Consider the following 55,196-nt stretch of genomic DNA (forward strand, 5'->3'; position numbering starts at 1 on the left):
CGTCGGCCACCGAGTAGACGTCCTCGAGGATGCGCGGGGCGATGGGCCAGTTGTCGACGCCCTCGACCTTGTCGACGTCGTGGTACCGGTCGAGGTACCAGACGTTCCACTCGTCGAACGAGATGTTGATGGTCTTGTCGCTGCCCTTGACGGCCTTGACGTGGTCGGCGGTCGCGATGACCGACTCGATGAAGCCATCCATGTTGACCGCGGAGGCGAGGAAGCTGTCGAGGTCGCCGTTCTTCTCCTCGTAGTAGGCGTGGCAGGAGATGTAGTCGACGTCGTCGTACGTGTGCGTGAGCACGACGCGCTCCCACTCGCCGAAGGTCGGCATCTGCGCGCTCGACGAGCCGCAGGCGACGAGCTCAAGCGTCGGGTCGATCTGGCGCATGGCCTTCGCTGTCTGGGATGCGATCTTGCCGTAGTCGTCGGCCGAGCGGTGGCCGAGCTGCCACGGCCCGTCCATCTCGTTCCCGAGGCACCACATCTTCACTCCGAACGCGTTGGTCCTGCCGTTGGCGATGCGCTGCTCGCTGAGTGCGGTGCCTGCGGGGATGTTGGAGTACTCGAGGAGGTCGAGGGCTTCCAGGGTGCCGCGCGTGCCGAGGTTCACTGCGAGCATGAGCTCGCTGTCGACCTTGTCGAGCCAGGTCGCGAACTCGTGCAGGCCGACCTCGTTGGTCTCGGTCGAGTGCCAGGCGAGGTCGAGGCGGCGCGGGCGTTCAGCCTTGGGGCCGACGCTGTCCTCCCAGCGGAAGCCGGAGACGAAGTTGCCACCGGGGTAGCGGATGGCGGAGACGCCGAGCTCCTTGACGAGGTCGATGACGTCGCGGCGGAAGCCGTTCTCGTCTGCCGTCGGGTGGCCTGGCTCGTAGATGCCGTCGTAGACGGCGCGTCCGAGGTGCTCGATGAACGAGCCGAAGACTCGGCGGTTGATGTCGCCGACTGCGAAGTGGGGGTCGATGGTGAGTCGTGCAGTGACCATGGGGTGTTCTGCTGTCTTTCTGTTGAGGGGTGAGAGCTGGGGATGCGCGGGGTTACTTGACTGCGCCGAGCGAGAGGCCGCCCTGCCAGTACTTCTGCAGCGAGAGGAAGGCGATGACAAGCGGCACGATGGAGAGGAAGGCGCCAGTGACGATGAGGTTCCAGACCTGCTCGCCGCCGGCTCCCGCGTTGGAGAGCGCCGTCCAGCTGTTGAGCCCGACGGTGACGGGGAGGAGGTTCGGGTCGCTCAGCACGGCGAGCGGCAGGAAGAAGTTGTTCCACGTGCCGACGACGCTGAGGAGCAGGACGGTGACGATCGCGGGGCGCAGCAGTGGCAGCGCGACCTGGAAGAAGATGCGGATCTCCCCCGCCCCGTCGACTCGTGCCGCGTCCAGGATCTCGTCTGGCACCGCATCCTGGGCGTAGATGCGCATGAGGTACACGCCGAACGGGTTCAGCAGCGACGGGAGGATGACCGCCCAGATCGTGTTGACGAGGCCGGCCTCGCTGAGGAGGACGAAGGTCGGGATGACCAAGGCCGTGAGCGGCACCATGACAGCGCCGAGCAGCACGTTGAAGAAGACCGTGCGGCCGCGGAAGCGGTACTTCGCGAAGCCGTAGCCGGCGAACACCGCGAGGATCGTCGCCCCGATGCCTCCCGTGAAGGCGTAGAGGAACGAGTTGCCGAGCCAGCGCCAGTAGATGCCGCCCTGGTGGGTGCTGAGCTGCGCGATGTTGTCGAAGAGGTTGAAGCTGTCGTCGAACCAGAGCGGCCCGCCGCTGCCGGTGAAGAGCCCCGCCGTGTCCTTGGTGGACGCCACGATGAGCCACCACAGCGGCATGATGAAGTAGATGACGAATGCGAGCAGCAGGATGTGCGAGAAGGTGCGCTTCGCCTTCGACCCGCCTCTGCGGAGGTCGGCGTTGCGCTGGGCGCGCGCGAAGCTGCGCTGCTGTCGTGGGGTGAGCGTGGAACTCGCCGCGGTCTCCGTGGTCATTTCAGCCCGCTCTGCTTGCGTGTGAGGAAGAGGAAGAAGTAGGAGCCGATGAACACGACGACTCCGAGCGCGAACGAGATCGCCGACGCGTAGTTGAACTGGCTGTAGGAGAAGGCCAGCGAGTAGGCGTACATGTTCGGCGTGTACGACACGGGGATCGCGCCCTGCGCGATGCCGCGGAGCACTTGCGGCTCGGTGAAGAACTGCAGCGTCCCGATCATCGCGAAGATGAGCACCATGACCATCGACGACGAGATCATGGGCACCTTGATGCGCAGCGCCATCTGCAGCGAGGTGACGCCGTCGATGCGGGCCGCCTCGTAGATGGAGCGGTCGATGCCCTGGAGGGCCGCGTAGATGATGATCATGTAGTAGCCGGCCCACTGCCAGGTGACGATGTTCACGAGGCTGCCGAAGATGGCGCTCTGCGCGAGGAAGTCGGGAGCCGCGAGCCCGAAGAGCTCGAACAGGTCACTGGCCGGACCGAAGCGCGGGCTGTAGAGGAAGCCCCACATGAGCGCCCCAATGACGACCGGGATGGCGTACGGCAGGAAGATCATGAGCCGCGAGAACTTCGACGCCCACGTCGTCAGGCTGTCGAGCACCAGCGCGGCGATGAGCGCCACGAGCATCTGTAACGGGATCATGACGAGCGCGAACTGTCCGACGCGCAGCAGGCCGTCGAGGAAGATCGGGTCGGTGAACGCCTTCGCGTAGTTGTCGAACCACGTGAACGACGTGCCCATCGCGAGCGTCGACGTCTGCAGGCTCATCCAGAACGCGTAGAAGAGCGGCACGATCAGGAACGTCACGAACACGACCGCGAACGGGGCGACGAACAGCCACCCGATGCGCTGCCGACGACGCTCGATGGGGCCGATCACTGCCCGCGGCTTGCGGGGTCTGCCCTGCTTGCGAGGAGGCGGGGCGCTTTCCTGCTCGCCCGGTTCCGCCTCACGTGCACTCGGCACGATCACGGCATTCGGAGTAGCCATTTCGAGTCCTTCTGTCTGTCATCACGCTGTCTGTCATCACGAAGCCGGTGCTGCGGTGGGCGCACTGGAGGAGGCGTCCGGGCATCGGGTCGGCCGCTGTCGCGCGGCGGTCGACGCCGATGCCCGGACGGGGGTCGGCGCTGCCGACTACTCGGTGACGGTGAAGCCCTGCTCCGTGGCGTACTGCACGAGCGACGCCTGCAGGTCGTCCAGCGCCTGATCCGACGACTTCTGGCCCTGCACCATCGCGTACTGCTGCTCCGTGAGCTGGTCGAAGGCGTAGTTCTGGAACGGGCTGAACGTGAAGCCGGAGTAGCCAGCCGCCGCGGGGAGGAAGACCTCCTTGTTGACCTGCTGCCCACCGAAGAACTCTGCTTCGAGCTCGGTGAAGTACTCCGACTCGAGGACCGGGGTGTAGGTCGGGAACAGCGCGCCCTCCTCGATGCCGATCTTCCAAGCCTCCTCCGTGCCGAAGATCTCCATGGCGACGCGAGCGGCAAGCGCCTTGTCGTCGGCCTGCTCGGTCACGGCGAACGTGGACCCGCCCCAGTTCACGTCGACCGGGTTGGCCGCATCCCACTGCGGGAGCGGGGCCGCGCGCCACTCGGCGGTTCCGTCGGCGTCCGACAGACCCTGCAGGTAGCCGGGGCCCCAGGCCGCGGCGAGGTAGACGGCGTAGGTGCCATCGACGAGGCTCGTGTTGTAGTCGGCGGTGAAGGCGTCGTCCGTCGTGACGAGGTCCTTCTTCACCAGGTCGTCCCAGTAGGCGAGCACCTCCTTGGCGTTGTCGTCGTTGACGTTGATGCCGACCTCGGTGGGGTTGGTCTTGTCGTAGACGAACGGCTCGGAGCCTGCCTGCGCGAAGAGCGCCTGGTTGAAGGCGCGACCGTTTGTGGGGAAGTTGGCCAGGACTCCGCCGGAACCGGCGTCCTTGAGCTGCTGCGCTGCCGTGGCGAACTCGTCCCATGTCGTCGGCACGGCGATACCCGCCGCGTCGAAGAGGTCCTGGCGGTAGAGCATGCCCATGGGGCCGCTGTCGACCGGGATGGCGTAGACGGCGTCGCCGCTCGTCACGTCACTCCAGGCACCCTCCGTGTAGCTGCCGGAGAGGTCGTTCGCGCCGAACTCGCTGATGTCCACCAGGGCATCCCGGATCGTGAAGCTCGAGAGCACCTCGCTCTCGAGCATGATCACGTCGGGGGCTCCCGAGCCGGCCTCGATGGCGGTGGAGAACTTCGTGTACTCGTCGTTCCCCTGGCCGGCGTTCGTCCAGCACACCTGAACATCGTCGTGGGTCTGGTTGTACAGGTCGACGACCTGCTCGAACGCGGGGTACCAAGCCCAGACGAGCACCTGCGGGGCGTCCTCGTTCACGATCGTGTTCGTGCACGTGGCGTCCGCAGCAGCGGTGCCACCGCCTCCGCCAGACGAGCATGCGCTCAGCGCGACGGCCGTGAGTGCTGCGGCGCTGATGGCCGTCAGAGTTCTCTTGTTCATGGGGGAGCGAACCTCTCGAGGATGAAACGTCATTGTCATCGCCTCTGCGATTTACAACGTTGTAGGTAAACGTTGTAAATGCGATCCTGCCGAAAGAGATCGACCCTGTCAAGGCCCGATTCGAGACGAGCTCAGCGCGCAGTCGACTCCCGGCGCACGAGCGTGAACTCCGTCAGCAGCTCGCGCGGCTCGGGCGGCGCATCCCGGTTGTCCATGCGCTCCACGAGCATCTCCACCGCTCGCTTCGCGATCTCGTCGCGGCCCGGCGCGATCGTGGTCAGCGTCGGCAGCGAGTACCGCGTCTCGTCGATGTCGTCGAAGCCGACCACGGCGACATCCTCGGGCATGCGGATGCCCCGCTCGCTCAGCACCCGCATTGCGCCGAGCGCGAGCGAGTCATTGAACCCGACGATGCCGTCGAACTCGATGCCGGACGCCAGCACCTCCCGCATCGCCTCGGCACCATCGAAGCGATGCCACGTGCCGACCGGCCTCACCAGCTCGTCGCGGAACGGCAGGCCGGCGGCTTCGAGCGCCTGCCGATACCCCAACGTGCGCAGCGCAGCCGACCCGACCTCCTCGTCCGGGTGAGAGCCAAGCGCGATGATGCGCGTGCATCCCACCTCGATGAGATGCTCCGTCGCGGCGCGCGTGCCCTCCGTGTTGCGCATCGTCACATGGTCAGTGGGACCGTTGAAGATGCGCTCCCCCAGCAGCACCATCGGCACGCGCACGTCAGCCAGCAACGGCGCATCCTCCTCCCCCAGCTCGAGCACGCTGAACAAGATCCCGTCAACAAACTCAGCCCTCGGCCCCTTCAGCGCCGCGATCTCGCTCTCGCGAGAACCGCCGGACTGCTCGATCAGCACCGAGAGATCGTGGGCAGCCGCCGCACGCATCACCGCCTCGGCCAGCTCCGAGAAGTAGGCGTTCCGCAGATCCGGGATGACGAGGCTGATCACGCCAGTGCGCCCGAGACGCAACCCGCGAGCGGCCAGGTTCGGGCGGTACCCGACCTCGGCGATCGCATCCAGCACCCGCTGCTTCGTGTTGGCACGGATATGCGGATAGTTGTGGATGACGTTCGACACCGTCTTGATCGACACACCCGCCACTCGGGCAACGTCATGGAGGGTCGCAGCCATGGGCGTGGTCGTCTCTCTTCAGGCGGCGCGCTGCAGGTTCCGAGCACAGCGCGCGCCGTTGCAGGGATGCTCGTGCGCGTCACTCTACAACGTTGCAGACGCATCGTTTGCGCGCATCGGCGGGCGCGTGCCGAACGCTCGGCGGATGCGGCCGCCTGACCAACATCAGTGCAATATCGGGCCGATTCGCCGTCGAACACTGAGATTGCGCCGCTATCGCACGGATGCTGGCCAGCCATTGGCCAACATCCGTGACGAAACCTGAGCTTCCCGCTCGATAGACCCTCGAGGCACCCTCTGATCACGGAAGTTGGCCACGGGAGTTAGTGAAAGGGCGTGGTGGTCAAGCCCGTGGAGACGGAGTGTGCCGCGCAGACGTGGACCGGCAGCGCCCGGCGAGTTGCCGGCGCTGTCGCGAGTCGCTGCGATGGCGGTGGCGCGCGCGACGACCTAGGCTCGCGTGCCATGCGGATCGTCGTGTCGGGAACCCATGCGAGTGGCAAGAGCACGCTCATCAGCGACTTCGCGGCCGCGCATCCGGAGTACCTCGTGCTGCCGGATCCGTTCGAGGAACTCATCGACGACCGCTTCGATGAACTCGACGCGGCCCTGTTCAGCCGCCAGCTCGACATCGCGGCTCACCGGCTGGCCGAGCTTCCGGCGGGCTCCAACGTCATCGCCGAACGCGGGCCCGTCGACTTTCTGGCCTACCTGCACGCACTCGATGCGCTCGGCAGGCCCGGGCGGTCGCGCGCCGCCATCCAGCGCGGGACGGCGCTCACGAGGCAAGCCACCGAGCAGATCGATCTCGTCGCCCTCGTGCCCCTCGCCTATCGGGACCAGATCGCGGTCGGCGAGGACGAGGACCTCGAACTCCGGGATGCCATGGACGATGCCCTCCTCGACCTCGCCTCCGAGCCGGAGTTCGTCGGGCGCCGCGTCGTGGAGCTCGCGGGCGACCGGGTCGAGCGTCTCGCCCGACTCGAGGAGGCAACCGTCCGGTACTCGACACCTGACCAACTTCCGTGATGAAACCTGGGCATCCGAGGCTTCGAGGCTCCGATGTGTCGTCTCGTCATGGAAGTTGGCCAGGCTGCGGCAGTCAGAGGCTGAGGAGGCCGGCCTGCCCTCAGTACTGCTTGCCGGGGATCCAGCTGGTGCCGGCGAGCGGCACGTTGGCCATGGCGGCCGACTCGACGGTCAGCGCGACGAGGTCCTCCGGCTCGAGGTTGCGGATGTGCGACTTGCCGCACGCGCGGGCGATGGTCTGCGCCTCCATGGTCAGCACGCGCAGGTAGTTCGCGAGGCGTCGCCCGCCCTCGACTGGGTTGAGGCGGGAGGCGAGCTCCGGGTCCTGCGTCGAGATGCCGGCCGGGTCGCGCCCGTCTTGGAAGTCGTCGTAGAAGCCCGCGGCCGAGCCGATGTCGGCGTACTCCTGCTGGTAGCGGGGGTCGTTGTCGCCGAGCGCGATGAGCGCGGCTGTGCCGATCGCGACCGCATCGGCGCCGAGCGCCATGGCCTTCGCGACGTCGGCGCCCGTGCGGATGCCGCCGGACACGATGAGCTGCACCTTGCGGTGCATCCCGAGCTCCTGCAGCGCTGCGACGGCCTGCGGAATCGCGGCGAGCGTCGGGATGCCGACGTTCTCGATGAACACCTGCTGCGTTGCAGCCGTGCCGCCCTGCATGCCGTCGAGCACCACCACGTCAGCGCCGGCCTTCACGGCGAGCGCCGTGTCGTAGTAGGGGCGGGATGCGCCGATCTTCACGTAGATCGGCTTCTCCCAGCCGGTGATCTCGCGGAGCTCGGCGATCTTGATCGTGAGGTCGTCGGGGCCCGTCCAGTCGGGGTGGCGGCTCGCGGAGCGCTGGTCGATACCGATGGGCAGGGTTCGCATCCCGGCCACACGCTCGGTGATCTTCTGCCCGAGCAGCATGCCGCCGCCGCCAGGCTTCGCGCCCTGCCCGAGCACGATCTCGATCGCGTCGGCCTTGCGCAGGTCGTCCGGGTTCATGCCGTATCGGGAGGGCAGGTACTGGTAGACGAGGTGCTTCGACTGGCCGCGCTCCTCCGGCGTCATGCCGCCGTCGCCGGTCGTCGTGGAGGTGCCGACCTCGGACGCGCCTCGGCCGAGGGCCTCCTTGGCGTTGGCGGAGAGGGCGCCGAAGCTCATGCCCGCGATGGTGACGGGAATGTCGAGGTGCAGCGGCTTCGAGGCGAAGCGGTCGCCGAGCACGACGTCGGTGCCGCAGCGCTCGCGGTACCCCTCGAGCGGGTAGCGCGACATGGATGCGCCGAGGAACAGCAGGTCGTCGAAGTGCGGCAGTTGCCGCTTCGCACCCCACCCGCGGATGTCGTAGATGCCGGTGCGGGCGGCGCGCTGGATGTCGGAGATCGTCGCGCGGTCGAAGGTCGCCGACTCGCGGAGGCCGAGCTCGGCGAGCTGCGCGGGCGACTGGGTGGGAGTTGCGGTGACCGTGGATGTGGGCTGTTCGATGAGCGTCATGGCTGGCTCTCTCTGCTCGGCCTAGTAGGCGTTGTCGACGTTGAAGTGGTAGAGCTTGCGGGCCGAGCCGTAGCGCTTGAAGGCCGCCGGGTCGTCGTCGCGGCCGGCGGCGAGCAGCAGCTCGGCGAGTTCCGCGAGGTGCTCGTCGCGCATGGGCTTCTCGATGCAGTCGGCGCCGAGCGATTCGACGGTGCCCTGCACGTAGATGCGCGTCTCGTAGATGGAGTCACCGAGCGCTTCCCCTGCGTCGCCGCACACGACGAGGCGTCCGGCCTGCGCCATGAACGCCGACATGTGGCCGATGCTGCCGCCCACGACGATGTCCACGCCCTTCATGGAGATGCCACAGCGGGCCCCCGCGTTGCCGTCGATGACGACGAGACCGCCGTGGCCGGTCGCGGCCGCCGACTGGGAGGCGTCACCCGTGACGTGCACGGTGCCGCTCATGATGTTCTCGGCGAGCCCGACGCCGGCGTTGCCGTTGATCGTGACCGAGCCCTGCTGGTGCATCCCGGCGGCGTAGTAGCCGACGTGCCCGTCGATCGTGACGTCGATGGCGGAGGTGATGCCGACCGCGACGTTGTGCTTCCCGGCGGGGTGCTGGATGCTCCACCTGGTTCCGCCTTCGGCCGTCTGCACTGCCGCGTTCACGACTCGCACATCCTGGCCCGCGAGGTCGATGGTGGTAGTGGTGGCTGCCGCCGAAGCTGATGCCGGAGCCGCCGCCGGAAGCGACGTGGGGGCCGGTGCGACCGCCGGGGCTGCCGCGTACTGGGTGCTGTCTAGAGTGACCACGTGTAGACCTTTCCGGGGACTGGTTCGAAGATGTCGGCCGATTCGATGCCGGGGAGCTGCGCGAGGGCGCGGTATTCGGAGGCCATGGCCACGTAGTCGTCGGTGACGGCGACGATGGCTGGCTTGCAGGCGATGGGGTCGCGCACGATGGCCATGCTGTCGGCGGTGGTGACGACAAGCGTGTAGAAGCCGTCGAAGACCTCGCCGAGGTTGATGAGCGCTTCCTCGAGGGTGTCGCCCTGCTCGAGGCGGGAGGCGATGTAGCGGGCGCCGACCTCGGTGTCGTTCTCGGAGTCGAACTGCACGCCAGTGCGCTTCAGCTCGCGGCGGATGGACGCGTGGTTGGAGAAGGAGCCGTTGTGCACGAGGCACAGGTCGTCAGCGACGGCGAAGGGATGCGTGCCGCCCGCCGTCACGGCCGACTCGGTGGCCATGCGGGTGTGCGAGACGCCCTGGCTGCCGGACATCGACTCGAGGCCGTGGTTGGAGGCGACATCCATGGGGTTGCCGACGCTCTTCATGACGGCGAGGTGGCCGCCGCGGCCGATGATCGTGGCGGTCGGGAGGGCCGCGCTGACCGCATCCGCGAGGAGGCTCGTCGACAGCTCCCCGCTGACGAGCGTCGTGTCCCCGACGACCGAGACCTTGGGGGCGGCGCCCGCAGGCAGGGTGCGCTCGAGCTCGGCCGTCAGCTCTTCTGCGGTGAGCAGCTGCGTGCCCCCGAGCAGGCTGAGGGTCGACGCCGCACTGCCGGTGAGGTCTGGGTTGTCGTAGACGGCGAGGCCGGCGGAGTCGGGTCCGCGGTCGACCATCTCGCAGAGCATGGTCGAGAGCAGGTCGCCCATCTGCGGCCTGAGCTGGGGGTTGCGCAACTGCAGCGCGGCGATTCCACACACGGGCGTGGTCCTTTCGAGGGGGTGAGCTGGTCTGGCTTCTGGATGCGGGCGGTTAGAAGGCGGTGAGGTAGGTGTCGAGCTCCCAGTTGCTGACCTGGGCGTGCCAGGTGAGGAACTCGGTCTCCTTCGCGTCGGCGAAGTAGCGGCCGGTGGCCTCGTCTCCGCTGAGGCTGGCGAGGATCACGGGGTCGTGGCGCAGCGCTTCGACGGCGTGGAGGAGCGTTGCGGGGAGCACGGCCGCGCCCTCCGGCGCCTGCCCTGGCCCCGACGGGTTGCCCGGGTCGATGCTGTTGTCGATGCCGTCGATGCCCGCCATGATGGCCGTCGCGACCGCGAGGTAGGGGTTGGCGGCACCGTCACCCGAACGGAGCTCGACGCGCTTGTTGTCCGGCACGCGCACCATGTGCGTGCGGTCGTTGCCGCCGTACGACGCCTTGCGCGGCGACCAGGTCGCCCCGGAGCTGGAGGTGGCCGTGCCGATGCGCTTGTACGAGTTCACCGAGGGGGCGAGGAACGCCTGCAGCGCGGGGGCGTGCTCGAGGAGGCCGGCCACGAAGCCGTACGCGACGGGCGAGAGGCCGAGGCCGCGCGCATCCGCTTCGCTGTCGGTGCCCGTCGTCGCGGGGAAGAGCGGCTCGTCCTGCTCGCTCCAGAGGGAGAGGTGCAGGTGGAGGCCCGTGCCCGTGCGGTTGGTGAAGGGCTTGGGCATGAACGTGGCCGTCATGCCGCGCTCCTCGGCGAGCACGTTGAGGATGTAGCGGAGCGTGATGACCCGGTCGGCCGTCGTGAGCGCGTCGGCGTAGTCGAAGTTCTGCTCGAACTGGCCGGCGCCGTCCTCGTGGTCGTTGGCGTAGTTGCCCCAGCCGAGCGAGTTGATGGCGGTCGAGACGGATGCGAGGTGGTCGTACATCCGCGTCACGCCTCGGGCGTCGTAGCAGGGGCGCGGGCCGTTGTCCCGCTTGTCCGCCGGGGCGAGGGTGCCGTCTTCTGCACGGTCGACGAGGAAGTACTCGACCTCGGCGCCGACCTTGGCCGTCATGCCGCGTGTGGCGAGCTCGGCGATGGCGCGCTTCAGGATGTTCCGGGGCGCGTACGGCCACGGCTTGCCGTTGACGTGCGGGTCGCAATGCACGAGCGCGAGCCCCTCGCGCACGAACGGCAGCGGCGTGAACGAGTCGAGGTCGGGGATCGCGATGAGGTCGGGGTCGTGCTGCTCCTGGCCGATGAGGCCGGCGGCGAAGCCCGCGAACCCGAGGGCGCCCGCTTCGAGCTCGTCGGCCGCCGAGGTCGGCACGAGCTTCGCGCACGGCTTCCCGTTGAGGTCGACGAAGGTGGCGAGGATGAAGTGCACGCCATGCGCCTGCGCGAGGTCGCGGAGCGTGATGCGGTCGCCGGCCGCGAGGCTGTCCCCACCTGGTGGGGTGGCCTCGACCAGCTTGGGGGCTAGTTGCGTCATGGTCGTCTCCCGCATGTTGTCGATGTTACCTGACATGAAACCTTGTTCGCCAATAGTAGACATGCGGATGTTTCCAGAGCGTTCGCCCCTGTAAACACTGGGTTACGGCGGTGGCGCCGGCGCGGGCGGCGGCGGCGCGCGCAGACATTGCCCTTGCGCACCCGGGCGCGCCGAAAGGCAGGCACAACCCCCAGGTCTGGCGAAGCCACGTCCGCAGACCTCGCAGTTGCACATCCCCGCGCGTACCTTCACCTGCACAACCCCCAGGCCTGGCGTCGGGTGGCGAGAGCCAGCAAGCCGGGCACTGCGTAACGGGTACTCGCAGGAACTCCCTCGATGTCGGTGGTCCGCCATACGCTCCTGGCATGGAGTACACGAACCTCGGCCGAACCGGCCTCCGCGTCAGTCGCCTCGCCCTCGGCTGCATGAGCTTCGGCGACCCGAATCGCGGCCTGCACAGCTGGACCCTCGATGACGACGCGGCGGCGCCGCTGCTCCGCCAGGCGGTGGAGCTCGGCATCACCTTCTGGGACACCGCGAACGTCTACCAGCAGGGCACCAGCGAGGAGATCATCGGCCGCGCGATGCGCCGCTTCAGCCGACGCGAGGACATCGTGCTCGCGACCAAGGTCTCCGGCAAGATGCACGACGGCCCCGGCGGCTCGGGCCTCTCCCGGAAGGCTATCCTCGAGCAGGCGAACGCCTCTCTCGAGCGGCTCGGCACCGACCACGTCGACGTGCTGTACATCCACCGGTTCGACGACGCGACCCCGGTCGAGGAGACGATGCAGACGCTCGACGACCTCGTACGCGCGGGCAAGGTGCGCTACCTCGGCGCATCGTCGATGTACGCGTGGCAGTTCGCGAAGCTGCAGCAGGCGGCGGCCGTCGGCGGATGGACGCCCTTCGTCGCCATGCAGGACCAGTACAACCTGCTGAAGCGCGAGGAGGAGCGGGAGATGATCCCCATGTGCGCCGACATGGGCGTCGGCCTCGTGCCCTACTCGCCGAACGGCAAGGGGCGCCTGACCCGCCCGCGCGGCCAATCGTCGTCACGCGCCGAGGTCGACGCCGTCGCGAAGGCGTTCGACGCCGACGCCGATGGCCCGATCATCGATGTCGTCGAGCAGATCGCTGCAGAACGCGACGTGCCGATGGCTCGGGTCGCGCTCGCCTGGGTGCTGCGCAACCCGACGGTGGCGGCACCGATCGTGGGCGCGACGAAGGCCAGGCACCTTGACGACGCCGTCGCCGCGCTCGAGCTGACGCTCACCGATGACGAGGTGGCGCGGCTCGAGGCGCCCTACGTCACCCAGCCTCCGTTCTGGTGGTGACGGCGCGGCTCGGCGTAAACACTGGGTTACGAGCGATCGCCGGGAGGTTTCGCCCCGCCCGCCGCAGCTCCTCGTCGCGATGGAATGGCCACACCTGCCCATCCACGAAAGGCGCCCCATGCCGACTGCACCGCTCTTCGACCTGTCCGATACCCGCGTCGTCATGACGGGCGGCACGAAGGGCATCGGCTTCGGCATCGCCAGCGTGTTCGTGCAGGCGGGCGCGCGCGTTGCCGTCGCTGGCCGCTCTCAGACGGGAGTGGATGCGGCCGTCGCCTCGCTCGAGGAGCTTGCGGGGCCGGAGGAACCAGGGCGCGTGGTCGGCTTCACGGTCGACGTCGCCGACCCGGAGTCGTGCCGCGACCTGGCCGCATCTGCTACCAACCTGCTCGGCGGTATCGATGTGCTGTGCGCCAACGCTGGCATCTTCCCGCAGGCCGAGCTCGACACGATGACGCCGGCACAGCTCGACGAGGTGCTCGACACGAACGTGAAGGGAACGATCTATGCCGTGCAGGCGTGCCTGCCCGCCCTGCAGGAATTGGGGCGAGGCCGGGTCGTCATGACCTCATCCATCACGGGCCCGATCACCGGCTACCCGGGATGGTCGCACTACGGCGCGTCCAAGGCGGCCCAGCTGGGCTTCATGCGCACGGCGGCGATCGAACTGGCCAAGCACGCGATCACCGTCAACGCCGTGCTGCCAGGCAACGTCGAATCAGCTGGACTCGAGGAGATGGGCGAGCAGTACCTCGCGTCGATGACGTCGGCCGTTCCGCTGCGGAGACTCGGCCGCGCGGAGGAGATCGGCTTCGCGGCGGCGTTCCTCGCGAGCAGGGAAGCCGCATTCATCACCGGTCAGACGATCGTCGTCGATGGCGGACAGACGCTCCCCGAATCACCCGACGCCGTCGCCTGATCCGCAGCACCGCCCTCAGGCAACCCTATGCCCACTCCCAGGAATAGCTAGCTAGCCTAACTATCCGGCCAACCACTTCGAACCGAGGAACCCCATGAGCCTGCTCGAGATCCCCCGACAGTCGACACCCCAGTCGGCAGTAGAGGCGACCCCTCGCCGACTGCGCTGGCTCTCACCCGCGAACGGGCTCTGGGTGGCCATGCGCGAGACCCCGACGGGCGACGACTTCGCCGGGTTCGTCGAGCTCGTCCAAGGAGAGTTCCGCGCCCACGACGGCCAGGGCACCTTCCTCGGCGCATTCGAATCGCGCGAGGCAGGGCGCGACGCGATCGAGGGCGCAGCCCGCTGACGATCTGGGCTCCGGACCGCGGGTCGAAACCGACCGACTGGTAAAGTTGGCGGAACCAGACACCAACGACCAGCGGCTCCCCTGTCGCCGGCCGTCACGCGCCAGGGCCGAGCCCGCGCGAAGCGGTCCGCCTGGGATGCCGCTGGCCTACCGCGAGATTGGATCCCATCCCGCATGCCTCTCCTCACCATCCTCATCGGTGCCCTCCTCGTCGTGACCGGTGCCGTCGCGTACTTCGTCAGCGACACCGGCAGCCTCACGGCTCTCATCCCAGCAGCAGTCGGCGTCCTGCTCGTGATCGCAGGCCTCATCGCCCGCAACCCGAAGCTCCGCAAGCACGCCATCCACGGCGCGCTCGCCGTAGCACTGCTGGGTGCCCTCGGCTCGCTCATGAACGTCGCTCAGCTCGGCGACCTCTTCGCCGGCACGGCCGAGCGCCCGGGCGCGATCATCAGCAGCACGATCATGCTGGTCCTGCTCGTCGCGCTCATCACGGCCGGCGTGCGCTCGTTCATCGCCGCCCGCCGCGGTCGTCAGGCGCCCGCGGTCGCGCAGAGCTAGCCAGTTGCTCGCCACCCCAGGCTCTCCTGGAAGCGGATGAGATAACCGTCGGGGTCCGTCACGAGACATTGACGGACCCCGATGTCGTCCTCGCCGACCCGGTACCACTTCGTCTCCGGCGGCATGAAGAGCTCGCGGCCAGACTCCAGGATGGCGCCGGCGATCACATCCGCGTCCGGCACGGCGATCTGGAAGTTGATACCCCTGTCAAGCGGGACCTCAAGCGGGCCGGTCACGCAGTTGCGTCCGACGCCGCGCTGCTCGAGCATGAGGTGCGCCGTGCCGAGCGTGAGGTACGCGAACCCCTCTTCCGGCCGGTCGTACTTGACCGTGAAACCACAGACACCGACCCAGAAGTCCAGGCTCCGGCGCACGTCGGTGACCAGCAGTTCCGGTACAAGGGCCGGCGTGAAATCAGGACTCATGCCTGCATCGTCGCACGTTGATCCGAACACGCCCGCGCACAGAACTTCGCACTCCACCTGGGCCGCCCGCACACGCTGACCGGCCACAGGCAAGCTAGGCTTATATCCCTATTAGGCATACACGACTGGAGTTCGGTGCGCATGCGGTTCGTCATCCTTGGCCTCCTCCTCGGCGGCCCACTCTCGCTCTACGAGGTGCAGCGGCGCTTCGCGAGCGTCATCTCGCTCTTCTACAGCGCAAGCTCCGGCAGCATCCAGCGCGCGCTCCGCACCCTCACGGAGGACGGATTCGTGACCGTCGCCGAAGACACCGATTCGCCCCGCTATCGCAAGCTCCACCACGTCACCACAGAAGGCCGGGCCGCCTGGCGGTCGTGGATGCTCGAGCCGATCACCGGCTCCGACCTCGAGCAGGCGATGCTCGCCAGAGTGTTCTTCCTGGGCCACCTGCCCGAGTCGGGCGAGCGGATGCTTGTGCTTGCGACCATCCGCACCCGAGCCGACGCCGAGCTCGAGCGCTTGGATGCGATCGCGGCCACTCGGCCAGACGCGGCCGAGCTGGCTCGAGTTCAGATGTTCCCGTTTGCGACCCTCGACTATGGGGTTCGCTCGACGCGACTCGCCCTCGAATGGCTGCGCGAACTGGAGACAACCGAGGCGGGATCATGAGCGCGCTCTTCGCTGTCATCGCCACGGCGGTGCTCGCGGGCATCGCCGTCGTGCAAGTGCTCGGTGCCCTGGGCACGCCGGTTGGCCACCTCCTGTGGGGCGGTCAGCACGAGACTCTCCCCAAGAACCTCCGCATCGGCAGTGCACTTTCCGTGCTGCTCTACGCGGCGTTCGCGGTGTTGCTGCTCAGCAGAGCAGGTTCCCTCCCTGGCGGCAACTCGACGTTTGCGGTCGTGTCCACCTGGGTGCTGTTCGGCTACTTCGTCATCGGCATCGTCATGAACGGCATCTCTCGAAGTCGCGCCGAGCGGGCCACGATGACGCCGGCCTGCGTGGTCCTCGCAGCATTGACGCTCGCCGTCGCCCTCGAACTCTGAGGCAGAGCCTCACCCCGCTGTGCTCTGTCCAACTTCCGTGACGAAACCGCGCTCCGGTGCGCGCAAACGCCCGGAGAAGCGCATCCATCCCGGAAGTTAGCCAAGGAAGCTGACGGGGATACCCCGACGAAGACGCAGGGCGCCCCCGAGCCGATCGGCGTCACAGGCGACAGGCCCTAGCCGCGCGTGAGCACCCGCAGCCCGGCGAGGGCGCAGTCGCTGCTCGCGTAGCCCTCAAGAGCGCGCACCGAGTCGCCCGGAGCGAGCCGCGCCTCGGTCGACGCGAGCACCCGCTGGGACGCGTTCACGACACTCACGTCACCGAACTCGCGCAGCGCGGGGATCAGCTCCCGCTCGACGTCGTCGACGAGAAGATCCATGGCGACAACCCCCAAGAAACGCCTCCCGTGCCACACGGGCAGGCTGACGGTGAGCGTGTACTCGTCGCTGCAGAGGTAGTCGACGTGCGGGCCGGCGACGTGGCCCTTGCCTGTTTCCTGCGGCACCCGGAACCACTCGAAGCCGCTGTAGTCGATGTGCTCCCGACTGGGACTCTGCGCTGCGAGCCGCAACTGCGAGCGCATGGGTCCCTGCCACCAGGACAGGTGGCCGCGCGACGGTCCGCGAAGGTCGAGGGATGCGACAAATCCCGCCCCGAAGGCAACCGGCGACGTGCGCTGGAACACCGCGAGCGCAAGCGGCTCGACAAGCTCGTCGAGGTGTCGGTCCGTGAGCTCACCCCGTGCCTCGAGTTCCCCGAGCACGGCACCCAGGTCGGCACTCGCCGAAGCCAGCACGTCGAGGGTCGCCCGGAAGTACTCGTCGAGGATTGGCGCGGGCCCGTATCGCACCGCAGTGGCATCGATCGTCATGGAGCCGCTCCTCTGCATCGGTGATGGCCGATGTTACACAGCCAAGCGCCGCTTGCACAGAGGTCGGGTGGCGGGCATCCTCTCCGAAAACACCGCGCCGGGCGGTAGTCACCAGGACAGCGCTGGCATCCGCCCGTTGAGAAGTACGCGGAGCGCGGCGTGCATTTCGAGAGCTTGTGTGCGCAGGTCACCAGGGACTGCGTCCTGCACCGCAAGGTTGCATACGCCATTGATCTCTCCCTCACTGACCCCCTCTGGGAGGCACAGCATCCACTGCACCGCTCGGGGCGGCTCGGGAACCCCCGCTTCCGCGAGGTACTCGACCATGTCGTCATGGATCTCCGCGATGACGGCGTCGCTCGCAGACACATCGGCGGGTCCACCGACGCGCTGTCCGCCACCGACGGTCTCGTACCGTGCAGCCTCCTGGTACACCCAGCTGGGGCCGGCGAGGTACGCGATGAGCGCAAGCCAGCCGTTGGGTTCGAGCCTCATGAGGTTCGCCACCTGCGGCGGATTCTCCGAGAAATCACCCCACGACCACGTCGGAAGCCCCGCGAGCGCGGCGGCTCGCACCTCGTTGTCATTGATCGGCATCTCTTGGCCCCCCAGCCATACTTCCCCTGCTCTCCACCGCTTCTCGCGGTCAAGAGTCCTACTGCTCGGTCAGCAGCCTGCGCTTCTCCTCGAGCCGTCTGACGACGTCGAGCATGGTCGAGCGCAGCACCTCACGCGCGCCGGCGACATCCCCCCGCTCGACTTCGTCGACGAGCTTCAGTATCTCGCCTCGCTGGATCTCACGCTCAGAGCTGTCCACAGCCAGGAGCCCGAGCAGCGGCGAAACCTCCGACTGCACCCGCATCTGCTCCTTGGTGAGCCGCACCGACTGCCCGAGCGCGCACAGCTCGACGACGACGTCATCGGCGACGTGGCGCCACTGCGCCGGCGTAGGCTGAACCACCTGGCCGTTCGAATCCTGTGAGAGGTCCCCGCCAAACGCCGTGAGTCTGGAGCGGATCGCATCGACTTCGCTGGGTGCGGCACGGGATGCGGCAAGCTCAAGACAGCCGGCGGTCACGGCGAAGTAGTGCGCGGCGAGGTCGCGCAGGGCGGTTCGCGAGGTCGAGGCGAGCTCGTCAGCGGCGTGCGACGCGGGGTCGGCGCCGGCCGTCACGAAGCTGCCGCCCCCTCGTCCGCGTTTTGTTGTGACGAGGCCCCGCTGCCGGAGCAGCACAAGCGCCTCGCGTACGGTGACCGGCGAGACGCCGAGGGACTTCGCGAGCTCGCTCTCCGGGGGGAGCCGTTCGCCGGCTTGCAGCACCCCGCGGTTGATCGCGACGCTCAGGCGCCGTTCGACGAGCGCAGCCTTGCCCTCGTCGGCGACGGCTTGGAAGACGGCGTTGCGCAGGCGCGACGGTACCCCGGCTTCGGGTTCTGTCTGCGGGAGCTGCGGCACCTCGCCATTGTGGCGCATCCGCACTGTTACATCTTGGACACGAGCTTGAAATATGACTTCTGGAACTATATGTTTGCGCTTAATCCGCAGACAGCGCCGTTCCAAGGAGGACCACTTGTCGACCACCGACACACGCGAAGGCGTGACCGACCAGCCCACTCAGGCGCCCGCCGGCGTCACCCTGACGGGCGTCAGCAAGAGGTTCGGCGACTTCACTGCCGTCGAATCGCTCGACCTGCAGGTTCGATCCGGCGAGTTCTTCTCGATGCTCGGCCCGTCCGGCTCCGGCAAGACCACGGTGCTCCGCATGATCGCCGGGTTCGAGCAGCCGACAGGCGGCACCATCGAGCTCGGCGGCACGGATGTCACCAACGCGCCGCCGTTCAGCCGCGAGGTGAACACGGTCTTCCAGGACTACGCACTCTTCCCGCACATGACGGTCGCGCGAAACGTGGCCTACGGCCTCCGAGTGCGCCGAGCGAGCAAGGCTGAGCGCGCCGAGCGGGTGCAGCAGGCGCTCGAGCAGGTGCAGCTCGCGCACCTCGCCGACCGCAAGCCCAGCCAGCTCTCGGGCGGACAGCGCCAACGCATCGCCCTCGCGCGCGCCCTCATCCTGAAGCCCCGCGTGCTCCTCCTCGATGAGCCCCTCGGTGCGCTCGACAAGCAGCTCCGCGAGCAGATGCAGATCGAGCTCAAGCAGATCCAGCGCGAGATCGGCATCACTTTCATCTTCGTCACCCACGACCAGGAAGAGGCACTGACGCTCAGCGACCGCATCGCCGTCTTCAACAAGGGTCGCATCGAACAGATCGGCAGCCCCATCGAGGTGTACGACTCCCCCGCGACCCCGTTCGTCGCCGGCTTCCTCGGCGTCTCCAACCTCCTCGACGCGGATGCGGCCAAGTCCGCCACCGGAATCGACGGGCTGGTCAGCATCCGGCCCGAACGCATCACGCTGCACGCCATCGACGAAGCCGTCTCGCCGGGCCTGCACGGGGCCGTCGGAGTCATCGAGGAGGTCGTCTACACGGGCCCGAGCACGCGCTTCATCATCCGCACCGACACGAATGTGCGCCTCATCTCTGAGATGCACAACACCGAGACGAGCACCACGAGCCGCGGTTTCGCACGCGGCTCCACGGTGCGGGCGACCTGGCACGAAGAGCACGTCGCCGTCATCTCCTGACCCGTCTTCCTAATCCTCTCCACCCGCTCCACCCCACCACCTGACCCTCAAACCGAAGGACAGCACCCATGAAGAAATCGCACGTGGCACTCGCTGCCATGGCCGCCGCATCCGCCCTGGTATTGACGGGCTGCAGCTCCGACGCGGGAGGCGGGGGCGGCGAAGGCGGCCTCAGCATCGACGTGCCAGACGTACCGATGCTCGAAGAGCTCGGCGAGGGCGAGGGACAAGTCAACATCGTCGCCTGGAGCGGATTCGTCGAGCCCGCTTGGAGCGACCAGTTCACCGCAGAGACCGGATGCGTCGTCAACCGCCGCGTCGCGGGCACCAGCGACGAGATGGTCACCCTCATGCGAACGGGCGAGTACGACCTCGTCTCGGCTTCCGGAGACGCGAGCCTCCGCCTCATCGCCGGCGGTGACGTCGCCCCCATCAACGTCGACCTCATCCCCAACTTCGGCGACGACATCGTCGAGGGCATGAAGGGCCAGGTGTACGACACGATCAACGGCAAGAGCTACGGCGTCCCGATCGGTCGCGGCGCGAACATCCTGCAGTACAACAGCGAGGTCGTCACCGAGGCGCCCACCAGCTGGGACGTCGCCTGGGAGGCCGACAGCCCGTACGCGGGGCAGATCATTGCGTACGACGCCCCCATCTACATCGCCGACGCCGCCGTCTACCTCATGGCCACCCAGCCCGACCTCGGCATCACGAACCCATACGCGCTCGACGAGGCGCAGCTGACCGCGGCGGTCGAGCTGCTCAAGACACAGAACGGCATCGTCAGCGAGTACTGGAGCGACCCGGTCGCCCAGATCACCTCGTTCACGGGCGGCACGTCAGTCGTCGGCACCTCGTGGGAGGTGCTCCGCAAGCTCTCGGAAGACGACCGCCTCAAGGGTGTGCTGCCAGAGGAAGGCTCCACCGGCTGGTCCGACGCCTGGATGGTCTCGGCTGAGTCCGCCAACCCGAACTGCGCCTACCTGTGGATGGATTACACCAGCGCAGCCGAGGTCAACGGCCAGATCGCGATGAACTTCGGCATGGCCCCTGCCAACGGCGCCTTCTGCGAACTCAACGCCGAGGCGACCGCTCACTGCGAGGAGTTCCACGCCCTCGACGAGGAGTACTTCTCGAAGGTGTGGTTCTGGACCACCCCGATCGAGCAGTGCGTCGACGGCCGCACCGACGTGCAGTGCACGAACTTCCAGGAGTGGACCAACGCCTGGCAGTCCGTGAAGGGCTGACCCGCCTTCGTCCCGGCCGGCGGCGGCCCTGAAAAGCCGCCGCCGGCCACCCCTCAGGCGCCGCCCTCCCAAGCCGTCGACCACTGAAAGGCATCACCTCGTGACGACACTCGACTCGTGGCTCCACCGACACCGCAGCGCGCGGCTCGGCGGGCTGCTCGCCGCTCCGATGCTGTGGCTCGTCGGCATCTACATCTTCTCGTTGGCCTTCCTGCTCGTGACCGCCTTCTGGGTCACCGACCCCTTCACATCGAAGGTCAAGCCAGGCTTCACGCTCGCCAACTTCGAGGCGATCATCACGACGCCTGCCTACCTCTCGACGAGTTTCCGCACCCTCGGCATCGCGATCGCCGTGACCCTCATCTGCGCCGCCATCGCCATCCCGCTCGGCATCTTCATGGCGAAGATCGCCAGCCCACGCAACCGCGAGCTGCTGGTCATCGCCATCACCATGCCGCTGTGGGCCGGCTACCTCGTCAAGGTGCTCGCCATGCGGATCACGTTCACGGAGGACGGCCTCTTCAACTGGCTGATGAACCCGTTCGGCATCTCCGGACCGGGCTTCAGCATCCCGACCGTGATCCTCACGCTCTGCTACCTGTGGTTCCCGTACATGGCGATGCCGGTCTACACGGCCGTCAGGCAGATCCCGGACAACCTGTTCGACGCGGCCTCCGACCTCGGCGCCGGCAACTGGCTCACCGTACGCTCCGTGGTCTTGCCGCTCATCGTGCCGGCGCTCATCGCGGGCTCCGTCTTCACGTTCTCCTTGAGCCTCGGCGACTACATCACGGCCGAGTTCGTGGGCGGTTCCACGCAGATGATCGGCAGCATCATCGCCTCGAACATCAACCTCAACCCGCCGCTCGCGGCAGCCTTCTCCGTCATCCCCATCGCGTTTGTCCTCATCTACCTGCTCTCCGTGCGCCGCACCGGCGCGCTCGAGCGGCTCTAGCGCTTCTCCAAAAGAAGCGCCCCTTCCAAGGAGTCCGCATGCTCAGGCTTTCCAAGACCGCTCGCTTCGCTCTGGGGGCGTTTGTCATCGCCGTCCTCGGGTTCATCTACGTGCCCCTGCTCCTCGTCGTCGCCAACTCGTTCAGCTCCGCCCGCATCTCCGCCTGGCCCATCCCCGGCTTCTCGCTCGACTGGTGGGTGAAGGCGGCAGGCGAGACGTCGCTCCACACGGCGATCCTGAACTCGATCATCACGGCGACCGGTGCGACGATCATCGCCTGCATCCTCGGCACGCTCGTCGCCTTTGCCCTGCAGCGGTACTCGTTCTTCGGGCGGGATGCGGTGAACCTGTTGGTTGTGCTGCCCATCGCCCTGCCGGGTGTCGTCACCGGTGTCGCCCTCAGCAACACGTACTCGAGCATCCTCGACCCCATCGGCATCCAGCTCGGCTACTTCGGGATGATCATCGCCCACGGCACGTTCTGCATCGTCATGGTCTTCAACAACGTGCTCGCCAGGCTGCGGCGCATGAACCAGAGCCTCGAGGAAGCTTCGATGGACCTCGGCGCGGGCATCTGGGAGACCTTCCGCCTCGTCACCTTCCCGCAGTTCCGTTCGGCGTTCATCGCAGGCGCGCTCCTCGCGTTTGCGCTCAGCTTCGACGAAGTGGTGGTCACGATCTTCACCGCCCCTCCGGGCGTCGACACCCTGCCGCTCTGGATCATGAACCAGATGGGCCGGCCCAACGAGGCGAGCCTCGTCAACGTTGCTGCGACCGTCCTCATCCTGCTGTCGTTCATCCCCGTCTACTTCTCGCAGCGCCTCACGCGCGGCGACGACTAGCGCCGCGGGCGGTTCTCCGGGACTTGCCGACGGGCCAACTTCCGGGACGAGATGCCCTGTTGTTCGCCGTGAGACACCGGATTCGGCCATCCATCACGCAAGTTGGACAGGGGCCGCTCGCAGACGCCGAGCTCACGGGCAGCTGCGTAGTCAGCGAACCTGCGCGCGGGGACTGAAGAACGGCAGCGCGATGGGCTTGAAGACGACGCCCCGCGAGGCCTTCACGAGGCCCACGATCGAGAGCACGACGTGCGTCACCGAGAGGGCGAACCAGATGGTGATGGGGATGCCGATCGGGTAGAACGTCGACGAGTACTCGTCCAAGGTCATGAGGAACGCGATGTGCAGCGCGATGAGGATGACTGAGGAGATCAGGTAGGTGATCCCCCAGTTGGCGGCGTTCGTCCGGTTCCGCTCCCCGGCCTCGGTCGCCGGTGCGCGCGACCGTCCGACCGCCGTCATGACGATTCCCGCGACGATGGCGCTCACGAACGGGAACGGGATGAGCGCGAGCAGCCCGACGCCCCACTGCACGGCCCCGTTCGCGAGAGGCCTGACGAGAAGGACCTGCTGCGGCTGTCCCGTCGGCGGCGGGAACTGCGGCGCCTGCTGCTCGGTCTGCGCTGCGTACTGGGCGGCGGCCGGCGGTGCTGGCTGGACTTCTGGCTGGGCATCCGGCGCCGCGGCAGGCTCCTGCTGCGGTACCCCGGATGGCGCGAAGTACAGGTTGTTGGCCCACGACCCGGAGCCGGTGAGCTGTTGGCGCTTCTCGGCGGGAAGCCCGAGCGCGTAGCGGATGAGCGAATCCACGCTCGCCTCGTCGTCGCGTACCATGCCCTGCGCCTCGGTCAGCATCTCCGGGAACGGGTTGTCGTCGTCCGTGACGCCCAGCACGTGGATCTCAGCGACTTCGAGCAGCAGGTAGCGACCGCGGTTCGCGGGGTCGTTCAGCGCGTTGCGCGCCTCGGCGATCTGCCGCTGCGTCTCCTCGTCGTGCGGGAGCTGCGCGAAGAGGCGCTCGAGGTTGGCGACGCCCTGGTCGTAGTCGCCGAGGATCGCCATGGCAGGCGCATCCCAGATCGTCGAGGGAACGAGGCGGCCGGACCCGGAGACGAGCAGCTCGTGCACGAGCGGCACATCCCACTTCCACTCCGAGAGACCGGTGACCCGCTTGAGCGGGGCCCCCTGACCTGGGATCTCGTCGACAACGTAGAGATAACTGCGGTTCGCCATCATCCGAGCCTAACGGCCGACGCCCGCGGCGCGGGGTCGCGGTCGGCGACCCCGGACGCGGGCATCGGGGCCAACATCCATGATGGATGCGCGGATCGCGAGCTCAGGGGCCGCGCGAACGCTCATCCATCACGGGAGTTGGTCAGTGCCAGGCTTGAAACCTTCGAGGAGGCGTGAGCTACTTGCCGAACAGGTCTCCGAGGCCGGGGATATCGAAGCCGAAGTTGCCTGCCTGCTCCTCGACGCCGCCGAGGAACTGATCGCCGGCTCCTGAGAGCTGCTCTCCGGCACCGGCGAACTGGTCGCCGAATCCGCCGACCTGCTCGCCGAGACCGGAGACGGTCTCGCCGATGCCGCCGAACTCACCGAGGTCGGCGGTGAGCCCCTCGAACCCCTCGATGCCGGATGCGGCGATGCCGTCGAAGTCGATACCGGATGCCATCGCGTCGCCGAGCAGCGGCAGGGCGACGGAGCTCGCCACGGCGCCCCCGACGACGCCGAGCGCGATACCGCCGAGCGCTCCCGGACCGGCCGCAGCCGCTCCGGCTCCCGCGACGCCCATGCCTCGGCCGAAGCGGGAAGAGCCGCCACGGCTGGAACCGGGAGTGAAGTTGCCACCGCCACGCGAGGAGGCGATGCGCTTTCCCGCGCCGAGCACCTTCGCCATGAACCCGGGCCGCTGCACTTCTCCGCGCGTCGCGGCGCGGGCCAGGTCGTCCGGCGAGCTCGACTGGGGGCGGTCGTACGGGCCGGACTCGGCGCTCAGGCGCTCGCGCACCTGGTCGCGCTGCTCAGGCGTGAGGCGCTGGAACGCCTCACGGTGGGCCTGCTCGAGCTGATCGGGCGCAGCCGTCCTGAGGAGGTAGTCGTACTTCGCGATGGCCGCCTTGTCGGCGGCGCTTCCCGACCCGGCGCTCGCACCGGGTCGGGAGCCGTAGCTCGGTGCGCTCGGCGGCCGCTGGTCGTACCGGCCCTGCTGGCCGTACTGGGGCGCCTGCCCCGGGTGGCCCTGCTGGTTCTGGTAGCCCTGCTGACTCTGGTAGTCCTGCTGGCCGCGCGACTGCTGACCGTCGCCGGTCACCTGGTCGGCGACCTTGCGGACCATGTCCTTCCAGTCCCCGGAGCCGCTCTTCCCGCCGCCCCGGTTGCCGGAGTTGCTGGAGCCACCGGAGTTGCCGAGGGCCTTGGAGGCCGCGCCGAGAATCTTGTTGAAGTCAACCATGCGCTTATCGTGACCCACCGTTCTATGGAAAACGTATGGGGCGCATCCGGTTCCGCTCAGAGCGTTGCGGCCGCGTCACGCCGGTCGGTGCCAGCCGCGAGGCGGACGGGGGCGAGATCGAGAGGTGAGGTGGCTTCGGCGCGGGATGCATGCTCGGCTCGAATGTCGGCGGCACCGGCTACGTTGACGCTATGCAGTCGAACAGCCGAGTCCACGCTCCGGAGTTGAGCACCCGATGAGCAAGCGCGCGGTGCAGGCCGGCGCGGCCGCCGATGTGCTCGCCCCGTACCTCGAGCGGCTGCGCACCGAACTCGAGATCCCCGTCGGCTACCCCGCCGACGCGCTGCTCGAGGCCGAGGCAGCTGCGGCACTCGAGTTCGACGCCGGACCAGACTCCGTCAGGCAGGACCTCCGCGACCTGCCCTTCGTGACCCTCGACCCCGTCGGGTCCCGCGACCTCGACCAGGCCTTCTTCCTCCGACGCGTCGCGGCAGCCGACGCTGAACCCGCCGGGTTCGAGGTGTTCTACGCGATCGCCGACGTCGCCTCGTTCGTCGAGCCGGGTGGCGCGCTCGACGCCGAGACCCACCGACGCGCCCTCACCGTGTACGGCCCCGACGGCCGTTTCGGCCTGCATCCGACCGTCCTCAGCGAGGGTGCCGCGAGCCTGCTCCCCGACGTCGACAGACCGGCAGTGGTGTGGCGGATGCGGCTCGACGCGTCAGGTGAGCTGCTCGACGACATCGACGTACGTCGATCCGTGGTCCGTTCGCGGGCGCAGCTCGACTACGGGTCCGTGCAGCGTCAGCTCGACGACGGAACCGCCGACGAGCTGCTGCAGCTTCTCGCCGAGGTGGGTCAGCTGCGCATCGACGCCCAGTTCACGCGCGGGGGCGCAACGCTCGAGGTCCCAGACCAGGAGATCGAGCGTAGCGAAAACGGGTCCCGCTACCGGCTGGTGCTGCGCGAGCCGCTGGCGAGCGAGGAGCTCAACGCGCAGCTGTCGCTGCTCACCGGCATCGCCGCGGCGAGGCTGCATCGCCGCGCCGGCGTCGGCATCTGGCGCACCCTCGACGAGGCTCGCCCCGAAGATGTCGAGCGCTTGCGCCGCGTCGCCACGGCCCTCGGGTTCGACTGGTCCCCGAGCTTTTCCTACGCCGAGTTCGTGCGAACCATCGACACGTCGCGTCCCGAGTACGCGGCGTTCGCGACCGAGGCGACCCGTCTGTTCCGCGGCGCTGGGTACGTGGCGTTCGGAACGCCGGAGCATCAGGAGGTCCCGCGCGGCGCATCGCACAGCGCTATCGCCGCCGAGTACGCGCACGTCACGGCGCCCCTCCGACGCCTCGTCGACCGGTACAGCACCGAGATCGCGCTCGCATACTGCGCCGGCCGAGAGGTGCCGTCCTGGGTGGTGGATGCGCTCGGCGCGCTCCCGGCTGAGATGGCAGCGGGGTCGCAGCGCGCGAACGCGTACGAGCGAGGAACCGTCGACCTGCTCGAGGCAGTGCTGCTCGGATCACTGGTCGGCGAGGAGCTCGACGGGATCGTCGTCGAGTCCTCACCGACCGGTGAAGCCACGGAGCGACGGGCGAGGGCGACCGTGCTGCTGCGCGATCCGGCGGTGAGGGCGAGGGTCGTAGGCGACGCCTCGGCGCTCGAGCTGGGCGCCCCGGTCGTGGTTCGCGTCGAGTCGGTCGACCCGGACAAGCGGACGGTCACACTCAGCGTCGTCTCGCCGGGCGCCTCCGAACTCGAGCGCTGAACGCCCGGCTCTGGGCGCCTAGATGGAGGTCCAGGTGAACGAGTAGCCGTTGCCGTTGCGGTGGCAGGACTCGGTGATCTTCGTCCACGAGCTGATGTACGTGCGCTGCACTGCCTGGCAGTCGGCGAGCGATCCGCCGGTCCAGTACATCTGCTCCGTGCCGGCATTCGCGATCGCCGGGGCGGAGACGGCGATCCCGACGGCGAAGAGGGCTGCGGTGATGCTTGAGGCGATTCGACGCATGAGAACTCCTTCGACAGGCCCGGCTGGTCCGGGATGTCGGCGAGCGTAGACCCGCAGATTGCGATGCACTCGCACTGCAGGGCGCGTGCGGGAGGCGGGGAGAACTCCCCTCCCCGCGATGGCGGGCGAGGCGGCGAGGCCCTGGATGTTTCCTCCGCGATCTCGCCCGCGTTCGCAGGCGGCGGTGCTACGACAACCCGCGAACGGGCACGGACGACCAGCACGGGTCGGGCCCCGAATAGGATCGACAGCGTGCATCCCACGATCTCCCCCACGCGCGCCACGCAGCCGAGGACCCGCCGATGAGGCTCGCTGTGATCGGCGCCGGGCAGATCGTCGCCGACTTCCTTCCCCACGTGGCCGACGTCCCCGGGCTCGAGCTCGCCGCGATCTCCGGTCGCCGTCGCGAGCGTCTCGAAGAGCTCCAGACGCAGTTCGGCATCGAGCGGGTCTACACGGACCTCGACGAGTGCCTCGCCGACGCATCCGTCGACACGGTCTGGGTCGCCGTGCCCAACTCCCTGCACTTCGAGGTCTCCCGCAAGGCGCTCGAGGCCGGGAAGCACGTCATCTGCGAGAAGCCGTTCGTGCTCGAGGAATCGGAGCTGCAGGAGCTGCGCGCCCTCGCGACGGAACGCGACCTGATTCTCATCGAGGCCATCACGACGCAGTACCTCGCGAACTACCGCTGGATCAGAGAGCACTTCGACCTGGTCGGCAAGGTCAAGCTCATCCAGTCGGACTACTCGCAGTACTCCTCCCGCTATGACGCCTTCCGCGAGGGCACCGTGCTGCCGGCCTTCGACCCCGCGCAGGGCGGCGGAGCGCTCATGGACCTCGGCATCTACGCCATCCACTTCGTCGTCGGGCTGCTCGGTCGGCCGAAGCACGTGAGCTACACGCCGAACGTGCAGCGCGGCGTCGACACGTCAGGCGTGTTGGTCCTCGACTACGGCGAGACCACCGCCGTGTGCGTCTGCGCGAAGGACTCTGACGGCCCCATCCGGAGCAAGATCCAGGGCGAGGACGGCTGGATCGTCGTCGACGGCCCGCCGAACGTCATGGCCTCTGTGAGCTACGCGCCCCGCGGCGGCGGCGCCGAGCAGGTCGACCTCACGAAGTACCCGCACCGCATGGTGGAGGAGTTCCAGGAATTCGAGCGCATCATCCGCGAGCACGACATAGACGCGCGAGACCGCCGTCTCGACCACAGCGCCGACGTGCTCTCGGTCGTCGTGGCTGCGCGCGCGGCCACAGCAACACAGAAGGAGACTGCATGACCACCCAACTCGTACTCGTCGCGAATGCAGGCGAAGGCTCGATCTCGGTGTTCCGCTTCGACGGCACCGCCCTCGAGCGGCTCGCTGTCGCTTCCGGGCTGACCGGATGCTCGAACTTCGTCGTCGACGCCGCGCGCGACCTCGTCTACGCCTCGGTGAAGGGCAGCCCGGCCGGCATCGTGACGCTGCGCCTCGACCGCGAGTCGGGCGAGCTGACGCAGGTCTCGCGGCGCGATACGCCCCGCGGTGGACTCAACTACGTTGCGCTCACGAAGAACGGGTCCGCGTTGCTCGGCGCCGCGTACTCGGCGAACTACGGCCTCATCGCGCCGGTCGATGACGGCGAGGTCGGCGAGCCGACGGCCGTCGTCGAGCACCTGCACCTCCACTCGGTGGCCCCGAGCAGCGACGGCCGCTTCGCGTACTTCGTCTCGCTCGGCGACGACCTCGTGGGACAGTACGCGATCACGGACGACCTCGACCTCGAGCCGCTCGACCCCGTCGGCGCGGCAGCACCGGCCGGCAGCGGGCCCCGCCACATCGTGCTCAACGGAGCAGAGACCGACGCCTACGTGATCACCGAGTTCAGCGGCGAGGTGCTGCGCTTCGCGCGCGACCAGGCCACGGGCATCCTGTCGCTCGTCGACGCGGCGAGCTTCGCGGACGCACTCCAAGGCCTCCAGCGGGGGACTCTCGGTGCGAATCCGCTCGAGCCCCGTTCCATCTGGGGCGCTGACGTGCACTGGGGTGCGGACGAGCAGTTCCTGTGGACCTCCGAGCGCACGACGAGCACGCTCGCGCCCCTCAAGGTCTCCGAGGACGGCTCACTCGAGGACGCGCGAGCGTTCACGGTCACGCAGCAACAGCCGAGAGGATTCGGGATGAGCCCCGACGGGCACTTCCTCGTCGCCGCGGGCGAGGGTTCCACGCAGGTGTCGCTGTACGAGGTCAACGGCAACCACCTCACCGAGCTGCAGCAGGTCGAGACCGGCAGCGGCGCCAACTGGGTGCGCTGGGTCTGACGCCCGGCTCGCCGGTGAGCGCCGAGGCTCAGTCGGTCGAGACCCTCGCGATGTGCAGCGCCAGGAACGCGATCTCCTCGTTCGGCAGCTCCTGCTCGTACTCCTGACGCACGAACACGCGCACACGCTCGGCCGCCGAGACGGCGGCCGGGTAGCGCTCGCTGAGGCTGTTGAAGAGGAAGTCGTCGGCGCTCGTCGCGAGCTTGCCGTCGAAGAAGCGCCGCGCGAAGTACTGCAGGTGCGCGACGAACCGCGCGCCGTGCAGCTCGTTGTTGTGCAGCTGCCTGCCCGTGGAGTGGGTGACGACCGTCGCCACCTGGCTGACGAGCTGTACGATCCGCATCGAGTCGACCCCGGTGTTGCCGGTATCGGCGTTGACCAGGTGGAACGCGATGTTCGCGGCCTCCTGCTCCGGCAGCTCGACCCCCGTGCGGGTGTTGAGCATCGAGACGGCCGCGAGACCGATCTCGTACTGCTTCGGGTAGATGGTTCGGACTTCCCAGGCGAGCCGGTTCACCGTCGCCAGCCCCTTGCGGTGTCGTTCGACAGCGAAGTGCAGGTGGTCGGTGAGCGCGAGGTAGATGTGCGGATCGAGGTCCAGCCCACCGGCCTCGGCGCGCGCGACGATCGCCCTCGTGAGCTCGATGTACTCCCCCGGAATCTGGGTGAGCAGGTCCTCGAGGTTGCGCTGGTCGCCCTTCGGGAGCGAGACGAACACCTGGTTCGCCCCGTCCTGCACGACTTCCTCGCCCGGCTTGCGCCCGTATCCGATGCCCTTTCCGAGCACCACGAACTCGGTGCCGTGCTCGTCAGCGGCGAGCACGACACTCGAGTTGAGAACTTTTCTGATTGTCTGCATTGGTGTGTCTCCGTCGACACTGCCTGTGCGGCCACCGTGGGGCGGCGCGAGGCTCAGGACAGATCCGCTCCGTTCGTCGCGATGACCTTCTGGTACCAGTAGAACGAATCCTTGCGGCGACGTTCCATTGTTCCACGCCCAAGATCGTCCATATCCACGTGGATGAACCCGTAGCGCTTCGTGATCTGGGAGGTGGATGCGCTGATGCTGTCGATGGGGGCCCAGCTGGTGTAGCCGAGCAGGTCGACGCCCTCATCCACCGCGCGGATCATCTCCTCGAAGTGCGCGCGGAAGTAGTCGATTCGGTACGGGTCGTGGATGGTTCCGTCCTCCTCGAGCTCGTCGCGCATCCCGAGACCGTTCTCGACGATGAACAGGGGCTTGTTGTAGCGGTCGTAGAGCTCGATGAGCGAGATGCGAAGCCCGGTGGGGTCGATCTGCCATCCCCACTCGCTCGACGAGAGGAACGGGTTCTTGACCCCGAGGATCGTGTTGCCCGGCGTGCGCTCCGCGTCCGGGTTCACCGACTCGGTGAGCGACATGTAGTAGCTGAACGAGATGAAGTCGACCGGGTGCTCGCGGAGCAGCTCGGCGTCGCCGTCCTCGAACGGAATCTCGACGCCCATCTGCTCGAGGGCCTTGAGCGCGAGGCGAGGGTAGGCCCCGCCGGCCTGGACGTCGGTGCAGAGGAACAGCATCCGCTCCTTCGCCTGCGTCGCCGCGACATCGTCGGGGTGGCAGGTGTTCGGGTACGTGGTCAGCATCGTGAGCATGCAGCCCATCTGCGAGTCCGGGTACTGCTCGTGGAGCAGCTGCGTGGCACGCGCGGATGCGACGAACTGGTGGTGGAGCGCCGTGTAGCAGGCCTGCTCAACGCTGCCATCCACGGTCTCCTCGATGATGCCGCCCGACGTGAACGGGTGACGGATGATGCCGTCGATCTCGTTGAAGCTCAGCCACTTCGTGACGAGGTGGCCGAACCGGTCGAAGCAGGTGCGCACGAAGCGCTCGAAGAGCGGCAGGATGCTGCGGTCAGCCCACGCGTTGTTCTTGAGCGCGAGGTGCAGCGGCGGGTCGTAGTGCGCGAGCGTGACGAGCGGCTCGATGCCGAGCCGGCGCATCTCGGTGAAGAAGTCGAGGTAGTGCTGCACCCCTTCCTCGTTCGGCTCCAGCTCCTCGCCGGTCGGGTAGAGGCGGGTCCACGCGATCGACACGCGCAGCACCTTGAAGCCCATCTCGGCGAAGAGCGCCAGGTCCTCCGGGTAGCGGTGGTAGAAGTCGATGCCGCGCCGCTTCGGGTAGTACGTGAGCTCGTCGGGGTCGGCCATGGCGGCCTGGATGCTCTCGAGCGTGTTCACGTGGTGGACCGCGTACTGCTTGGGGTCGGCCTTCGGCTTGTACGTGTTGACGTCAGTGACCGCGGGACCTCGCCCGCCGTCCTTCCACGCGCCTTCGACCTGGTTCGCGGCGATCGCGCCGCCCCAGAGGAATCCGTCAGGCAGTGCCATTGGCAAGCTCCTTCTCTACGTTGTGGTGTGTGGCGGCGATGCTCGCGAGCGGGTCGCCGATCGTGGTGTGCCCGGAGGCGAGGACAGTGACGGGGAACTTCGCGGAGTTGACGACGACGACGGGGGTCGTCGTGTCGCAGCCCGCCGCGCGGATCGCCTCCAGGTCGGCCTCGATGACCAGCTGCCCCTGCTCGACCCGGTCGCCCTGGGCGACATGCACCGTGAAGGGGGCGCCGTCGAGCTTGACCGTGTCGAGGCCGACGTGCACGAGGACCTCGACCCCATCGTCCGACGTGACGCCGATGGCGTGATGCGAGTCCATGAGCGAGGTGACGGTGCCGGCGATGGGGGCGCGGACCGCACCGGAATCGGGCTGGATGGCCACCCCGTCCCCGAGCACTCCTCCGGAGAACACGGGGTCGGTGACGCTCGAGAGCGCGACGACCTCGCCGGTCATCGGAGCGATCACTGTCGCGGCGCCGGCCGGAGCTGCAGCTGCCGCTGCTGGCTGCGCGACCGCCGCTGAGCTCGACTCGGCCGACGCTCCCAGAGCATCCGCGTCGACACTCTCGTCACGCAGTGACGGCGAGGTCGAGTCCTTCCACGTGATGAGCGAGATGATGAACGCCACCGCGATGCCGATGACCGCGCCGATCGCCGCGTGCACGATGTTCATGGGGTTGAGGCCGTCCACGAACATCGTGAAGCTCGCGAGGCCGGGGCCCACGAGCGCGAAAGCCGAGACGACCGTGAGACCCAGGTAGGCACCGCTGGCGAAAGCACCGGCCATCACGGAGACGAGCACCTTGCGGTTCTGCAGGGTGACGCCGTAGATCGCCGGTTCGGTGATGCCGAAGAGCGCAGAGATACCGGCGGAGACAGCCGTAGCGCGCAGACGGTTGCTGCGGGTGCGGAGCGCGACGGCGAACATGGCGCCGGCCTCGGCCATGTTGTGGCCGAGCGAGGCGACGAGGTAGAACGTGTCCTTACCCGTCTGCGCCATTGTGGCGATGGTCGGTGGGATGAAGGCCTTGTGCATGCCGACGGAGATGACAAGCGGGAGCAGCGCGGCGAGGATGGCGACCGCGACCCAGCCGAGCGTGTTGTAGAGGCCGATCATGGCCCCCGTGAGGATCGAGCCGAGCCAGAATCCGACCGGGCCGAGCACCAGGATCAGCAGCGGCGCGACGATGAGGTAGCACATGAAGGGCGCGAAGAACACGCGGATCGGCCCCGGCGAGACCTTGTTGAAGAAGCGCTCGAGCGGCCACAGCAGCAGCACAGCGAGGATCGACGGGAAGACCTGCGAGTTGTAGTTGACCGCCTGGACCGGGATGCCGAAGAGGGAGACCCCGCCGTCCTGGTTGATGAGGGTCGTGAAGTTCGCGAACAGCAGGATGGCCACGACGCCGAGCGCGAGCGGACGATTGACGTTGAGCTTCTTTGCCGTCGTGTAGGCGACGAGGAGCGGGAGGAAGGCGAAGACCGCGTCGGGGATGGCCGAGAGGAGGAGGTAGGTCTCGGACTCGACGGACAGCCAGCCGAGAGCCCCGGCTCCGACCAGCAACGACTTCAGGATGCCCGCACCGGCAATGGCGGGAACCAGCGGCGAGAACACGCTCACGATGAAGTCCATGAGGACTCCGCCCGCGCGCTTCCACGAGAACTCACGCCGCGTTGCGGTGCCCCCGGCTGCCGGAGCATCCGCCGTGCCGCGGCGTTCGCGCTCGATCGCGTCGAAGATAGGGACCACGTCATTGCCGACGACGACTTGGGTCTGCGCACCGCTGCGCACGGCGCCGAGAACGCCGGGAAGCGACTTCAGCGCGTTGAGGTCGGCCAGGGCGTCGTCGGCGAGCGTGAAGCGCAGTCGCGTGCTGCAGTGAGTGAGCCCGCTGATGTTCTCAGCGCCGCCGACGCCGGCGAGAATCGCCTTCGCGTCATCCTGTCGAGTCATGATGGGTCCTCCTTTGGATCCAAGGGGTGGGGGAAGTAGGTGGACGCCTGCCTGGAAAAGTGGGCACAAAAAAAGGACCCGATCGCCGTCACGTGAGTGAAGCGTTCGGATCCTGCCTGCTTGACCAGTTACATGTCCTGCCGGGAAGCTACCACAGGATTCCGCCGACCAGCGAATCGGATCGACCGGCTGTTAGCGTCGTGCCGTGACCGAGCCGACCATCCGCCCTGCTGTTCCCGCCGACGTGCCGCAGATCCTCGACCTCATCCGCGGGCTCGCCGTCTACGAGCGCGAACCCGACGCGGTCAAGACGACCGAGGAGCAGCTCCACCGCAACTTCTTCGGCGAGAACCCCGCGGTGTTCGCGACGGTCGCGGAAGCGCCGCGCGAGACCGAGGCCGGCGCCGACTCCACGCGCCTCGACGGCATCGCCCTCTGGTTCCTGAGCTATTCGACCTGGGAGGGCGAGCACGGCATCTGGCTGGAGGACCTCTACGTGCGGGAGGATGCGCGCGGCGGGGGCATCGGGAAGGCGCTGCTCGGCTCGCTTGCGCAGGAGTGCGTCGCGAAGGGGTACCGGCGCCTCGAGTGGTCGGTGCTGAAGTGGAACGAGCCGTCGATCGGGTTCTACACGAGCCTCGGGGCGTTCCCGATGGATGAGTGGGACACGTTCCGACTCACGGGCGACCCGCTGCAGGCGCTCGGCCGCTGAGCAGGATCTCCGCGAGCCAGCCCGCAGCTTTCGGCACGGATCCCCGGCGGGTGACAAACGACACGTGCCGCTCCCCCAGGTCCTGCACGGCGGGGCGCAGCACGACGTCGAAGTCGGGGTCGATGGCGGCATCCGTCGAGAGGGCGAAGCCGAGCCCTTCGGCGACGAGGCCATGGATCATGTAGAGGTCGTCGGTGCGCATCAGCTCGCGAACGGGGTAGCCGAGCGACTGGCCGACACGGCGGGATGTTCCCGATGGGCGCGAGCGGGTTCGTGCTCGGCTTCCAGATGGGGATCTTCTCGTTCATCGGGGTCGAGCTCGTCGGCACTGCCGCCGCCGAGACCGAGAACCCCCGCAAGACGCTGCCGAAGGCCATCAACTCGATCGTCGCACGCATCCTCATCTTCTACGTCGGCGCCCTCATCGTCATCATGAGCGTCACACCGTGGGACAAGATCGAGCCGGGCAAGAGCCCCTTCGTGTCGACGCTCGCGATCGCCGGCTTCGGCCTCGCGGGGTTCGCGTCGACCAGCAGGCAGGGCGTGCCGACGAAGGCCGTCTTCTTCACCTGCGTCTTCCTCTTCTCCGCCGTACCGCTGCTCTTCGCGGGCGACGAGGTCATCGCCGCCTTCACGTTCGTCTCGTCGATGTGCGCGACGCTCATCCTCTTCACGTGGGGCTCCATCGTCGTGAGCTACATCGTGTACCTGCGGCGGTACCCCGAGAAGCACCGCGCGTCGAAGTTCAAGATGCCGCTCGCACGCGTCGCCCCCTGGCTCGTGCTCGCGTTCTTCGTGTTCATTGCCGGCACGCTCATCTACGGCGACGACACGCGCCTGCCGTTCCTCGCAGCACCCGTCTGGTTCCTCATCCTCACCGTGCTCTGGCAGCTGCAGAAGCGGAAGCTGCAGCGGGAAGGGCGACCGCTGACGGCTCCGATCCCGACCATCGCGCATCCGCTCGACGAGGACGAGTAGCGCGGCCCGTGTCGCGGACACCGGGTCGGCGCCGTTGTCGGGGGTGGCTGGTACCGTTCCCGGCGTGAACATCCTGCTGCTTTCTCGCTGCACGGGTGCGCTGGCACCCTTCCTCGCCGACTCGACTGGTGGGGCAGCTCCGCTCCGCCTCGGCTACATCGACGACGCTCAGGCGGCGTTCGCGGAGGCTCCGTTCGTGCGAGCGGAACGCGATTCGGTGGCGAAGCTCGGCCATGAGATCGTCGGGATCACCGTTCGCGACTTGGACCCGACCGAGTTCGAGCGCGTGCTGGAAGGGCTGGATGCGGTGTACGTGGCCAGTGGGAGCACCTTCGCGCTCCTCGAGGGGCTGCGCGTTTCCGGCTGCGACGAGCCCCTGGTCAGGTTCGTGCGAGCGGGGTTCCCCTACGTCGGCTCCAGCGCCGGGTCGATCATCGCGGGGCCCGACGTTACGCCTGCATCGCTGATGGATGATCCTGCGGATGGGCCGACGCTCACGGATCTCGCCGGCCTCGGCTTGGTGGAGCAGACGGTCATCCCGCACGCGGACGGGCAGCTGCCGCCCTACCCGCCGGAGCTGATCCGCAGAACCCTGGACGCCTACGGCCCCGACTACCCGTTGCTCCCCCTCGCCGATGACCAGGCGCTCGTCGCCACTGGAACTGGTGCGAAAGTGATCGAGTCACCCTGCACAGGGTGATCACGGAAAGGTTCGACAATGCCCCTCCCCTCGCCCCTGGACACGTTCACGCGCATCGCCGTCGCGCCCATGGCTGGCGGTCCGAGCACTCCCGCCCTCGTCATCGCGGCCGCAAGAGCAGGACACTTCGCGCAGCTCGCTGGCGGGTACAAGACAGCGGCGGCCCTGGAGGCGCAGATCGCTGAGGTGACCGAGGCAGGGGTGCCGGTATTCGGTGTCAATCTCTTCGTCCCCAACCCCCACCCCATCGACGAAGCGGGGTACGCCGCGTACTGGGAGCGCATTCGGCAGCACGCGTCCACGCACGACGACGCCGCGACCATGGCGCCCAGGCTGGAAGACGACGACGAGTGGTCGGAGAAGTTGGATGCTGTCATCCGCAGTCGAACCCCGGTGGTGAGCTTCACGTTCGGGCTCCCCTCACCGGACGTGTTCCGGAGGCTGAAGACGGCTGGGGTCCTCACGATCCAGACGGTGACGTCCGTCGACGAGGCGCGACGGTCTGCAGCAGCCGGCGCCGATGCCCTCACCGTTCAGGGGTACGACGCCGGCGGTCACAGCGGCGTCTGGGATGCGGACACCTTCCCGGAGAACGTCCCGCTCGCGACGCTCGTCGAGCGCGTGCGCACGGTCACGGACCTGCCGCTGATCGCATCGGGTGGTATCACTCGTCGCGACCAGGTACGCGAAATGCTCGACGCGGGCGCAGACCTGGTCGCGGTCGGAACCGCGGTACTCCGGTCCGACGAGAGCGGAGCGTCCGCAACGCATAAGGCCGCACTCGCAGATGACCGCTACACCGAGACGACCCTCACGCGTGCCTTTACCGGCCGCCCCGCACGGGCGCTCGTGAACGCCTTCGTCGAAAGCCACGCGGATGCGCCCGTCGGGTATCCGGCGCTCCACCACCTGACCCGCGCGATGCGGGCGAACGCGACGGCCGCGGGCGACAGCACGCTCGTCCACCTCTGGGCAGGTCAAGGGTGGCGTGACGCCAAGGAAGGCCCGATCGTCGCGATCCTGGATGCCCTGGAGCCTTGAGACGGTGCCACGGTGCCACGGGGCCCGGGCCGGTCAGCTGAGGAGAAGTCCCCGGGCCGGGAGACGCCCACCGACCCGAGCGCACCGAGCGCATCTGGACCGCAAGCTGCGAAGGCGCCATGCGGACAGGCGTCCGTTACGCTCGCAGGACAACGCAGCAGCTCGGATCCGGTCCGCTGAAGGAGATTGACCATGACGTCGACTGGCACGACCCCCCAGCGCTCCGACGCGCAGCGCAACCGCGAGAAGGTGCTCGAGGCCGCCACTGCAGAGCTGACCAGGGATCCGGATGTGGCGCTGAGCGTCATCGCGAAGCGGGCCGGCGTCGGTCAGGGCACGTTCTATCGGAACTTCCCGAACAGGGAGTCCCTGGTGCTCGAGGTCTACCAGCGCGAGGTCCAGCAGGTCGTGACCAGCGCCTCGACGCTCCTTCAGGAGCTCGCGGCCGATGACGCCCTCCGTGAGTGGATGAACCGTCTGGCAGCTTTCGCGATGGTCAAGTCCGGCCTTGCCGAGGCCTTCGATCAGGCGGGGAGGCCCGCTATGGACGCGAATCCCGCCTACGTGATGGTGCGCGACGCGGTCGAGTCGCTGCTGGTCGCCAATCGCGATGCCGGCAAAATACGCGCCGACATCACCACCGGCGACTTTCTCTTGGCCATCGCGGGCATCTGGCAGATCGATCCCTCCGGTGACTGGCAGAGCCAGGCTTCCCGACTTCTCGACCTGGTCATGGCAGGGCTCCGAGCGCCAGCCTGATCACCCCGGGCGCATTCCCTGTCGCAGGTTCCGAGGCGAGCATCACGAGTGCCCGCCATGCCCACGCCTTGATAAACGGACAACTGTCCGCTACGGTCGTCTCAAGCGGACAGATGTCCGCTTCAGTGTGCCGGCGTTCAGTCGGAACTGAGCCAGCAGACAGGGAGCCTCCCATGAAGGTGCTCGTAATCGGTGCCACCGGACCCACAGGACGCCTCGTCCTCGAGCGCGCGCAACGCGCGGGAGACAGCGTCACCGCCCTGGTGCGTCGCCCGGAAGCGCTCGCCGACCTCTCGAGCCAGATCACGGTCCTCGGAGGCGACCCGACCGCACCCGCGGATCTCGCGACGGCGATGATCGGCCAGGATGTGGTCATCTCGACCCTCGGCCGGGGTCGGTCCATGGGGCCGACCGACCTGTTCTCACGGGCCGCCGCCGCGCTGGTCTCAGCAGCGGAGCAGACCGGCACCACTCGGGTCGTGTGGCTGTCCTCGTTCGGCGCCGGTGACACCTATCCCTCCTCGACGCCCGTCCAGAAGATCATGTACAGCACCTTCCTGCGTTCCGTCTACGCCGACAAGACAGCCTCAGAGCGTCTGCTGCGCGCCAGTGATCTCGACCTGACACTCGTCTATCCCACGACGCTGACCCACAAGCCCGGCAAGGGAACCTACCGGTCCGGCGAGCACGTCCCCATGAAGGGCGCCCCGACGATCAGTCGTGAAGACGTCGCCCATTTCCTGCACAGCGCGGCTGCCGGTCCTGAATGGATCCGCCGCGACGCCATCATCACCGACTGACCACCCCCCCCTGAACAGGAGCCACCACGTGAGCAACCAGAACACCTTCCTTCTCGGGGGAGATCTGCCGATCCGTCGCCTCGGCTACGGCGCCATGCGTCTGGCCGCGAACGGCTTCAGCGGCCCCGCCCGCGATGCCGAGACCAGCCGCGAGGTCCTGCGCCAGGCCATCGCGGCGGGTGTCGACCACATCGACACCGCCGACTTCTATGTCAGCGATGACGGCGCACTCAGCGCGAACACCCTCATCCGCGAGGCGCTGCACCCGTACCGCGATGACCTGGTCATCGCCACGAAGGTGGGCCCCCAGCGGACACCAGGGGGTGGCGTGGAGATGACAACCGACCCGAGCGCCTTGCGGCAGATGGTCGAGACCAACCTCGAGAACCTGGGCCTCGAGCGCCTCGACCTGGTCTACCTGCGACTCGGCGCACCCGAGGAATCGGCCGCAGCTCGCTTCGAGGCGCTCGCCGCGATGCGCGACGAGGGGTTGATCCGACACCTCGGGCTGAGCAACGCCGGGACGGCGCACCTGCACGAGGCGCTCACTGTGGCCCCGGTCGCGGCGGTCCAGAACCACTTCGTCGCCACGCAACGCGACGACCTCGAGGTGCTCGCCGCCTGCGAGGAGGTCGGGATCGCCTTCGTCCCCTTCTTCCCGCTCGGTGGCGGCTTCTCCGACATCACGGATGACCGGCTCACCACCGTCGCAGCCCGCCACGAGGCGACCACCGCACAGATCGCCCTCGCCTGGCTTCTCGCGCGCTCACCGGTCACCCTCGCGATCCCCGGGACCGGGTCACCCGCTCACCTCGCGGAGAACATGGCCGCAGACGCCATCACTCTCACTGCGGAGGACCTCGCCGACCTCGCGTGAGCATCGGCCCCACCCCCGCGACGGCTACCGGAACGCGCCCTCGAACACGAAGCGGAGGCGCTCGGTTGTGCGGCGGGACGGGGTGTTGAGACTGTCGCACTTCAACTCGTATCGGCGGTAGCGCAGCTCGTCGAAGACGTAGCGCGCAGGAGCGAGAGGGTGCCCACCGCGCGCCCACTCGTTGCTCGCACGCCCGCGCTAGGAGCGCGACGGCTTGTGCCGCACGTCCCGAAGCATCGGGGCCAGGTATCGCCCGGTCACGCTCTCGGGGCTGATCGACACTTCCTCCGGCGTGCCGGTCGCGACGACGCGGCCTCCCGGGGTGCCGCCACCCGGCCCCATGTCGATGACGTAGTCGGCATTAGCGATCATGTCGAGGTCGTGCTCGATGATGATCACCGTGGCACCGGTCGCCAGGAGCCGATCGATGACGTCGAGCAGCACTCTCGTATCGAGGGGATGCAGGCCGACGGACGGCTCGTCGAGGATGAAGAGGCTGCCGCCGTGCTTGCGCCCGAGCTCGGTGGCGAGCTTGAGGCGCTGCGCTTCACCCCCCGACAGCGCAGGGGTGTCCTCGCCCAGCGTCAGGTAGCCGAGACCGAGTTCGACCAGGGTCCGCAGCTTCCTCGCGAGTCTGGGAAGGCCTGCGAGCATCTCGGCGGCGTCCGAGACCGAGGCCGAGAGCAGGTCCGGCATGCTGCGCTCACCTCCCTCCGTGGCGATCCGGATCGCCTGCGCGTCAGGCCGGTACCGGCTGCCCCCGCAGTCGGGACAGGGGATGTCGACGTCCGGCAGGAACTGCACATCCAGCACCACCTGACCGGTGCCCTCGCATCGCGGGCAACGGAGCGAGCCCGTGTTGTACGAGAAGTCACCCGCCTTGAGCCCGCGCTCACGTGATTCAGGAGTCGCCGCGAACAGTCGACGCAGATCATCCAGGACCCCGCTGTACGTCGCCACGGTCGAACGGACGTTCGTGCCGATGGGAGACGCGTCGACGACGTTGGCTTCGTTGAGGCCCGCAGGGTCCAGCCTTCGCACGTGACTCGGCGGCACCGTGCCCTGACGGGCCGCGGTGATCGCCGGCACCAGGCTCTCGAGGACGAGCGTCGTCTTCCCGGACCCCGACATGCCGGTCACCGCGGTGAGACGCCCCTTCGGGATGCTGACCTGCAGCGGGTGCACGGTGTGCACCGCCGAGGTCTCGAGTCGCACGGTGCCCTGCGTGAAGACGCCCGCCGCGTCGCTCCGCACCCTGGTGATGGTCTCAGCTCGCCCATCCAGGAACTCTCCGATCAGCGATGCCGGGTGGGCGCCGATCTCGGGGACGGTTCCCTCCGCGAGCACGGTGCCTCCCGCCCCGCCGGACCCTGGGCCGATCTCGATCAGCCAGTCCGCCTCGCGGAGCACCTGCACGTCGTGGTCGACGAGCACGACGGAGTTGCCGTCGGCGAGGAGGTCGTGCATCACCCCGATCAGGCCGTCGATGTTCGCCGGATGCAGTCCGATCGAAGGCTCGTCGAGGACGTAGAGCACGCCGGTCGTCTCGTTGCGCACGGCTCGCGCCAGCTGGACTCGCTGGCGCTCTCCGGTGGAGAGCGTCGAGCTCGCTCGGTCGAGCGTCAGATACCCCAACCCGAGTTGCAGCAGCCGCTGCCCCATCTCGGCGAACTGCCCGGCGATGAGCGCCGCCATCGACTGCAGGGTGTCATCCATCGACTCCGGGACCGCCGCCACCCACGCGAGGATCGCCTCGAGGTCCTTCCTCGCCGCCTGCGCGAGATCGATGCCACAGACCTCGCTGCCGAGCGCCTGCTCCGAGAGTCGAGTTCCGTGGCAGACCGTGCACTGATGCGTCGTGATGAAGCGGTTCACACGGGCGATCCCCGCTTCGCTGCTCGCATTGTCGATCGCCTCGCGAACCGCCTGCCGCGCGTTCCGATAGGTGAAGTTCAGGTCGAAGAGCTTGCCGGATCGGGACGGCACTCTGATCTCGCGCTTGACCGGAGCCCCGTCCATGACGATGAGCCGTTCCTGGTCGGTCAGCTCGCGGTAGGGCACGTCGATGCGGACCCCGAGCTCCGCGGCGACCTGGGGCATCACGGCAAGGCCGAACATCCCCCACGGAGCCACCGCTCCATCTGCGATCGTCTTCGACGGGTCGGGGACAAGCGCATCGTCATCCACGTCGCGCACGAATCCGGTACCGCTGCACTCGGCACAGGCGCCGTCCGAGTTGAATGCGAGCGACTCCGCGCCCGGCGGGGAGAAGCTCACGCCGCACTCGGGGCAGACGAGATCCTTGTTCGCAGCGACATCGATCGTCGGCGCGATCCGATGCCCGTTCGGACACAGATGGGACCCGAGGCGCGAGAACATCACGCGGAGCACGTTCAGCAGCTCCGTCGACGTGCCGAAGGTCGATCGCACTCCAGGGATGCCTGGGCGCTGACGGAGCGCCAGCGCAGCAGGGACATGCTGAACGGAGTCCACCGTCGCCCGGGTCGCGTGGGTCATGCGTCGCCGCGTGTACGTCGAGAGCGCCTCGATGTAGCGCCGCGAGCCCTCCGCGTACAGGACACCGAGCGCCAGCGACGACTTCCCCGACCCGGACACTCCCGCTATCGCCACGAGGCGACCGAGCGGGACGTCCACGTCGACGTTCTTCAGGTTATGGGCCCGTGCACCTCGCACCTTGATGGAAGTCGGCTGCGTGCGGCTCTCCATTGCGACCTCCCGGGTCTTCTCCACCACACAGTAGGCGGCGGTCGATGGACACACGCGCGGTTGCCCCTCGTCCACGAGCTAAGCAGGGGAGCCGAGCTCGAAGGCTCCCGGCTTCGCTCGCGTGACGGACGCCCTCGGTCAGACGCCCATCTGCCCGAGCCAGTCGGTCACAGAGCGGGGGCTGATGCCGAGGCGCTGCTGCGCGCTCGTCGCCTCGTCGATGACCTCGTCGGGCTGCGTGGCTCGCCACTTGTAGGAGTCGATGACGGGCGCCGCCCCCGGGCCGATGAGCCTGGCGAGGTCCGTCCCGAAGTCGTCCGGGTCGCGGCTCTCGAAGCTGACGGGCTTCCCGAGGCGTGCTTCGAAGCTCGCCGCGAGGTCCTTGCCGAGCAGACCCGGCAAGGCGCCGACACCGACGATCCCGGTGATCGAGCTGTCTCGCATGAGGCCGACGACGACGTCCGCGACATCGAGGTGAGAGCTCCAGGAGACCGCATAGTCCTCCCGTATGGGGTAGCTGAGCACGCCGCGCTCCTTCGCCGGTCCCGCGACAAACGGCAGCAGGAGGTTCTCGAGGTACAGGCGGGGCTGCACGACGGCGGTGGAGATCCCAGCCTCGTCGAGCCTGCGCACCAGCACCGCGAGCGCGCTCTCCGGGTCCTCGAGCGTGTATCCGCTCGTGGAGACCACGACTCGGGCGGGACGGGATGCCTCCGCGGCGTCGGCCACGGCGGTGGCCGCCGCGAGCTGCTGTGCAGGCGACCCGATGGGCAGGTGGACGAAGACCCCGTCGACGTCGCGGTAGGCGCTGGTCAGCGAGGCGGTGTCGGTGAAGTCGACGGCCACGGCCGTTCCCGGCCCCTCATAGGTGCTCGGCGTGCGGACAGCGGCGGTGACGTCGAGGCCGGCAGCGGCGAGAGCTGCGGCGACGGGGGCACCCTGGGCGCCAGTGGCGCCGTGGATCAGATAGGTCATGCGTCTATTAGTGCATACGATGCATCGGTTACGTCAACTGCACTAAAGGCCTATGCTCGAACCCATGTCTCGATGCGACGATCTCCCAGAGTGCGGTGTGGCACGCTTCCTCATCCTCCTCGAAGGCCCCTGGGCCACCTTGATCGTGCGGGAGCTGCTCCACGGCCCCCTCCGATTCACGGAGATCAAAGACCGCCTCCCTGGCATCAGCGCGCACACGCTCACGAACCGACTGCGGCGCTTCGAGGCGAGCGGGCTCGTCACCCGGACGGCCTACCCGGAGATTCCACCGCGAGTCGTCTACGAGCTCACCGAAGTGGGCGAGCAGCTGAGGACCGTGCTCGACGCGATGAATGCGTGGGCACTGTCGGTGCCCGAGGTCGTCGACGCCGACTGAGCCCGTCGGGGCTTTCGTCGCCCCTCCGGCGGATGCGCCGGTCGTCAGCCGCGCTGACGGTAGCGGTCGACGGCGTCGTTGTTCCCGCACCGCGTCGAGCAGTACCGACGAGTCGCGTTCCTGCCGACGTCGACGAACACCTGCTCGCAACCGCGCCGGGAGCAGACGCCGAGACGGCTGCCGCGCGATTCGGTCAGGAAGATCGCCAGACCACCCGCTGTGACGGCCCGGACCCTGGCCAGGAGGTCGTCGCTGTCCGGGGCGAAGTGCAGGTGAGGGTCGAGACCGTCGTGCGTGCTCAGGTAGACGCCCTTGCTGGCCCCGAGCGCGAGAAGCGCGTTGACCTCGTCGCAGCGCGTCCGCGCATCCTGGCCCTCGAAGACCCGACGGAGCAGTCGAGCCCACTCGAGCACGCCATCGACGAATGTGGACAGTGCAGCTCGACCGCGGATCCCGTGCAGCTCGAGCGCCGCACCGACGCGTGCTTCTGGACCATTGCTGGCCTCGGCGTTTACGAGCTCGGCGGCGAGCAGCGCACCCGTCATGTTGTCATGGTTGAACTGCATTGACCTATTGCACCACGGTGGGGGCGTGGGAATCATCATGACTGCGATCGTGCCCGTGCTGCTGACGCTCATCGGCGGTGCGGTCCTGCGGCGCACCATGCTGAGGTCCGGCGAGTTCTGGAGCGGCCTCGAACTCCTCACGTACTACGTGCTCGGTCCCGCGCTCTTCGTCACCTCGATCGGGAACGCCGACCTCGGAGCCATCGACATCGGTCCGCTCCTGCTGACGACGACGGTTCCGATCATCACCGTCACGGGCGTACTCATCGCGTCGAGGCCCCTGCTGAGATCGACCGGCCCCGCACTCGGCTCCATGGTGCAGGGGGCGATCCGCATCAACACCTATATCGGCCTGGCCTTCATCAGCGCCCTGCACGGCGAGCTCGGAATCGCCACGTTCGCGATCGCCTGCGCCATCTCGGTGCCGGTCGTCAATCTCCTCTGCGTCTCGACGCTCACCCTGTACGGCGCCCACGACGACGACGCCCCGCGGCCGAAGCTCCTCCGGGAGATCGCCACGAACCCGCTCATCCTCAGCTGCCTCGCCGGCCTGGGGGTGAGCATCACGGGCATCGCGCTGCCGACAGCGATCGCGAGCACCCTCGACCTCGCAGCATCATCGGCCCTGCTGTGCGGCACCCTCATCGCCGGTGCCAGCATCAGCTTCGCCTGGAGGAGGCGCGACCTCCTCGAGGTGACCGTCCCGACCCTCATCAAGCTCGCCGCGCTGCCGCTCGCCGCGGCCGCCCTGGCCATCGCGCTCGGCGCTGACGAGCTGACGCTCCACGCCATCGTCATCCTGACCGCCGTCCCCACCGCCCCGTCCGCCGCCATCCTCTCCGCGAAGCTCGGCGGTGACACGCGACTCATGGCGACCATCATCGGCGTGCAGACGCTGCTGTCGACCGCATCGATGCCGCTGATGCTCGACTGGGCGGGGCGACTGGCGCAGTAGAGCTCGAGAGCGAGTTCCTCGACCGGTTCGGGCTCCCTCAGTCCCGCGCTGCCGGTTCCTACCACTCCTCGAGCTCCCTGGCTACCGGGTGCATCCCGACGCCCAGCCGCCCTACGCTCGGGCGGGACCAGGGTTGTGGAGCCGAGGAGGTCCCTCCATGCGACGAGAGCGCTTCGAACGGGCATTGGAGACATTGGCGGCGCCAGTGGACTCCCTGGACTGCACCGCTGACCTGTTCCTGCAGACGTTCCGAGTGACGGGCGCATCAGTGTCCACCATGGGCGACGTCCTCGGCAGCGCGACGTTGTCGGCCTCGAACGAGGTGGCGGCTCGGATCGACGAGATCCAGCTCGACCTCCGTGAGGGGCCATGCTGGGACGCGCTCGCGACGAGGAAGCCGGTGCTGACCGAGAACGTGACGGCGCTCCCTGCACACCGGTGGTCGGCGTTCAAGGATGCGGTCTCGCGAGAGCAGGTCGGTGCGCTGTTCGCGTTCCCGATGTTCGTCGGGCCCACGCCGATCGGGGCGGTGGACATGTACGCGAGCACGCCAGCAGGGTTCACCCCGATGCAGGTGCGTCAGGCGGTCGTGCTCGCAGACCTGCTCGCGAAGCAGGTTCTTCGCCTGTCCCTGGCCTCCGCCACCGACGCGCCGAAGGAGGCCCGTTGGAGATCTCGTCGCATCGAGGAGCGCCCGTGAGTCACGACCCACGCGGCAGTCGGCATCCTCCTGGCCAGTGATATCGGGCAGGCGGGCACGGTGCACGAGCTGCTGCAGAACTCGCCCGCCAGCTCGGTGCGGACTCACCCGGACAGGTCCCGGAGCCTCGGCGCACGCCAGTGCATGAGAAGCGCGGCGAGGCTCAGGAGCGTCGCGAACGCGGCAAGCACGATCTCCGTCGGCAGCACACCGCCGAGCAGCCCGATCGTGAGCACTGCCGAGGCCGACGCGGCATAGGTGGCGACGGCGAACTTCGATGCGAGCACGCTCTGCAGCTTTGGCGCAGCTCCCCGCGTCAGGTGCACGAGCGACGTCCGGTACGCCACGGCCCCTCCCCCGCCGACGAGCGCCAGCGCGATGAAGGCAAGCGCATTGCTCGTGGTCAGCACCGATGTCACCGCCAGCGCAGCGCCGACGGCGAAGGCGAGGTGACCGCTCGCCCTGGGAAGCAAGCGCCCGAGGGGCGCGCTCCCGAGCTGGGCGATGGCCGCGGCCACGAGCATCGTGACACTTCCCGCGAACTGCGCGGCTGGCATGGCGGCGTCAGCGAAGATCGTCGGCGCGTACACGACACCGGCGCTGAGCCCTGTCCACACGATGGCGGCACGCAGGATCGTCCCCACGTCTGCGCGCGTCAGTCGATGAGATGGCGCGGCATCGGTCGTGCTCCTCGGCGGTTCACCCTGCGGCACCCGTGCCCCCGCCCGTGCCCGGAGCAGGAGGAGAAGCGCAACGGCGAGCAGCAGCGAGACTCCGGCACCCGTGACGTACATGAGCGTCACGCCGGCGGTGCTCTCGACCGCCGCCACGCCCTGCGCGATGGCAGTGCCGACGACCGCGCCGACGAGGTTCCCCGTAGCGGCCAAGCCCCGCCCGCGCCCCTGCAGCGCCTCGACGACCAGACCTGCCGCGCCACCGGTGGCGAGCCCGACCGCGATACCTGTTGCAGCCCGCCCCGCGAGGATCTGCCAGTCCACGGGCGACGCGAGAAGCGCATTCGCGCAGGCCGCGACCAGCAGCGCCACGACCACGGCCGCACCCGGTGACACGCGCACGCGGGAGAAGCCGACCACCAAGAGGGTCAGGACCGCCGCGGACACGTAGGCCACGAATGTCAGCGAGACTCCGAGCGGGCCCAGCGGAACCTCGACCCGGAGCATCGGAAGCAGCGGGTTGATGCTGTTGGCACCCGCGATCACGAAGCCGAATGCGAGAGCCGCAAGCGCCGCCAGGGCACGCTCCCTGGTGCTGGGATTCGTCAAGGGGACTCCAGTCGTCGCTCTCCGGTCGGATCGCGAAGGCCCCGTAGGTCACCTGGCGTGAAGGTGCCACGCACGCACCCTGCTGAGGCCGAGTGTACCTCCGAACCGACGGTGGACACCGATCCGGGATCCGTGTATGTTCATGCAACGGACATGTGACTGGTCATGCAGGCAGGATCCGATTGTTGCTCTTCAGAGCTAACGGTCGGGTCCTTTTTTGTTGCCCGGATGCGGTCCCCCGGAGTTCCAATGGAGGAGCACAACATGAACATCAGCTCAGAGGCAGCCGAGATCCTCGAGCACGTCGGCGGGAGCAGCAACGTGTCTGCCCTGCAGCACTGCTCGACCCGTCTGAGGTTTACCCTCGCCGACGACAGCACCGTCGACGAGTCGGCACTCAAGTCCATCCCGGGCGTGCTCGGCGTCGTCCGAGGCCCGCAGACGCAGGTCATCGTGGGAGGACGAGTTCTCGAGTACTACCGAGCGGTCGAGAAGCTCCGCTCAGGGTCACCGACCGCCACCGCAGCCGAGAAGACCCGAACCCCGTGGACCGTCAAGCGGGTCGGCTCGAAGGTGCTGGACTTCGTCGTCAGCGTCTTCGTGCCCATCATCCCCGCGATCGCGGGCGCCGGCATCTTCAAGTCGCTGCTCGTCCTGGCAGCGGCCCTTGGCTGGATCGACCGCGAGACGGACTCGTACGCGCTCATCTCCGCCGTCCCCGACGCGGTGTTCGCCTTCCTGCCGCTCCTCGTCGCCTACACCACGGCCAAGAAGCTCGACGTCAACCGCCCGGTGGCGCTCGGCACGGTGGCGCTCCTGCTCTTCCCCGCCTTCACGGCCCTCGTGACCCAGGAAGGCGGCACAGCGCTGTTCGGGATCCCCGTCCCCGTCGTCAACTACAACTCGCAGGTGTTCCCCGCAATCCTCGCCGTGCTGCTGCTCTGGGGCACCGAGCGCTTCTTCACGAAGTTCTCCTGGCCGCCCATCCGAACGTTCTTCGTGCCCCTGATGTGCTACCTCGTCGTGGCCCCCGCGACCGTCTTCCTCATCGGCCCGCTCGGCTTCGAGATCGGCGACCTCTTCGCCGGCCTCCTCTTCAACTTCCACAACACCTTCGGGTGGATCGCCGTCGCGCTCCTCGCCGCCATCCTGCCGTTCCTCATCTCGGTCGGCATGCACAAGCCGCTGCTGCCCCCGACGATCACGACGATGGCGACCTACGGCAAGGAGAGCTTCTACCTGACCGCGTCGCTCGCCCACAACATCTCCGAGGCGGGGGCGAGCTTCGCCGTGGCCCTCCGCACCCGCAACCAGGGGCTCCGGGCGATCGCCGTCTCAGCTGGCTTCTCAGCGCTGTTCGGCGTCACCGAGCCCGCCCTCTACGGCGTGACGCTGCAGAACCGTCGAGCCCTCATCGCCGTCCTCGCCGGCGCCATCACCTCCGGCGCCTACCTCGGCATCACGTTCGTCGACACGTTCGCGATCGTCAGCCCCGGCCTGGCCAGCATCTCCATGTTCATCGACTCGCTCGACCCGTGGAACCTCATCCACGCGCTGATCGGTCTCGTCATCGGGCTCGTCGTCTCCTTCGTGGTCGGGGTGGTCCTCTGGAAGGACTCGGACTCCGGCACCCTGCGAGTGCTCGGCCAAGCCGAGAGCCAGCCGCTGGACGCAGCGGACGACACGGTGTCGCTCGCCATCGTGGCCCCCATGAAGGGCGAGGTCGTCGAGCTCTCATCCCTCGAGGACGGGGTCTTCTCATCCGGCGTCCTCGGAGAAGGCGTCGCGATACGCCCCGCCGACGGACGTGTCGTGGCACCCGTCACGGGAACCGTCACCTCCATGCTGGACTCACGGCACGCCATCGGCATCCGCACCGACGACGGCGTCGAAGTCCTCGTCCACGTGGGCATGGACACCGTCGCGCTCGACGGTGCACCCTTCACGACGCACGTCGCGCAGGGCGACCGCGTCGAAGCGGGACAGCCCGTCATCGACGCCGACCTCGACGCGATCAGGGCAGCCGGACTCGACACCATCACACCCGTCGTCGTCGTGAACTCAGCAGGAAGAGACGTGCGATTCACGACGGGTCAGCACACCGAGCGTGCAGCACAGCTCATCGAACTCACCACCATCAAGGAGACCGCAAATGGCACTGTCTGACACCTTCCTCTGGGGCGGCGCACTCGCCGCGAACCAAGCCGAAGGCGGCTGGGGAGAAGACGGGCGAGGCTGGGTCGTCACCGACGTGCTCCGCCGGCACCCGAACGCCGACAACGACGACTTCGCGGCACTCCACGCGGTCACGCTGGAGAGCATCGCCGACGCCAAAGCCGACCCCGACCCCACGTACTTCCCGAAGCGGCGAGGCATCGACTTCGTGCACCGCTACCGGGAAGACCTCGCACTGTTCGCCGAGATGGGCTTCTCCGTCCTCCGTGTCTCGATCCTCTGGTCGCGCCTCTACCCGACCGGCGAGGAGCTGGAACCCAACGAAGCCGGCGTCGCCTACTACCTGGACCTGTTCGAGGAGATGCAGCGCCTCGGCATCCAGCCGCTCGTCACCCTCTCGCACTTCGATGCCCCCCTCGAACTGGCCGTGACGCGCAACGGCTGGCTCGATCGAGCCACCATCGGCCTGTTCGAGCGCTTCGCCCGCACCTGCTTCGAGAAGTTCGGGCACCTCGTGAAGATGTGGATCTCCTTCAACGAGATCGACGGCATGGAGCGCCACCCCTTCACCTCCGGTGGGATCATCGAGGAGACAGTGACGGAGACCTCGATCACGCAGGCCTGCTACACGGCGCTGCACCACCAGTTCGTCGCCGGGGCCTCGGCCACCCGCCTGCTGCGGGAGCTGCACCCGGACGCCCAGATGGGGTGCATGATCACGATGCTCACCACCTATCCCCGCACCTGCCACCCCGACGATGTCGCAGCGACGCGCGCCAAGGAGCGCCTCCTCTACATGTGCTCGGACGTGCAGGCCGGCGGTTCGTACTCGCCGATCGTGCTGCGCCAGCTCGCAGAGATGGGCGTCACGGTTCCGTTCGAGGAGGGCGATGCCGAGCTCCTCCGCGAGAACACCGCGGACTTCGTCTCGTTCAGCTACTACATGTCGATGACCGAATCCGTCGATCCCGATGCAGAGCGCACTCCGGGCAACACGGTGCTCGGCGTGAAGAACCCCTACCTGGGTTCTTCCGAGTGGGGGTGGCAGATCGACCCCATCGGGCTGCGCATCTCACTGCTCGACCTCTACGACCGCTACCGCAAGCCGCTCTTCATCGTCGAGAACGGGCTCGGGATGCGCGACACGGTCGATGCGGATGGCCGCATCCGCGACGACTACCGCGTCGAGTACTTCCGAGCGCACTTCGAGCAGATGATCCAGGCCGTCGACGAGGGCGTGGACCTGATGGGGTACACGAGTTGGGGCCCGATCGACCTCGTAAGCTCGTCGACGTCGCAGATGAGCAAGCGGTACGGCTTCATCCACGTGGACCTGGACGACCTCGGCAACGGCACCTTGGAGCGCCGACGCAAGGACTCGTTCCACTGGTACCGACAGGTCATCGAGTCCAACGGCTCGAATCTCAACTGAGCCGATCGGCTGAGCTGAGCTGAGCGCAGCACGGCTCAGCTCAGCCCTCTCAGCTCGAGAGCAGAAACTACTAGCGGCGTCAAAGGAGACCCCCGTGCCCGCCATCAAGAAAGTCCTCAACTCCAGTGTGGTCCTCGTCGTCGACGACCGCGGCGTCGAGCGTGTCCTCCTGGGCAAGGGGATCGGGTACGGGCAGAAGCCGGGCGACGAGGTCTCACCGGCCATCACCGACCAGGAGTTCATCTCGCTCCCGGATGCGGACCACCGGAACCTCGTCGAGCTGCTCGCGCAGATACCGGCCGAGTACGTGGAGCTGACGAGGGAGATCGCCGCAGATGCGGCCCGGGCGGGACTGACCCTCGATCCACACGTGTACCTCACCCTCACCGACCACCTGCACTTCGCCGTGGAGCGACACCGACAGGGATTGACGCTCACCAACAGGCTCGCGTGGGAAGTGCGAACGGTCTACCCAGACCATCACGCGGTCGGCGTGAGCGCCCTCGAACATGTCGAGCGGCGGCTCGGAGTGCGACTCGGCGAGGAGGAAGCGGCCAATGTGGCCTTCCACCTCGTCAACGCCGACACAGGGAAGCCCGGGGTCGACTCCATGCGGGTCGTCGATCTCGTCGCGAAGGTCACCAGCATCGTGACCATGACGTCGGCGGTGCGAGTCTCACGCAAAGACCTCCACGCATCCCGCTTCCTGACGCACCTGCAGTTCTTCGCCGAACGGTTCTTCGCCGGCCAGCTGCTCGCCGGCGACGACTTCCTGTTCAGGAACCTCAGCGAGCGCGCCCCGCGCGCCATCGCCACCGCGGAGCGGGTTCGGACGTTCATCCGCGAAGCGCACGGGGTCGAGCTGCCCGACGAGGAAGTGGCCTTCCTCGCGGTGCACATCGCCCGCGCGTCCCCTGAGTGATGCCTCCGGGGGCGGGCAGGGCGAGCGCCCCGCGGGCCCTCCGCCGATGCTCCCCCGTTCTCGCCGGACTCGGACTAGTGTTGGCTTCCTGCCCTTGCGGGCTTGGTGCGCCGGGAAGTCTGGTCGGCAGCGATCGAACGATCGTTTCGCAGCAGAACGGACCCCACCTATGCCCCGCCCCTCGCTCCTCTTCGGCGACCAGATTCCCCACCTGCAGGCGTTCGCCGCCTCGACCGGAGTGGTCGACTGCCGAGCCGAACGGCCCGCATCCCTCACCATGAGCGCGCGAGCGTTCGTGGTGGCCATCGACCTCCGAACGTCATCGGCACCGCAGACCGCACGTCGACAGCTGAAGTCGGTTCTGAAGGATGCGGTCGTCGAAGCGCGCCGCTACGGGCAGTTCGCGCACTTCATCGTGGTGTATGCGGCGGATGCGACGAACCGCCGGCTCGACTCGGCGGCCGCCGGCCTGGCGATGCGCGTGCACGCGTCATTGGAGCGCGAGCTCGGCGAATCCGTCGACGTGGTCCTGCTCGACGTCACCGGCTGCGAGTCGCCCGAAGGGCTGAGCCGCCGGCTCGCCGCGCACATCCAGCGCCCCGCCGGAACAGCGTCCGACAGTGCGCTGCGATGGTCGGATGTGGAAGAGCGCAGCATCGCGGCGGCCGCGATGAGCGACTACTTCTGAACCTGCTCCGTCGCCGTCTGGAACACGTCCGGGATGCCGTCGCCATCCGCGTCGACGCGCTCCGCCTCGCGCAGCCGCCGGTACTTGCGGTTCCGCGCGCTCAGGATGACCGCTGCCGCGGCGGCGGCGATGACGGAAGCGAGCAGGATCGCGACCTTCGCGTGATCCTGTTCGGCGGACCCGGCCGGGAAACTGAGCTCGGCGATCAAGAGGGAGACGGTGAAGCCGATTCCCGCCAGCAGCGCCACCCCCGTGATGTCGATCCACCGCAGCTGCGGGTCGAGCGTGAAGCGCTTCGACCGGGTGACGAGCCACGTCGTGCTGACGATCCCGATGGGCTTGCCGAGCACGAGCGCTGCGACGACGCCGATCGTGACCGGGTCGGTGAGCGCGGACAGAAGGCCGTCGGCACCTCCCACGGCGACACCCGCGGAGAAGAACGCGAAGATCGGGACGGCGATGCCCGCCGAGATCGGACGGAAGCGATGCTCGAACTCCTCGGCCAGCCCCGCACGGTCGGGTGCCTCCGACCCCTTCTCCTGCAGGACGGGGATGGTGAAGGCCAGCAGGACTCCTGCGATGGTGGCGTGGATGCCGGAGGCGTGCAGGAACGCCCACGCGACGACGCCGATGGGCAGCAGCACGAGCCAGGCGGCGAACGCGTGGCGGTCGAAGAGGCTCCGATAGCGCTGCGCGATGAATCCGTACACGGCGATGACGCCCAGGGCGACCAGCAGCGGCACGAGGTCGATGGTGTCCGTGTAGAAGATCGCGATGATGCTGATCGCGAGCAGGTCATCCACGACGGCCAGCGTGAGGAGGAAGATGCGGAGCGGGCTCGGCAGGTGCGAGCCGATGAGCGCGAGCACGGCGACCGCGAAGGCGATGTCGGTTGCGGTGGGGATGGCCCAGCCGCCGAGCAGCTCAGGGGAACGCGCGACGACGAGCGCGTAGATGCCCGCTGGCACCGCGACGCCGCCGACAGCTGCCGCGATCGGCACTGCGGCCGTCCGGAAGCTGCGCAGGTCCCCGGAGACGAACTCGCGCTTGAGCTCGAGACCGACCATGAAGAAGAAGATCGCCAGCAGGCCGTCGGCCGCCCAGGCGCCCAGGCTCAGCTCCAGGTGCCAGGGCTCGTACCCGATGCGGAAGTCGCGCAGCGCGAAGTAGCTGTCAGCGGCGGGCGAGTTGGCCCACACGACGGCGACGAGGGCCATGACGGCGAGGAGCACTCCCCCGACGGTCTCCTTGCGGAGGATGTCGCCGATGCGGCGGGATTCGCGGTAGCTTCCTCGAGCGGGAACGGCGACCGGGGTCTGCTCGGTGGTCGGGGACGGCGTTTCGGACACGGTGGTGCTCCAGACGGGTTCGACGACAGGACATCGTCGACCAGGCTTCCCGACACACCGCGGCACAGTTTACCGTCGTGAACCTGATGCATCGCGTGACGCGACGGCTCCGCGTGGTGCTGCTGACCACGTTCACGATCGAGGCCGCCATCATGGTGGTGCTCGTGCCGGCATTCACCGCAACCGAGGGGTCGTTCGGCCTCGGCCTCTGGCACGGGCTGTTCTTCGCGGTGTCCGCGTTTGGCAACGCCGGCTTCACCCTGCATGCGGAGGGGCTCGCCACCTTTGACGGAAACTTCGCGATCCTCATCCCGATCATGGTCGGCGTGTTCGTCGGCAGCCTCGGCTTCCCCGTCTTCCTCAACCTGATTCGAGCGCGTTGGGTGCGGAAGCAGTGGACGCTGCACACGAAGCTCACGCTGGCGACGACGCTCATCCTCCTCGCTCTCGGCGCCGTCGGCTGGTGCGTCGCAGAGTGGAACAACCCCGCCACCATCGGTAAGCGCTCGGTGCCGGACAGCATCTTCCACGGGCTCTTCGCCTCGGTCATGATGCGCTCCGGGGGCTTCTCGATCGTCGATCCCGCCATGTCGTCGCCGACGGCCTGGCTGTTCACGGATGCGCTCGTGTTCGTGGGCGGCGGGTCCGCCTCGACCGCCGGCGGCATCAAGGTCACCACTCTCGCCGTCCTGTTCCTCGCGATCGTCGCCGAAGCCCGAGGCAGCAAGCACGTGAACGTGGCGGGCCGCCGCATCCCGGTCGGCACGCAGCGTCTCGCGATCAGCGTCACCTTCCTCGGGGCCACGCTCGTGCTCGTCTCCACGTCCATGATCATGCTGACGAACCCGGTCGGGCTCGACCGAGCGCTCTTCGAGGTCATCTCGGCGTTCGCGACCTGCGGGCTCTCCATCGGCCTCTCCGAGGAGCTCAACCCCTTCGGCAAGTACGTGCTCTCCGCGCTCATGCTCATGGGTCGAGTCGGCCCGATCGCGCTCGCGACGGCGCTCGCCGTGCGTCAGCGCAACGTGCTCTTCACACTGCCGGAGGAACGCCCGGTCATCGGGTAGCAGCGCGGCCACGGGGTCAGTGGCTCGACGCCACTCCGCCGCTGAGCCGTTGGTGGAAGGCGGCGGTCGCGTCGTTCATGCCCACGATGTGCACGCGCTTGCCGTGGGCCTCATACTTCGTGACGATGGCATCGAGCGCGGCGACGGTGGAGGCATCCCAGATGTGCGAGCGGGCCATGTCGATGATGATGCGGTCCGGGTCTGACGTGTACTCGAACTGCGTAGTGAGGTCGTTGCTGGAGGCGAAGAACAGCTCTCCCTCCACGTCGTAGTGGGCGGTGTCGCCGTCGATGCGACGGGTGACGTTGGTGAAGTGCGCGACGCGGCGGGCGAAGAGGACCATGGCGACGAGGACGCCGAGGACGACGCCGATGGCGAGGTTGTGGGTCCAGACGGTCGCGATGACGGTGATGACCATGACTGCGAGTTCGCTCTTGGGCATGCGCTTCAGCGTGGCGGGGGTGATGCTGTGCCAGTCGAAGGTCGCGATGGAGACGACGATCATCACGGCGACGAGGGCTGCCATGGGGATGACCG

General features: G+C 68.0%; 55 protein-coding genes (2 of these 55 only partly in view). 29 read left to right on the forward strand and 26 right to left on the reverse strand.

Annotated elements, in window-relative coordinates:
• The 5 genes from ACQFZP_RS17005 to ACQFZP_RS17025 all read right to left on the reverse strand — a co-directional run.
• Positions 1-985, reverse strand: partial view of an alpha-N-arabinofuranosidase gene (locus tag ACQFZP_RS17005; protein WP_104310211.1) — the 5' portion only. It extends 530 nt beyond the left edge of the window; 985 of the gene's 1,515 nt are visible here — the first part of the coding sequence; its start codon is at positions 983-985; its stop codon lies off the left edge, out of view.
• 52 nt (positions 986-1,037) lie between these two features.
• Positions 1,038-1,982: a carbohydrate ABC transporter permease gene (locus ACQFZP_RS17010; protein WP_104310210.1), complete on the reverse strand. Its 945-nt coding sequence runs from the start codon at positions 1,980-1,982 to the stop codon at positions 1,038-1,040.
• Entirely contained in the window at positions 1,979-2,977 is a 999-nt protein-coding gene (locus ACQFZP_RS17015; RefSeq protein WP_179555815.1) for a carbohydrate ABC transporter permease, read from the reverse strand. The genes ACQFZP_RS17010 and ACQFZP_RS17015 overlap by 4 nt, the downstream gene beginning before the upstream one ends.
• 147 nt (positions 2,978-3,124) lie before the next feature.
• Positions 3,125-4,474, reverse strand: a complete 1,350-nt coding sequence (locus ACQFZP_RS17020) for an extracellular solute-binding protein (RefSeq protein ID WP_179555814.1) — start codon at positions 4,472-4,474, stop codon at positions 3,125-3,127.
• A 131-nt stretch (positions 4,475-4,605) separates the two neighbouring features.
• Positions 4,606-5,619: a LacI family DNA-binding transcriptional regulator gene (locus ACQFZP_RS17025; RefSeq protein WP_211892177.1), complete on the reverse strand. Its 1,014-nt coding sequence runs from the start codon at positions 5,617-5,619 to the stop codon at positions 4,606-4,608.
• A 465-nt stretch (positions 5,620-6,084) separates the two neighbouring features.
• Here ACQFZP_RS17025 and ACQFZP_RS17030 point away from each other — a divergent pair, with 465 nt between their 5' ends.
• On the forward strand, positions 6,085-6,648 hold the full coding sequence (locus tag ACQFZP_RS17030; RefSeq protein ID WP_211892178.1) for an AAA family ATPase: 564 nt from the start codon (positions 6,085-6,087) through the stop codon (positions 6,646-6,648).
• A gap of 100 nt (positions 6,649-6,748) precedes the next feature.
• On the opposite strand, the gene ACQFZP_RS17035 is transcribed toward ACQFZP_RS17030, so the two are convergent.
• The 4 genes from ACQFZP_RS17035 to glnT are packed head-to-tail and all read right to left on the reverse strand — an operon-like array spanning position 6,749 to position 11,308.
• Positions 6,749-8,125: an FMN-binding glutamate synthase family protein gene (locus ACQFZP_RS17035; RefSeq protein WP_211892179.1), complete on the reverse strand. Its 1,377-nt coding sequence runs from the start codon at positions 8,123-8,125 to the stop codon at positions 6,749-6,751.
• Positions 8,126-8,146: 21 nt separating this feature from the next.
• Positions 8,147-8,920, reverse strand: a complete 774-nt coding sequence (locus ACQFZP_RS17040; protein ID WP_104310206.1) for a protein glxC — start codon at positions 8,918-8,920, stop codon at positions 8,147-8,149.
• Positions 8,908-9,816, reverse strand: coding sequence for a glutamine amidotransferase (locus ACQFZP_RS17045; RefSeq protein ID WP_179555810.1), 909 nt, complete (start codon positions 9,814-9,816; stop codon positions 8,908-8,910). The genes ACQFZP_RS17040 and ACQFZP_RS17045 overlap by 13 nt, the downstream gene beginning before the upstream one ends.
• Before the next feature lie 52 nt (positions 9,817-9,868).
• Positions 9,869-11,308 (reverse strand): type III glutamate--ammonia ligase, encoded by a 1,440-nt coding sequence (glnT, locus tag ACQFZP_RS17050; protein WP_249312681.1) that lies wholly within the window; start codon positions 11,306-11,308, stop codon positions 9,869-9,871.
• A 329-nt stretch (positions 11,309-11,637) separates the two neighbouring features.
• Here glnT and ACQFZP_RS17055 point away from each other — a divergent pair, with 329 nt between their 5' ends.
• The 4 genes from ACQFZP_RS17055 (at position 11,638) to ACQFZP_RS17070 (ending at position 14,435) form a co-directional block, all read left to right on the forward strand.
• A complete protein-coding gene (locus tag ACQFZP_RS17055) occupies positions 11,638-12,606 on the forward strand; it encodes an aldo/keto reductase (RefSeq protein ID WP_179555809.1) in 969 nt (322 codons plus the stop codon).
• Between the two features lie 118 nt (positions 12,607-12,724).
• Complete coding sequence (fabG, locus tag ACQFZP_RS17060; RefSeq protein ID WP_211892180.1) at positions 12,725-13,525, forward strand: 3-oxoacyl-ACP reductase FabG; 801 nt, start codon at positions 12,725-12,727, stop codon at positions 13,523-13,525.
• A 94-nt stretch (positions 13,526-13,619) separates the two neighbouring features.
• A complete protein-coding gene (locus ACQFZP_RS17065) occupies positions 13,620-13,874 on the forward strand; it encodes a hypothetical protein (RefSeq protein WP_211892181.1) in 255 nt (84 codons plus the stop codon).
• A 174-nt stretch (positions 13,875-14,048) separates the two neighbouring features.
• Complete coding sequence (locus ACQFZP_RS17070) at positions 14,049-14,435, forward strand: hypothetical protein (RefSeq protein WP_104310201.1); 387 nt, start codon at positions 14,049-14,051, stop codon at positions 14,433-14,435.
• Here ACQFZP_RS17070 and ACQFZP_RS17075 read toward each other — a convergent pair.
• On the reverse strand, positions 14,432-14,860 hold the full coding sequence (locus ACQFZP_RS17075; protein WP_211892182.1) for a bleomycin resistance protein: 429 nt from the start codon (positions 14,858-14,860) through the stop codon (positions 14,432-14,434). The two genes, ACQFZP_RS17070 and ACQFZP_RS17075, sit on opposite strands and share 4 nt — an antisense overlap.
• Positions 14,861-15,001: 141 nt before the next feature.
• Here ACQFZP_RS17075 and ACQFZP_RS17080 point away from each other — a divergent pair, with 141 nt between their 5' ends.
• Together ACQFZP_RS17080 and ACQFZP_RS17085 are read left to right on the forward strand one after the other, a co-directional pair.
• Positions 15,002-15,529: a PadR family transcriptional regulator gene (locus ACQFZP_RS17080; protein ID WP_211892183.1), complete on the forward strand. Its 528-nt coding sequence runs from the start codon at positions 15,002-15,004 to the stop codon at positions 15,527-15,529.
• Positions 15,526-15,906 (forward strand): hypothetical protein, encoded by a 381-nt coding sequence (locus tag ACQFZP_RS17085; protein WP_211892184.1) that lies wholly within the window; start codon positions 15,526-15,528, stop codon positions 15,904-15,906. The genes ACQFZP_RS17080 and ACQFZP_RS17085 overlap by 4 nt, the downstream gene beginning before the upstream one ends.
• A gap of 176 nt (positions 15,907-16,082) precedes the next feature.
• Here the strand turns inward: ACQFZP_RS17085 and ACQFZP_RS17090 are convergent, their stop codons facing one another.
• From ACQFZP_RS17090 to ACQFZP_RS17100, 3 genes are all read right to left on the reverse strand, one after another.
• The gene (locus ACQFZP_RS17090; protein WP_211892185.1) at positions 16,083-16,778 is read right to left on the reverse strand and encodes a cache domain-containing protein; all 696 of its coding nucleotides are present in this window, start codon (positions 16,776-16,778) and stop codon (positions 16,083-16,085) included.
• Positions 16,779-16,886: 108 nt separating this feature from the next.
• On the reverse strand, positions 16,887-17,375 hold the full coding sequence (locus ACQFZP_RS17095) for a DUF5956 family protein (protein WP_211892186.1): 489 nt from the start codon (positions 17,373-17,375) through the stop codon (positions 16,887-16,889).
• A 58-nt stretch (positions 17,376-17,433) separates the two neighbouring features.
• On the reverse strand, positions 17,434-18,234 hold the full coding sequence (locus ACQFZP_RS17100) for a FadR/GntR family transcriptional regulator (protein ID WP_307852967.1): 801 nt from the start codon (positions 18,232-18,234) through the stop codon (positions 17,434-17,436).
• A gap of 115 nt (positions 18,235-18,349) precedes the next feature.
• Between ACQFZP_RS17100 and ACQFZP_RS17105 the strand changes: the two genes are divergently transcribed.
• The 4 genes from ACQFZP_RS17105 to ACQFZP_RS17120 all read left to right on the forward strand — a co-directional run bounded on the left by ACQFZP_RS17105 (position 18,350) and on the right by ACQFZP_RS17120 (position 22,467).
• Complete coding sequence (locus ACQFZP_RS17105) at positions 18,350-19,420, forward strand: ABC transporter ATP-binding protein (RefSeq protein ID WP_249312682.1); 1,071 nt, start codon at positions 18,350-18,352, stop codon at positions 19,418-19,420.
• 68 nt (positions 19,421-19,488) lie between these two features.
• Positions 19,489-20,670 carry an ABC transporter substrate-binding protein gene (locus ACQFZP_RS17110; protein WP_211892189.1) on the forward strand — a complete coding sequence of 394 codons (1,182 nt, stop codon included), beginning with the start codon at positions 19,489-19,491 and terminating at the stop codon, positions 20,668-20,670.
• A gap of 100 nt (positions 20,671-20,770) precedes the next feature.
• Complete coding sequence (locus ACQFZP_RS17115) at positions 20,771-21,625, forward strand: ABC transporter permease (RefSeq protein WP_307852968.1); 855 nt, start codon at positions 20,771-20,773, stop codon at positions 21,623-21,625.
• Between the two features lie 38 nt (positions 21,626-21,663).
• Positions 21,664-22,467 carry an ABC transporter permease gene (locus tag ACQFZP_RS17120; protein WP_211892190.1) on the forward strand — a complete coding sequence of 268 codons (804 nt, stop codon included), beginning with the start codon at positions 21,664-21,666 and terminating at the stop codon, positions 22,465-22,467.
• Positions 22,468-22,617: 150 nt separating this feature from the next.
• Here the strand turns inward: ACQFZP_RS17120 and ACQFZP_RS17125 are convergent, their stop codons facing one another.
• A complete protein-coding gene (locus ACQFZP_RS17125; protein WP_211892191.1) occupies positions 22,618-23,700 on the reverse strand; it encodes a DUF4870 domain-containing protein in 1,083 nt (360 codons plus the stop codon).
• Between the two features lie 178 nt (positions 23,701-23,878).
• Positions 23,879-24,922 carry a hypothetical protein gene (locus tag ACQFZP_RS17130; RefSeq protein WP_211892192.1) on the reverse strand — a complete coding sequence of 348 codons (1,044 nt, stop codon included), beginning with the start codon at positions 24,920-24,922 and terminating at the stop codon, positions 23,879-23,881.
• Between the two features lie 235 nt (positions 24,923-25,157).
• Between ACQFZP_RS17130 and ACQFZP_RS17135 the strand changes: the two genes are divergently transcribed.
• Positions 25,158-26,687, forward strand: coding sequence for an RNB domain-containing ribonuclease (locus tag ACQFZP_RS17135; protein WP_211892193.1), 1,530 nt, complete (start codon positions 25,158-25,160; stop codon positions 26,685-26,687).
• An 18-nt stretch (positions 26,688-26,705) separates the two neighbouring features.
• Here the strand turns inward: ACQFZP_RS17135 and ACQFZP_RS17140 are convergent, their stop codons facing one another.
• Positions 26,706-26,930: a hypothetical protein gene (locus ACQFZP_RS17140; protein WP_068477982.1), complete on the reverse strand. Its 225-nt coding sequence runs from the start codon at positions 26,928-26,930 to the stop codon at positions 26,706-26,708.
• A gap of 302 nt (positions 26,931-27,232) precedes the next feature.
• Between ACQFZP_RS17140 and ACQFZP_RS17145 the strand changes: the two genes are divergently transcribed.
• Together ACQFZP_RS17145 and ACQFZP_RS17150 are read left to right on the forward strand one after the other, a co-directional pair.
• Positions 27,233-28,210: a Gfo/Idh/MocA family protein gene (locus tag ACQFZP_RS17145; protein WP_211892194.1), complete on the forward strand. Its 978-nt coding sequence runs from the start codon at positions 27,233-27,235 to the stop codon at positions 28,208-28,210.
• A complete protein-coding gene (locus ACQFZP_RS17150; protein ID WP_211892195.1) occupies positions 28,207-29,232 on the forward strand; it encodes a lactonase family protein in 1,026 nt (341 codons plus the stop codon). Before ACQFZP_RS17145 ends, ACQFZP_RS17150 begins: the two co-directional genes overlap by 4 nt.
• A 28-nt stretch (positions 29,233-29,260) precedes the next feature.
• Here ACQFZP_RS17150 and ACQFZP_RS17155 read toward each other — a convergent pair whose 3' ends face one another.
• Genes ACQFZP_RS17155 through ACQFZP_RS17165 form a run of 3 tightly spaced genes read right to left on the reverse strand, consistent with a single transcriptional unit; the run spans position 29,261 to position 33,556 of the window.
• Positions 29,261-30,091 (reverse strand): PRD domain-containing protein, encoded by an 831-nt coding sequence (locus ACQFZP_RS17155; RefSeq protein WP_211892196.1) that lies wholly within the window; start codon positions 30,089-30,091, stop codon positions 29,261-29,263.
• Positions 30,092-30,144: 53 nt separating this feature from the next.
• Positions 30,145-31,599 carry a glycoside hydrolase family 1 protein gene (locus ACQFZP_RS17160; protein WP_104310194.1) on the reverse strand — a complete coding sequence of 485 codons (1,455 nt, stop codon included), beginning with the start codon at positions 31,597-31,599 and terminating at the stop codon, positions 30,145-30,147.
• A complete protein-coding gene (locus ACQFZP_RS17165) occupies positions 31,586-33,556 on the reverse strand; it encodes a beta-glucoside-specific PTS transporter subunit IIABC (RefSeq protein ID WP_104310193.1) in 1,971 nt (656 codons plus the stop codon). Before ACQFZP_RS17165 ends, ACQFZP_RS17160 begins: the two co-directional genes overlap by 14 nt.
• 205 nt (positions 33,557-33,761) lie before the next feature.
• Here ACQFZP_RS17165 and ACQFZP_RS17170 point away from each other — a divergent pair, with 205 nt between their 5' ends.
• A complete protein-coding gene (locus ACQFZP_RS17170; protein ID WP_211892197.1) occupies positions 33,762-34,268 on the forward strand; it encodes a GNAT family N-acetyltransferase in 507 nt (168 codons plus the stop codon).
• On the opposite strand, the gene ACQFZP_RS17175 is transcribed toward ACQFZP_RS17170, so the two are convergent.
• Positions 34,234-34,470: a hypothetical protein gene (locus tag ACQFZP_RS17175; protein ID WP_249312683.1), complete on the reverse strand. Its 237-nt coding sequence runs from the start codon at positions 34,468-34,470 to the stop codon at positions 34,234-34,236. The two genes, ACQFZP_RS17170 and ACQFZP_RS17175, sit on opposite strands and share 35 nt — an antisense overlap.
• Positions 34,471-34,523: 53 nt before the next feature.
• Here ACQFZP_RS17175 and ACQFZP_RS17180 point away from each other — a divergent pair, with 53 nt between their 5' ends.
• From ACQFZP_RS17180 to ACQFZP_RS17205, 6 genes are all read left to right on the forward strand, one after another.
• Positions 34,524-35,246, forward strand: a complete 723-nt coding sequence (locus ACQFZP_RS17180; protein ID WP_249312685.1) for an amino acid permease — start codon at positions 34,524-34,526, stop codon at positions 35,244-35,246.
• A gap of 64 nt (positions 35,247-35,310) precedes the next feature.
• Complete coding sequence (locus tag ACQFZP_RS17185) at positions 35,311-35,946, forward strand: Type 1 glutamine amidotransferase-like domain-containing protein (protein ID WP_211892198.1); 636 nt, start codon at positions 35,311-35,313, stop codon at positions 35,944-35,946.
• 18 nt (positions 35,947-35,964) lie between these two features.
• On the forward strand, positions 35,965-36,987 hold the full coding sequence (locus tag ACQFZP_RS17190; RefSeq protein WP_211892199.1) for an NAD(P)H-dependent flavin oxidoreductase: 1,023 nt from the start codon (positions 35,965-35,967) through the stop codon (positions 36,985-36,987).
• A gap of 192 nt (positions 36,988-37,179) precedes the next feature.
• On the forward strand, positions 37,180-37,746 hold the full coding sequence (locus tag ACQFZP_RS17195) for a TetR/AcrR family transcriptional regulator (RefSeq protein WP_211892200.1): 567 nt from the start codon (positions 37,180-37,182) through the stop codon (positions 37,744-37,746).
• Positions 37,747-37,919: 173 nt separating this feature from the next.
• On the forward strand, positions 37,920-38,546 hold the full coding sequence (locus ACQFZP_RS17200; RefSeq protein WP_104310188.1) for an NAD(P)-dependent oxidoreductase: 627 nt from the start codon (positions 37,920-37,922) through the stop codon (positions 38,544-38,546).
• 28 nt (positions 38,547-38,574) lie between these two features.
• A complete protein-coding gene (locus tag ACQFZP_RS17205) occupies positions 38,575-39,423 on the forward strand; it encodes an oxidoreductase (protein WP_211892201.1) in 849 nt (282 codons plus the stop codon).
• A 198-nt stretch (positions 39,424-39,621) separates the two neighbouring features.
• On the opposite strand, the gene ACQFZP_RS17210 is transcribed toward ACQFZP_RS17205, so the two are convergent.
• Positions 39,622-42,150, reverse strand: a complete 2,529-nt coding sequence (locus ACQFZP_RS17210; RefSeq protein WP_211892202.1) for an ATP-binding cassette domain-containing protein — start codon at positions 42,148-42,150, stop codon at positions 39,622-39,624.
• A 138-nt stretch (positions 42,151-42,288) separates the two neighbouring features.
• Positions 42,289-43,125: an NAD(P)H-binding protein gene (locus tag ACQFZP_RS17215; protein WP_211892203.1), complete on the reverse strand. Its 837-nt coding sequence runs from the start codon at positions 43,123-43,125 to the stop codon at positions 42,289-42,291.
• A gap of 64 nt (positions 43,126-43,189) precedes the next feature.
• Here ACQFZP_RS17215 and ACQFZP_RS17220 point away from each other — a divergent pair, with 64 nt between their 5' ends.
• Positions 43,190-43,522 (forward strand): winged helix-turn-helix transcriptional regulator, encoded by a 333-nt coding sequence (locus ACQFZP_RS17220; protein ID WP_151424893.1) that lies wholly within the window; start codon positions 43,190-43,192, stop codon positions 43,520-43,522.
• Positions 43,523-43,566: 44 nt separating this feature from the next.
• Here ACQFZP_RS17220 and ACQFZP_RS17225 read toward each other — a convergent pair whose 3' ends face one another.
• Positions 43,567-44,088, reverse strand: a complete 522-nt coding sequence (locus tag ACQFZP_RS17225) for a CGNR zinc finger domain-containing protein (protein WP_211892204.1) — start codon at positions 44,086-44,088, stop codon at positions 43,567-43,569.
• A 37-nt stretch (positions 44,089-44,125) separates the two neighbouring features.
• Between ACQFZP_RS17225 and ACQFZP_RS17230 the strand changes: the two genes are divergently transcribed.
• Entirely contained in the window at positions 44,126-45,043 is a 918-nt protein-coding gene (locus ACQFZP_RS17230; protein WP_211892205.1) for an AEC family transporter, read from the forward strand.
• 205 nt (positions 45,044-45,248) lie between these two features.
• Positions 45,249-45,743: a GAF domain-containing protein gene (locus ACQFZP_RS17235; protein ID WP_211892206.1), complete on the forward strand. Its 495-nt coding sequence runs from the start codon at positions 45,249-45,251 to the stop codon at positions 45,741-45,743.
• A 104-nt stretch (positions 45,744-45,847) separates the two neighbouring features.
• Here the strand turns inward: ACQFZP_RS17235 and ACQFZP_RS17240 are convergent, their stop codons facing one another.
• Positions 45,848-47,026, reverse strand: coding sequence for an MFS transporter (locus tag ACQFZP_RS17240; protein ID WP_211892207.1), 1,179 nt, complete (start codon positions 47,024-47,026; stop codon positions 45,848-45,850).
• 264 nt (positions 47,027-47,290) lie between these two features.
• On the opposite strand from ACQFZP_RS17240, the gene ACQFZP_RS17245 reads away from it, so the two are divergent.
• The 4 genes from ACQFZP_RS17245 (at position 47,291) to ACQFZP_RS17260 (ending at position 52,243) form a co-directional block, all read left to right on the forward strand.
• Complete coding sequence (locus ACQFZP_RS17245) at positions 47,291-49,192, forward strand: beta-glucoside-specific PTS transporter subunit IIABC (protein WP_104310574.1); 1,902 nt, start codon at positions 47,291-47,293, stop codon at positions 49,190-49,192.
• On the forward strand, positions 49,179-50,633 hold the full coding sequence (locus ACQFZP_RS17250; protein ID WP_211892208.1) for a glycoside hydrolase family 1 protein: 1,455 nt from the start codon (positions 49,179-49,181) through the stop codon (positions 50,631-50,633). The genes ACQFZP_RS17245 and ACQFZP_RS17250 overlap by 14 nt, the downstream gene beginning before the upstream one ends.
• 94 nt (positions 50,634-50,727) lie before the next feature.
• The gene (locus tag ACQFZP_RS17255) at positions 50,728-51,555 is read left to right on the forward strand and encodes a PRD domain-containing protein (protein WP_211892209.1); all 828 of its coding nucleotides are present in this window, start codon (positions 50,728-50,730) and stop codon (positions 51,553-51,555) included.
• 169 nt (positions 51,556-51,724) lie between these two features.
• Complete coding sequence (locus ACQFZP_RS17260) at positions 51,725-52,243, forward strand: hypothetical protein (RefSeq protein ID WP_211892210.1); 519 nt, start codon at positions 51,725-51,727, stop codon at positions 52,241-52,243.
• Here the strand turns inward: ACQFZP_RS17260 and nhaA are convergent.
• Entirely contained in the window at positions 52,234-53,592 is a 1,359-nt protein-coding gene (nhaA, locus tag ACQFZP_RS17265; RefSeq protein WP_211892211.1) for a Na+/H+ antiporter NhaA, read from the reverse strand. The genes ACQFZP_RS17260 and nhaA overlap by 10 nt on opposite strands.
• Before the next feature lie 86 nt (positions 53,593-53,678).
• Between nhaA and ACQFZP_RS17270 the strand changes: the two genes are divergently transcribed.
• Entirely contained in the window at positions 53,679-54,659 is a 981-nt protein-coding gene (locus ACQFZP_RS17270) for a TrkH family potassium uptake protein (RefSeq protein ID WP_211892230.1), read from the forward strand.
• A 16-nt stretch (positions 54,660-54,675) separates the two neighbouring features.
• Here ACQFZP_RS17270 and ACQFZP_RS17275 read toward each other — a convergent pair whose 3' ends face one another.
• Positions 54,676-55,196 carry the 3' end of a SulP family inorganic anion transporter gene (locus ACQFZP_RS17275; RefSeq protein ID WP_211892212.1) on the reverse strand. 991 nt of this gene lie beyond the right edge of the window, so only the last 521 of its 1,512 coding nucleotides appear in the window; its start codon lies off the right edge, out of view — the gene reads right to left on this strand; its stop codon occupies positions 54,676-54,678.

It is taken from the genome of Pseudoclavibacter sp. Marseille-Q434 (assembly GCF_050315415.1).
Lineage (GTDB): Bacteria > Actinomycetota > Actinomycetes > Actinomycetales > Microbacteriaceae > Pseudoclavibacter.

What these genes read in the sequence shown, in the direction of transcription:
- ACQFZP_RS17010 (WP_104310210.1), bottom strand. Translation starts at nt 1,982, where the DNA reads ATGACCACGGAGACCGCGGCGAGTTCCACGCTCACCCCACGACAGCAG.
- ACQFZP_RS17015 (WP_179555815.1), bottom strand. Translation starts at nt 2,977, where the DNA reads ATGGCTACTCCGAATGCCGTGATCGTGCCGAGTGCACGTGAGGCGGAA.
- ACQFZP_RS17020 (WP_179555814.1), bottom strand. Translation starts at nt 4,474, where the DNA reads ATGAACAAGAGAACTCTGACGGCCATCAGCGCCGCAGCACTCACGGCC.
- ACQFZP_RS17025 (WP_211892177.1), bottom strand. Translation starts at nt 5,619, where the DNA reads ATGGCTGCGACCCTCCATGACGTTGCCCGAGTGGCGGGTGTGTCGATC.
- ACQFZP_RS17030 (WP_211892178.1), top strand. Translation starts at nt 6,085, where the DNA reads ATGCGGATCGTCGTGTCGGGAACCCATGCGAGTGGCAAGAGCACGCTC.
- ACQFZP_RS17035 (WP_211892179.1), bottom strand. Translation starts at nt 8,125, where the DNA reads ATGACGCTCATCGAACAGCCCACATCCACGGTCACCGCAACTCCCACC.
- glnT (WP_249312681.1), bottom strand. Translation starts at nt 11,308, where the DNA reads ATGTCAGGTAACATCGACAACATGCGGGAGACGACCATGACGCAACTA.
- ACQFZP_RS17055 (WP_179555809.1), top strand. Translation starts at nt 11,638, where the DNA reads ATGGAGTACACGAACCTCGGCCGAACCGGCCTCCGCGTCAGTCGCCTC.
- fabG (WP_211892180.1), top strand. Translation starts at nt 12,725, where the DNA reads ATGCCGACTGCACCGCTCTTCGACCTGTCCGATACCCGCGTCGTCATG.
- ACQFZP_RS17065 (WP_211892181.1), top strand. Translation starts at nt 13,620, where the DNA reads ATGAGCCTGCTCGAGATCCCCCGACAGTCGACACCCCAGTCGGCAGTA.
- ACQFZP_RS17070 (WP_104310201.1), top strand. Translation starts at nt 14,049, where the DNA reads ATGCCTCTCCTCACCATCCTCATCGGTGCCCTCCTCGTCGTGACCGGT.
- ACQFZP_RS17075 (WP_211892182.1), bottom strand. Translation starts at nt 14,860, where the DNA reads ATGAGTCCTGATTTCACGCCGGCCCTTGTACCGGAACTGCTGGTCACC.
- ACQFZP_RS17080 (WP_211892183.1), top strand. Translation starts at nt 15,002, where the DNA reads ATGCGGTTCGTCATCCTTGGCCTCCTCCTCGGCGGCCCACTCTCGCTC.
- ACQFZP_RS17085 (WP_211892184.1), top strand. Translation starts at nt 15,526, where the DNA reads ATGAGCGCGCTCTTCGCTGTCATCGCCACGGCGGTGCTCGCGGGCATC.
- ACQFZP_RS17090 (WP_211892185.1), bottom strand. Translation starts at nt 16,778, where the DNA reads ATGACGATCGATGCCACTGCGGTGCGATACGGGCCCGCGCCAATCCTC.
- ACQFZP_RS17095 (WP_211892186.1), bottom strand. Translation starts at nt 17,375, where the DNA reads ATGCCGATCAATGACAACGAGGTGCGAGCCGCCGCGCTCGCGGGGCTT.
- ACQFZP_RS17110 (WP_211892189.1), top strand. Translation starts at nt 19,489, where the DNA reads ATGAAGAAATCGCACGTGGCACTCGCTGCCATGGCCGCCGCATCCGCC.
- ACQFZP_RS17120 (WP_211892190.1), top strand. Translation starts at nt 21,664, where the DNA reads ATGCTCAGGCTTTCCAAGACCGCTCGCTTCGCTCTGGGGGCGTTTGTC.
- ACQFZP_RS17125 (WP_211892191.1), bottom strand. Translation starts at nt 23,700, where the DNA reads ATGGCGAACCGCAGTTATCTCTACGTTGTCGACGAGATCCCAGGTCAG.
- ACQFZP_RS17130 (WP_211892192.1), bottom strand. Translation starts at nt 24,922, where the DNA reads ATGGTTGACTTCAACAAGATTCTCGGCGCGGCCTCCAAGGCCCTCGGC.
- ACQFZP_RS17135 (WP_211892193.1), top strand. Translation starts at nt 25,158, where the DNA reads ATGAGCAAGCGCGCGGTGCAGGCCGGCGCGGCCGCCGATGTGCTCGCC.
- ACQFZP_RS17140 (WP_068477982.1), bottom strand. Translation starts at nt 26,930, where the DNA reads ATGCGTCGAATCGCCTCAAGCATCACCGCAGCCCTCTTCGCCGTCGGG.
- ACQFZP_RS17145 (WP_211892194.1), top strand. Translation starts at nt 27,233, where the DNA reads ATGAGGCTCGCTGTGATCGGCGCCGGGCAGATCGTCGCCGACTTCCTT.
- ACQFZP_RS17150 (WP_211892195.1), top strand. Translation starts at nt 28,207, where the DNA reads ATGACCACCCAACTCGTACTCGTCGCGAATGCAGGCGAAGGCTCGATC.
- ACQFZP_RS17155 (WP_211892196.1), bottom strand. Translation starts at nt 30,091, where the DNA reads ATGCAGACAATCAGAAAAGTTCTCAACTCGAGTGTCGTGCTCGCCGCT.
- ACQFZP_RS17160 (WP_104310194.1), bottom strand. Translation starts at nt 31,599, where the DNA reads ATGGCACTGCCTGACGGATTCCTCTGGGGCGGCGCGATCGCCGCGAAC.
- ACQFZP_RS17165 (WP_104310193.1), bottom strand. Translation starts at nt 33,556, where the DNA reads ATGACTCGACAGGATGACGCGAAGGCGATTCTCGCCGGCGTCGGCGGC.
- ACQFZP_RS17175 (WP_249312683.1), bottom strand. Translation starts at nt 34,470, where the DNA reads ATGCGCACCGACGACCTCTACATGATCCATGGCCTCGTCGCCGAAGGG.
- ACQFZP_RS17180 (WP_249312685.1), top strand. Translation starts at nt 34,524, where the DNA reads ATGGGCGCGAGCGGGTTCGTGCTCGGCTTCCAGATGGGGATCTTCTCG.
- ACQFZP_RS17190 (WP_211892199.1), top strand. Translation starts at nt 35,965, where the DNA reads ATGCCCCTCCCCTCGCCCCTGGACACGTTCACGCGCATCGCCGTCGCG.
- ACQFZP_RS17195 (WP_211892200.1), top strand. Translation starts at nt 37,180, where the DNA reads ATGACGTCGACTGGCACGACCCCCCAGCGCTCCGACGCGCAGCGCAAC.
- ACQFZP_RS17200 (WP_104310188.1), top strand. Translation starts at nt 37,920, where the DNA reads ATGAAGGTGCTCGTAATCGGTGCCACCGGACCCACAGGACGCCTCGTC.
- ACQFZP_RS17210 (WP_211892202.1), bottom strand. Translation starts at nt 42,150, where the DNA reads ATGGAGAGCCGCACGCAGCCGACTTCCATCAAGGTGCGAGGTGCACGG.
- ACQFZP_RS17215 (WP_211892203.1), bottom strand. Translation starts at nt 43,125, where the DNA reads ATGACCTATCTGATCCACGGCGCCACTGGCGCCCAGGGTGCCCCCGTC.
- ACQFZP_RS17220 (WP_151424893.1), top strand. Translation starts at nt 43,190, where the DNA reads ATGTCTCGATGCGACGATCTCCCAGAGTGCGGTGTGGCACGCTTCCTC.
- ACQFZP_RS17225 (WP_211892204.1), bottom strand. Translation starts at nt 44,088, where the DNA reads ATGCAGTTCAACCATGACAACATGACGGGTGCGCTGCTCGCCGCCGAG.
- ACQFZP_RS17230 (WP_211892205.1), top strand. Translation starts at nt 44,126, where the DNA reads ATGACTGCGATCGTGCCCGTGCTGCTGACGCTCATCGGCGGTGCGGTC.
- ACQFZP_RS17245 (WP_104310574.1), top strand. Translation starts at nt 47,291, where the DNA reads ATGAACATCAGCTCAGAGGCAGCCGAGATCCTCGAGCACGTCGGCGGG.
- ACQFZP_RS17250 (WP_211892208.1), top strand. Translation starts at nt 49,179, where the DNA reads ATGGCACTGTCTGACACCTTCCTCTGGGGCGGCGCACTCGCCGCGAAC.
- ACQFZP_RS17260 (WP_211892210.1), top strand. Translation starts at nt 51,725, where the DNA reads ATGCCCCGCCCCTCGCTCCTCTTCGGCGACCAGATTCCCCACCTGCAG.
- ACQFZP_RS17270 (WP_211892230.1), top strand. Translation starts at nt 53,679, where the DNA reads ATGCATCGCGTGACGCGACGGCTCCGCGTGGTGCTGCTGACCACGTTC.